This window comes from Stenotrophomonas sp. 01N47, assembly GCF_056399165.1.
Genome location: NZ_JBFTQU010000005.1, coordinates 732011 through 788628, shown reverse-complemented (window position 1 = coordinate 788628; position 56618 = coordinate 732011). Strand labels below are relative to the sequence as shown.

Genomic DNA, 56618 nt, shown 5'->3' with positions numbered 1-56618 from the left:
TACCAGGGCGTGGGCCAGCAGAGTGGCTTGTTTGCCGGCAACGGTGGCTATCACGTGGATGCTGGACACGTGAACCTGATTGGCGGCGCGATTGCCAGCACCAACGCGGCCAACAGTGAACTGACCGCACAGACGCTGACCTTCAGCGACCTGCAGAACCAGATGGACTACTCGGCCAGCTCCGGCAGTGTCAGCGGTGGTACGGGCGGCAAGATGAACGGTTGGGACGTGAAGGAAGGCACTACCGCTCCGCGCGGTGGCCCGGGTACGCCAATGACGGAGAGCGGCAGCGATAGCAGTTCCACGCTTGCAACGCTGACTGAAGGCAACATCACCATCGGCGGCAAGCAGACCACGGCGGCGGAACTGGGTATCAACACCGATGCCAGTGCGGCGCATCGGGCGCTGGAGGCGTTGCCTGATGCCAGCAAGCTGCTGGCTGATCAGCAGGTGATGGCGGCTGCTGCGGGTACGGTAGTTAGCGTGGGTCAGCAGATTCGCGGAGAAATAAACCAGTTCATCGACGAGGCAAAGCAACGCAAGGAGGATGCAAAGGCGATCCTCTCCGATCCAAGTCGGAACTTGTCGCTCAGCTTGGACGATAGGGCAGCACTAATCGCGATGGCACTTGAGTCGGACAGAGATATCGAACGTTTGCAGAAGATCGGAGTTTTGGTCAGCTCAGTTGCTGGTGGTCTGGCCGCTTCGACCGGAGGGGCCGGAGAAGCTCTAGCAGCAACTTTGGCGCCTGCGATCTCCTATCAGATCGGGCAGTATTTCAAACAGAATGCGAGCAAGAATGCCGTGGATGGCGGCAATCGAGGCGAAGAAGGCAGTGCGACTCACATACTTGCGCACGCCTTACTTGGAGCGGCAGTTGCCGCCAGCAGCGGTAACAACGCGCTTGTAGGGGCAATAGCGGCGGGAGGTGCGGAGGCCGCGGCACCTGCAGTCGCCAGATTCCTGTACTGCAAGGACAGCAAGGAGCTGGCCGCGGATGAGCGGGACGTTGTCAGCGCTATTCTTGGTGCGGGATGATCGATCATCGGGTCTTTCAACGGTAGTTTGATCGGCGTTGCTGCAGGTAGCGGTGAGGCGAAGAATGCTGTGGACAACAATTGGGGGGAGGTCGGACACTATTCCACAATGGCAACTATTATCTATCTGGCCAACTTCAGCGAACAGGATGCTAAGGCATTGGCACTAGCAGCATGGTCGCCGGATACTGATGTGCGAAATGCCATTACGCAGGACAATGTTGTAAATGGCGGTTCCTCGTCAGGCTATCAACAGACCCATCATCTGCTCACCGGTGAAAAGGATCCTGAAAAAGTTCTGGAGCTGCAGAAGGAGTTGGGCCAGAAGGTCAAAGAAATATTGGTTGGGCTCAGGTATTACCATGACAATTCCACGGTGAAAGCTAATATCCTTAGGGATCCAGAGAATCAACGTATTCTTCATGCATTTGGTGATTCCTTTGCACATGTGAAGTCCGATGGGACGCACTATGGGAGCGTAGATGGCCATGTCTGGGATGGAACAAGTCCTGATGAGCCCAATAATCACCCCAAGGCGTATGCTGCTTTTGTTTCAAGTCTCTATGAGATAGCTTCGTCAGTGAGCGGTTCGGGAGGTGATGGCAAGGCGCTCAACGAATTGTCGGCTGCAGTCATCGCTGGAAGCTCAGAGGGCGCGCAGAAAAGAGCTCTGGCAGCGGCAGCCAAAGCCAAAGGAAGTCGTGATGCCGGCCTTGTGGAGTCTCCTATAGCTGGATGTGAGATTTGGAGCCGATGTAAGGGTAATACGGCTGACGCTGAGATTGATCGGATATACGGAGTTCTTCGCCCTGTGGCGCCTGTCGTCGACTGGTCAAAGTTGTTCCTGTTGAATGGAATAGAAGATGAGTTTTCTATGTATTTTTTCGATTAATAGTGGAGTGTTGATGTTGTGAGGGCTTTGTACCTATCCGTTTGGGCTCTATGTTTCGTTGCATGGTTGCTCATTTCTCTAAATTTCATACTTCACATAAGTTTCATTGGTTGTGATGGGGTCTATGGGGTGGCCCGCGCCACATGTGGTCTTTTTGTAGAATGGGTTCGGTTTATATTTTATTTTGGACTGATATCTTTGCCGGTGTTGAGTATTTTTACGATTCTGCGTTTTCTGCTAAATCGACGCTGGGAGAACATCGAGCTCTGCTTTGTTGTCGCGTCGTGGGTGCTCTTTGGGTTGTCCGCGACACATTTCACTTCCCATTAAAGGAATTGAAACGCGTGCATCGAAGGGCTGTGACGGCTTTGGACGAGAGGATTTGGCGCAATTGGCTGGAAAGATTGATTTCTACAAGGAAGTTGAGATTGTGGCCGCCGGCTCGGCCTACTTTGACCTTCCTCAGCCTTTCTAACGATTATCAATGGCGTCTTGTTTTTGGATGAAGAATCAGTGCGAATGAAGATCGAGCCCACTTTCGGTGGTGCAGAGGGTGGTGTGGAGCGAGGCGCTGTCTCGGCCGCTGGCGAGCCAAGTGAAAAGAGTGCGCTGGCGATTGTGGTTGGGGACCGGTTCTCCACCTATTGCCATTTCTGGAGGCTGGACGACGCTGCCGGCAGGGCGCCGAGACGTTGGCATTGGCCGGTGTTCCTGTTTTCATCACTATGGTTTTTCTTCCGACGCATGCCCGTACTGGGCACGATCTGGTTCATCGTTCCGCCTTTGGCGATGACCACGTTCACTCAGATGGGTCTGCCATGGTTCGCGGTAGTCGTCTTCTTGGTCTGCCGCGTGCTTGCCGGAATTCTGGCGAATTCCCTGTACCTGTCTCATTGCCGGAGGATTGCCCGCAAGGTGCTTGCCGGGCATGGAGGCGCGCATCGGCGGCGTGCCGAACTGCAGAAGGCCGGTGGTGTCAGCTACACCGCTTTGGTGATCGCCTTGGCGGTAACGGCCTCACAGAACACCCTGATCAATCTGGCGGTTCGTTCGATGCCGAAGGCAACGCCCAGGCAGTCTTCACTGCACCTGCCGGCGAACCGGCCGGACCCGGATCTCGAATATGCGGAGAGGGAGGTGTACCAGGAGGAGCTGCGTGCGATCGCGATGACGGCGTGGCCGGCGGGTGTTCCAATGGACAACAATGTCTGCATTGTCGAGCTACGTCTGACGCCACCGGGTACCGTGCTGGATGCCAATGTTCTGGAGCCTTGCACGCTGGACGAAGCACAGCGTGAGATGATGTTGGGCGAAATCAGGCGCACGGACTTTACGATCGAGGGGAAGATGCGGTTCTTCACCCGGCATGCCGTCATCGGCTTGCGTGGCTGATTCCCCGCCACGGGCCTGAGTTCCTCACGGTGAGATTCTGCTTGAACGCGTTTATGTTAACGCGGCGTTGTTTCAATAACTGCTCTTAAAGTTTCCCCGGGTCGTGCCGCCACCGATATAGGGCCACGATCAAGGGAATTGAGATGCTCGCCTTACGCAACCTCCGTGTGGGATCCCGGCTTTCCGCCGGCTTCGGTCTGCTGTTGCTGTTCATCCTGGCCATTGTCGGCCTGGTGTTGTACGGAAACCATCTGAAGTCCGCCCAGTTCGAGAAAGTGGTGGGCGTGAACATGGTCAAGATGCGGTTGTTGAACGACATGCTCGATACCAACAACGCGGTGCTGATGCATCGTCGCCTGATGGTGATCAAGCGCGGCGAGGAGTTCGACAAGGATTACCAGCGGGCGCAGGAACTGAGCCGCACCTACGACAGCATCTGGGACAAGTACGTCAAAATTCCCCGCGATGCCACCGGCGATACGCTGGTGGCGCAGATCGCGGCGGCACGCAAGGCCACCGACATCTCCACTCAACAATTGCACGAGCGGATGAAGGCGGGCGACTACGACGGTGCAGCTACCGAGCTGCTGGCCGAGCACGGTCTGGCCACGGCCTGGAATGGAGCGATCTCCAGCCTGCTGCGGCACCAGGAAACCCTGACCGAACGCAGCCGTGAGGAATACCGCGCCACGGAAGCGTGGACGGGAACCCTGTCCATCGCCTTTGGTGTGCTCAGCCTGATTCTCGGCGCACTGGCAGCGTGGGCGATCACCCTCAGCCTGACCCGCCCCTTGGCGGGTGCGGTGAAGCTGGCCGATGGCATCGCCAACGGTCGCTTGGACAACGTCATCGATGCTTCGGGCAATGACGAGGTGACCCAGTTGCTGAAGTCCATGCAGCGCATGCAGGGGCAGCTGCAGGCGGTGATGGCCGCGCAGGGCGAGATGGCGCGGCAGCACGATGATGGCAGCCTGGGTTATCGCATGGACGAGAGCGCCTTCCCCGGCGACTACGGGCGCATGGTGCATGACACCAACGCGCTGGTGGGCTCGCACGTGCAGGTGCAGAACCGTCTGATCGAGGTGATGAAGCACTACGCACGCGGCGACCTGTCGGTTGACATGGATCGCCTGCCGGGCGAGAAGGCGGCGATCACCCAGGCCATGGACGAGACCAAATCGAGTCTGTCGGCTATCAACGGCGAGATCCGCCGGCTGGCCACAGCCGCGGCCGCGGGCGACTTCAGCCTGCGCGGTGACGAAGCACGCTTCGAGCATGATTTCGGCGAGATGGTGACCGGGCTGAACCGGTTGATGCAGACCACCGATGAGAACCTGGTACAGGTGTCGAGCCTGCTGCAGGCGATCTCACGTGGCGATCTGACCGTACGCATGCAGGGCGACTTCCACGGCGTGTTCGCCCGCATGCGCGACGACTGCAATGCGACCGTCGAGCAGCTGACCCAGATCGTCGGCCGTATCCAGGCCAGTGCATCCAGCATCAATCTGGCAGCGGGGGAGATTGCCTCGGGTAATACCGATCTGTCGCGGCGTACCGAGCAGCAGGCGGCCAACCTGGAAGAGACGGCAGCGTCGATGGAGGAGCTGACCTCCACGGTGAAGCAGAACGCCGAACACGCGCGCCAGGCCAACCAGCTGGCGATCGGTGCACATGGGGTGGCCTCGCAGGGCGGCGAGGTGGTCGGCCAAGTGGTGACCACCATGAGTGCGATCGAAGCGTCGTCGAAGAAGATCGCCGAGATCATCAGCGTGATCGATGGCATCGCCTTCCAGACCAACATCCTGGCGCTCAACGCCGCCGTGGAAGCTGCGCGTGCGGGTGAGCAGGGCAGGGGTTTTGCTGTGGTGGCCAGCGAGGTGCGCACCTTGGCACAGCGCTCGGCGGGTGCGGCCAAGGAGATCAAGGGCCTGATCGAAGAGTCGGTGGGCAAGGTGTCCGACGGCTCGGCGCTGGTGCGTCAGGCCGGCACGACGATGGGCGAGATTGTCGCCTCGGTGCAGCGGGTGACCGACATCATGGCGGAGATCTCTGCAGCCTCGCAGGAGCAGAGCTCGGGCATCGAGCAGGTCAACCAGACGGTGATGCAGATGGACGAGACCACTCAGCAGAACGCCGCGCTGGTGGAAGAGGCCAGCGCGGCAGCACGTTCGATGGAGGAGCAGGCAAACCTGCTGGCCGAGGCGGTGTCGGTGTTCCGCACCGGCGCTTCGGTCGCGGCGGCAGCGGTCCGTCCGATGTTGGCAGCGGTCGCTGCAAGCGTGCCGCCGGTGCGTCGCGCGACCGGCCTGCCGCCGCGAAATGCCCCGTCGCTCGCTGCAAACACGGGTGGGTGGGAAGAGTTCTAAGCCGGGTGGGAGACGGCGCCCATCGCGATGCTGGTCGCGATGGGCGCATTTTTGTTTCCTGAACCGATGATGGCCGCTGAGCGCTTGGAGACGTGGATTTCACCTGCAGTTGCCACGTGCAGGCAGACACTTGCGCCATACCGGAGCACAGGAGTTGGCCATGAAGACCTCGACCCGATTGATGGTGCTGGGCACCCTGCTGGCGGCCTCGTCCGTTGCTGGCGCACAGAATTACGGCCCGCGTGATGAAGGGCGCAAGTTCAACGATGGCAGCCGCGTGGTCTGCAAGAACGTGGAAGTGCAGCGCAATACCCGCGATCCCAACCGCATCACCGGTACCGCTACGGGCGCCGTGGTCGGTGGCCTGCTGGGCAACCAGGTAGGCGGCGGCAATGGCAAGAAGCTGGCGACCGTCGCCGGTGCCGTTGCAGGCGGTGCAGCTGGGCGGCAGATCCAGGGCAACCATCAGCAGAAGACCGGCGACCGCGTGGTCGAGCGCCGTTGTGAGCGCGTCTATCGCTGATCCCTCCATGCGATAACCCCTTCCACACTGCTGTACCCCCGAACGCCGGCCCTGTGCCGGCGTTCTTCGTTTCAGGCCCATTCCTTCCTTGGACCATCCCGTTCTGGTACGCGCCGGAGCCGTAAAAGGGGACGGAGGGGATTAAGTCGCTTTCTCCCTCTCCGTGCCAGCTACGACTTAATCACCTCCGTCCCCTTTGGGCTGTGCAGGCGCCAGAGGGCGAGGGCGCCGTACAGCACCAGCAGCACGGCCAGGGTGATCAGTTCGTGGCTGACCTCGGCCAGGCTGGCGTCCATCTGGTTAAGGCGCACCATCAGGTTGATGCCGGAGGTGGTCGGCAGCAGTTGCGCCAGCCACACCAGCGGGCGCGGGGTCATCACCGCCGGCCACGACAGGCTGGCCAGGAAGAACAGCGGGATCGAGGTGGCGATGATGTACTGGAAGGCGCGTTCGCGCGTGCGGAAGAAACTGCCGACGAACAGCCCGAACGCCACCGTGGCAGCGATGAACAGGGTGCCGCCGAGCAGCTGGCCGAGCGGGTTGCCGCCACGTGGATAGTCCTGCACCCAGGCGGTGAAGCCGGCGTACCAGAACAGCCCGAACAGCCCGATCAGGCCGAAACCGAGGGCCATGCCGGTCAGGGTGGGCAGGTCGAACTGCAGGCGCCGGCCCAGCACCAGCCGGCGGCCACCGAGCAGCACGCCGATGCCCATCAGCAGCGTCTGGTGCACGATCAGTTCGGCCACGCCGGGCACGATCGCACTGCCATAGCCTTCCTGCGTGTTGTACAGCGGCCGCTGCACGAGGGTGACCGGTGGCGCCTGTGGCGCGCCCATGAACGCGGCCTGGGTGACCGCGGCTTCGCGGCCGAACGCACCCAGTGCATCGGCCACGCTGCCCAGTACCCAGCTGGCGCGGCCAAGATAGGCGCCGTTGCCGAGCAGCACCAGCTTGGCCGGATGCCCGCGCAGGATGTCGCGTTCCAGGTTGGCCGGGATAAGCACGATGCCTTCGGCATGGCCGGCTTCCAGCTGTGCGCGCGCTTCCTGCAGGTCGGCCGGTTGCCCGACCACATGGGCCACGCGCAGCGAATCGAGCTTGCGCAGCAGTTCGCGGCTGGTCGCGCTGTGGTCTTCATCGACCACCAGCACGGGCAGGTTGCCGGCCACTTGGTGGCGATAGGCGGCGGGGTAGAAGAACGAGTACAGAATCACCGCGCCGACCATCACCACGATCGCGTAGCGGTCGCAGAGCACGGCAAACAGGGTCTGTCGCAGGCTGTGCCAGATCCGGATCATGTGCTTGCCCCAGCCGGCTGCGCGGCCTGCGGCGTGCGCGCGAACGCCAGCAGGCGCCAGCCGCCGATGCCGCCGGCCACCACGATCATCAGCAGCAGCGTGGCCAGCGGCCACAGCGACACCGCTAGTGGCGAGCCGATGAACTGCTGCTGGGTCTGCAGCTTGATGTAGGCGCTGAGCGGCAGCAGCAGGTGCCAGACGCGGGTGAACAACGGTGCGTCGATCACCGGGAACGTGGCGCTGGAGAACGCCAGCGCCGTGCCGATGCTCAGGCCCACGGCGGACAGGGCCGTGCCCATGTCACGGGTGACGCCGACGAAGAACAGGGCATAGGCCGCGGTGGCCAGGTAGAACAGTGGCTGTGCGAACAGCAGCAGAACCACACTGCCGGCGATGCCGTCGCCGCGCAGCCAGGCCAGGTAGGCCGCGCCCAGTGCACCGTACAACGAGAACAGCAGGACGTAGGGCAGTACCTTGCCGGCAATGGCCGACCATGGCGCGTGGCCCAGCCAGGCGGGCAGGGTGCCGTCGCGGATCTCGCGGCCGAGGCTGCCGGCCACCGCCAGCGCCAGTACCAGCGACAGCACCGCCGGGAAGATCAGCGGCAGCAGGAACAGCTCGTAGCTGCGTGCCGGATTGAACAGAATGTCCGACTGCACCGCGATGGGCGCGGCACGCAGCTTGCCCGGCCCGACCTGCAGGCCGATGCGTTCGCGCAGTAGGCGCGCATTCCATGCCGATACCGCATCGCCGATATCACGCGCGGCGGACTGGCCGGTGGTCATGTAGGTGGCGTTGTAATAGGAAAACACCGTGCCTTGCCGGCCGCGCAACGCCTGGCGGGTCACATCGCGCGGCACCAGCACCACCGCGAACACCTCCAGCCGGCGCAGCTGCGCGCGCGCTTCCTCCATGCCAGCCGGTTGGCTGGCGATGCGCACACCGGGGCTGGCATCCAGCATGCGCAGCAGCAGGCGGCTGTCGCTGCTGTGGTCCAGGTCGACCACGGCAATCGGCACATCGCGCATCACCGATGCGGAGAACATCCAGGCCATCACCACCAGCATCAGCAGCGGCAGCACGGTGACCAGCGCCAGGTCTGCACGGTTGCTGCGCAACCGGCGCAGTTCGCGCTGCCATGAGCCGCCGAAGCCGCCGCGGTCGGTATTCAGTGCTGCGGCCATGCGAACAGCACGCTCATGCCGGGGCGGAAGCCCTCGATGCGGCGTACCGGGCGCACCCGCACTTCGAAGCTGCGCACGTCATAGCCCGATGACTGACGGGTCGTACGCCAGGTAGCGTAGTCGCCCGCGGGATTGATGAAATAGACCTCGAACTCGTCGTCCTTGCCGAGCGCCGGCACGCTGCCACGCAGCTTGCTGCCGACCTTCAGGCCCTGCATCTGCGATTCGCGCAGGTTCATCGACACCCACATGCGGTCGATATCGACCAGGGTGAACACCGGGTAGCCGGCCGGGACCAGTTCGCCCGGGTCGGCCATGCGCTTGTTGATCTCGCCGGCCACCGGCGCGCGGCCTTCCACTTCTACGCGCGCGGCGTTGACTTCCGCCACCGCGCCCTGGGCCTGCTGCACCTGGCCCTGCGCGGCACGCTTGTCCTGTTCGCGCGCGCCGGTCAACGCCATGTCGTACTGGGCGCGTGCGGCGCGGGCCAGTTCGCGCGAGCTGGTGGCCTGGGCCGCCGCTTCATCGCGCTTCTGCCGGGTCATCACCCCTTCGTTGAACAGGTTCTGCACGCGCCGGTAGGTGGCTTCGGCGAGGGTGGCACCGGCTTCGGCGCGCTTCCAGTTGGCTTCGGCCGCGCGGATGTCTTCGCTGCGTGCGCCGTCGTTGGCTTTGTCGGCCACCGCCTGCGCCGCGGCCAGCGCGCCGTGCGCCTGCTGTTCCTTGGCTGCGACTTCGGGGCTGTCGAGCAGGAACAGCACCTGCCCAGCCTGCACGCGATCGCCCTCGCGGACCTTCAGTTCGGCCACGCGCGCGGTGATCTTGGCGGACACGTTGAGGGTGTCGGCGTCGGCCATGCCCTGGATCTGGTCGGCGGGGCTGCGCCAGGCCAGCCACAGGCCCAGCACCACCGCCACCAGCAGCACCACCAGCAGAACCGGCCCCAGCCGGCGCTTGCCCGGGGGCGTCGTTGCTTCGTCGTGCAACACATCACTCATGATCAATTACCTCGTCTGCACGCCGCCGATGGTCTTCGAAGCGGTCCATCTGTCCACTCACCTCGAGCAGTTGTGCCAAGGCGATATCGTATTGGTAGGCGGCCTGCGCACGTTCGACGCGGGCACCGCCGAGACCGAGCCGCGCGTCGATCACGTCCAGCGAGGTGGCCTGGCCTTCGCGAAAGGCCAGCTCCTGCAGGCGCAGGTTCTCGTCGGCCTGGGCGATGCTGCTGTCCAGCAGCACGAACTGCTGGCGTGCGGTTTCCAGCTCGTTCCAGGCCTTGCGCACACCCAGCGCGACCTGGTTCTCGGCCTCGCGCAGGCCGGCCTCGGCCTGTTCCTGCTGCGCGCGTGCTGCACTGATCTGTGCCGGCCGTGAGTTCGGCGACAGGAACGTGTACTTCAGGCCGATGCCGAACGCCCAGTCCGGATCGGTCAGCATTTCGTCGCGGCGCCGGAAGTCGTACTGGCCGAACAGGAATACCGTTGGCTTCAGTTTGGCCTGCTGCACGCGCACGCCCTGTTCGGCCTGCGCGACGATCGCGCGCAGGCGGGCGATCTGCGGCTGCCGTGCCTGTGCGGTGCGCTCGAAGCTGGCGACCGGTTCCAGCGGTGCGCGCTGCACGAACAGCGGCGACAGCGGCTGCACATCACCGCCGCTGCGCAGCAGGGTGGCCAGCGCAGCTTTCAGCGTGGCCAGATCATTGAGCGTCTTCTGGTACTCGCGCTCGGCCTTGTCGCGGGCGACGGTAGCCTGCAGGCGCTGCGCACGCGTGGCGAAGCCTTCGCGTTCCAGCTTCTCCGCATCGGACAGGTGGCGGTTCAAGCCATCGCGCACGTCGCGGCGCACGACCACTGCCTGTTCGGCCAAGCGCTGACCGAAGTAGGCCTGGGCCAGTTGCACGGTCAGCGACTGCCGCTGCGCTTCGCGCTCGGCGCTGGCCTGTTCGCTGGCCGCGCCGGCAGCACGCTGCGCGGCCGGAATCAGGCCGCCGGTGTACAGCGGCAGCACCGCAGTGACCACCGGTCGCGTGCGCCAATCGCGTTCGGTGAACGACAGCGGCGAGTCGATGCCATAGGCCTCGGCCACCGGTGCCAGTGAACCCAGCGGCAGGGTCAGGGTCTTCTGGAACTGGAGGCGCCGCACTTCGCCGGTGATCTCCGGCAGGCGCAGCAGGCGAGTGGCCTCGTGCAGTTCTTCCTTGTTGCGCACGCCGGCATCAGCAGCGGCCAGCGCGTCGGAGACCTGTTCCAGACGCTGCCGCGCCTGTTCCCATTCCAGTGCGGGAGGCGCGCTGGTCTGCGCCGCTGCAGCCAGCGGCAGGCTGGCCAGCAAGGCCAGGCCGGCAGCGCCGAGCGCGCGATGCATCCTTGTCCGTGGGCAGCTCAGGCGCATGCCGTTCCTGTAGTGAAGAAGTGGGCAAACGGTAGTGGTCCGCGCGTGAAGCCGGGGTCTGCGATGGTCTGGATCATGCTCTTTTCAACGTAGGGTATTGCCCGCGGCGGTACGCAGCGCGTGGGTGATGTGTTGCAACGTGCTCGAACGCACGGCGGCATGCTGCCAGAACAAGGGTACGTCGAGCCAGCGACGCGGTTCCAGCACCACTATCTGTCCGGCCTCTGCCGCTGGCGTGACCAGGGCCTCCGGTGCCAGGCACCAGCCCAGCCCACGCGCGGCAGCATCGACGAAGCCGGTGGAGGAGGGCAGGTAGTGTACGGGCGGTTGCATTCGCGCGCGGGTGAGCCTGCGCAGGAAACGCCATTGCAGTTCATCCTTGCGGTTGAACACGATCATCGGCGCCGAGGCCAATGCTTCGACCTGCATGCCCGCGCTGAAGTGGCGGCGCGCAAATGCCGGTGAGGCGATGGCGTGGTAGCGCATCGCGCCCAGCGGATGCACGTTGCAGCCCTTCAGCGGTCTGCGTTCGGCGGTGACCGCGCCAAGCACGCTGCCGTTGCGCAGCAGTTCCAGGGTGTGGTCCTGGTCGTCCATACGCAGGTCGAACAGGTAGCCGTGGCGCTGGTGCAGCTCGGCGATGGCGGCGACGAACCAGGTGTCCAGCGAATCGTCGTTGACCGCCAGCGGAATCGGCGTAAGGGTGGCATCGCTGCCGCGTTCCGGCAGCAGTTCGGCAACCGCTTCGGCCTGCAGTGCCTGCATCGGCCGCACCCGCCGCAGCAGCACTTCGCCGGCAGCGGTAGGGCGGCACGGGGCCTGACGCACCACCAGCACCTGGCCCAGCCGGTCCTCAAGCGCCTTGATCCGTTGCGACAACGCCGACGGGCTGATCGACAGGCGGCGTGCGGCGGCCTCGAAGCTGCCTTCTTCGAGCACGGCGGTGAAGGCGCTCAACTGCGGATGTACCAGGTCCACGCGGTGCCTCTTCAGTTTTTCTGCACAGGATAAAGAAAAACCAGCTGGCCTTAACGAGCCCGTTGGTCGCACCCTGCGCCTCTTCTCAAGGTGGAGAGCGTCGGATGTGGATTGCTGCGGCCTTGGCTGGCCTGTTTGCGGGCGCCGGCCTGATCATCGCCATCGGCGCGCAGAACGCCTTCGTGCTGCGCCAGGGGCTGCAGCGCCGCTACGTGGGCATGGTGGTGCTGGCCTGCATGGGCGCGGACATCGCGCTGATCCTGGCCGGGGTGGGCGGCATGGGGGCGCTGGTGCTGCAGTGGCCGTTGCTGCTGCAGGTGCTGCGCTTCGGCGGGGCCGCCTTCCTGCTGTGCTATGGGCTGCAGGCCGGGCTGCGCGCGTGGCGGGGGGGCAGCGCGCTGGCCGCGGCCGATGCCAGTGGTGGCAGCCGGCGGCAGGTGCTGCTGGCCTGCCTGGCCTTCACCCTGCTCAACCCGCACGTGTACCTGGATACGATGGTGTTGCTGGGCAGCCTGTCCACGCGCTACCCGGGTGACCTGCGTTGGGTGTTCGCAGCGGGCGCCTGCGTGGCCAGCGTGCTCTGGTTCTGCGGGTTGGGGTTCGGTGCACGGTTGCTGCAGCCGGTGTTCCGCAACGCGGCAGCATGGCGGTTGCTGGATGCAGGCGTGGCGGCCTTCATGCTGTGCCTTGCGCTGCTGCTGCTGCTGCGCCCGCTCTAGGCCGCATCCACCGCGCACAACGGGGTTTCGCCGGGGCGCAGGGTCAGCACGCGCACGCCGCTGCCGGTCACGGCCACCGTGTGCTCGAACTGTGCCGACAGCTTGCCGTCACGCGTGTACACCGGCCATTCGTCGGGCTGTTGGTGGATCGCCGGCTTGCCCTGGTTGAGCATCGGCTCGATGGTGAACACCATGCCTTCCTGCAGCTCCATGCCGGTGCCGGCATGGCCGTAATGCAGGATCTGCGGCTCCTCGTGCATCTCCTGGCCGATACCGTGGCCGCAGTACTCCTTGACCACGCTGTAGCCGTGGCTGCGGGCGTGGCGGGCGATGGCGTGGCCGATATCGCCCAGGCGCGCGCCGGGCCGCACGGCGGCGATGCCTTTCCACATGGCCTGGTAGGTCACCTGCACCAGCTTGCGCGCGGCGTAGTCGGCATCACCCACCAGATACGTGGTGCTGGAATCGGCGATGTAGCCGTTCTTCTCCAGCGTGATGTCGAGGTTGACGATCTGGCCATTGCGCAGCACGTCATCGGCCGACGGCATGCCGTGGCAGATGACGTTGTCGATCGAGGCGTTGAGCACGTACGGGAACCCGTACTGCCCCTTGCTGGCGGGCCGCGCCTTCAGCTCGTCGACGATCATCCGCTCGACTATGTCGTTGATCTCCAGCGTGCTGCGACCCTGCAGGGGCAGGGCGTCGAGCATGGCGAAGACCTGCGCCAGCAGTCGCCCGGACTCGGCCAGGCGGTCGATCTCGTCGGGGCGCTTGATCATGGCCATCGGCTCAGGCCCGCCCGGGGGCAAGCAGCTGCGGCTGCACACCGGCGGCGCGCAGTTCACTGGCGACGACGTCCTGGAAGCTCAGGGTCGGGTTCATCTCGCACAGCATGCCGACCCGGATCCAGAACGTGGCCTGGGCGTTGATCGAGCGGTTGGAGACGGTGCAGGCACGGCGCAGCTGGTCGTGCAGGGTGTCATCGATGTTGACGATGCCCATGGGCGTTCTCGATTGGGGATATATGAATCGTATACGAAACGTATATTCCCGCTCAAGCGCGTGGCATTCAGCCAGCGTCGGTGGCGAAGCGCAGGCGGTTGCCATCCGGGTCGACGATCAGCATCTCGCGGCTTCCCCAGTCGGTATCGTGTGGCGGCTGCTCGATGGGTACTCCCGCAGCGCTGAACGCGCGGTGCAGGCCATCGACGTCGGTGACGATGAAATACACCGCACCGCCCACCTCGCAGTCGCCGGTGTGTTCGGTCAGGAAGATCGTCTGGCCCTCGCGGGTGAGCTGGGCGAACAGCGGGAAGCCGGGTTCGAAGCGATGCTCCCAGTCGACGAGGAAGCCCAGGCCCTGCACGTAGAAGGGCAGGCTGGTATCGGCATGGCGCATGCGCAGCTGCGGGATGACGGTCTGGGGCATGGCGGCGGCTCCGGGGGCGGGACTACTGCATACCACGTCTGCGGATGCCTGCGCCGGCGCAGCCCGCATTGGTAGGTGCCAACCTTGGTTGGCGCATCGTGGTACAGCTGCCGGCCAGCGGCCGGCACTACAGGGCGGGGTCAGCAGGCCGCCGGCACTGCGGCCATCGCCGCCAGCAGTTCGCGGTTCACCTGCTGGTGCTGCTGCTGCCATGCCGGCAGATCATCGGCGCTGATGTCGGGCTGCCCATCCAGCGATGACAACCAGCGCTTGAAACGGCTCTGGTAGCTGGCAAGTGATACCTCGCCGGTGATGTCGCTGCCCACCAGTCCACCGGTGCGCAGGGCCTCGATCACCATGAGTGCGTGTTCAAGCTGGAAGCGGCCCTGGTCCCAGTTGCTGCGCGCGACATCTTCAGCGAACACGTCCTTGTCGATCGACAGGTAGGTCGGCTGAGGGGCCTGCGCCTGTTCGGCGGCGAACGCGGCGACCAGGGCCTCGGGATGTTCGAAGCGGCGGAAGGCATCTGCCATGCCCATGCGACCGGCCCAGCCCACATCCACATCCATGCACCAGTAGGTCAGCCGCCGCCCCAGCAGCGGCCGCCAGTGGTTTTCCCACGCATGGCCCAGGCCGATATCGGCGGAGGTGATGCCCAGCACATGCACATGCGATACCTGCGGCAACGTGGAGGCGGCATTCACCCAGGAACCGCAGTGAATGCCGAAGGGAAAGCGCATGTTGTCCGGATGGTTGTCCAGCACCACCAGCTGGAACGGGGCACGCGTGTGCAGGCGCTGCAGCAGCGGCAGGCTGAGATGGTGGAAGTCGCCGCTGCCGAGCATGACCGTGCCAAGCTGTGCCGGCAGCGGCCGAAGAACTTCAGTGGCGAAGCGTGACAGCGTGGCGTTGCGGCAGGCAAAGCGCAGCGGGTCATGCCAGTGCTGCAGCGCAAGCGTGCGTGCCTGCGGCAATGGCAGGACGCCACCGTCGAGGTCGAGGATCAGCGGCGGACGCAGTTGCATCGGTCAGCCTCCTCCATCCGGCTCAGCCTGCAGGTGCGGGGCCAGCCTGCGCAGGACGGCGCGCAGCAAGGGCGAACGCGCATGTACCGCGTGTACGGTGGAGGTGAAGCGGGCACCCAGTTCGGCCTTGATGCGTGAATCGGTCCAGCCGGCAACGTAGTGGCTGAGGCCGTGCTGCAACGCGTATTCCAGGTTGTGCATCCAGCTGACCGAGTACAGGTTGTGGTCGCGCGACTGCGGATAGGACAGGCCGATGTACTTGTCCACCAGCTTGCCGGCATGCACGTAGCACAGGTTCCAGCCGATCAGCTCGCCGTTGTGGCGGTAAAGGAACAAGCGCCCCTGTCCCTGCGTGTCTGCCAGCAGGTGCTGGAAGAAGGGCAGGTCGAGCCGGTCGAAATGCACGGCGCTCTGTGCATACACCTGCAGGTACAGCGCATGCAGTTCGGCCTGCAGCCGCGGTTCGGCAAGGGCAGGGGCACCGGTGGCGATGCAGTCGATCTGCAGGTTGCTGCGTGAGCGCAGCTTGCGCCGGATGTTCTTGCGACGCCCTGCGGACAGGCGTGCCAGATAGGCGTCGATGCAATCGAAATCAATCGCCACCCATGCCAGCGGCATGCCCTCCAGCGGGATGAAACCGCGTGCTTCCAGCGCCTGCAGGAAGGCGTGGCTGTGTGCGTTGGCGGCATCGTCCAGCAAGGGCGAATCGATCGCCAGATCCTTGACCACCAGCAGCCGGCTGTCACCGACGCCATGGCGCAGCACGTCGTCGGCCAGTGCCGCCGCCGACACATGCGCCGGCAGCGGTGTGTACTCGGTGCTGGTGGCACCGATGAACCGCGTCTGCCAGGTCAGCCACGGCCGCCACAGGCGCGACAGCGGCAGCCCCAGCAGGCGCGTGCGCAGTGCATCGTCCAGGGTTGTGGTCAGATCCAGTGGCGCACGGAAACTGGGCAGGCCGCTGGGCAGGCGGCTGGCATCGAACCCCAGGGGTGGGTGGGCCAGGAAGCCCTCCAGCAGCGCGGCCGGTTCCAGCGCGGTGCTGGATACACGCGGGATCATGTCCATGCGGGGCACGGGAACCGGCAGCGCATTCCCGCTCAGCCCTTGGCCTTGGTCAGCAGCTGGTCCAGCAGGGTGATCGCCAGGTCGATCTCTTCGTAGGTGATGTTCAACGAGGGCGCGAAGGTGATCACGTTCTTGTACCAGCCACCCACATCAAGCACGAGGCCCATTCGCTTGCCGTCGTGCAGCAGGTCGCCGGCCAGGCCGATGTCGACCATGCGGTCCAGCAGTTCACGGTTCGGGGTGAAGCCATCGGCGGCGCAGATTTCCGCACGCAGTGCCAGGCCGAGGCCATCGACATCGCCGATTTCCGGATGGCGCTTCTGCAGGCCGCGCAGGCCGTCGAGGAAGTAGGCGCCCTTCTCCGGCACGGTGCGCTCGTAGTCCATCTCCTTGCCCAGCTTCAGCACTTCCAGGCCCAGGCGCGTGCCCAGCGGATTGGAGTTGAAGGTGGAATGGGTGGAGCCCGGCGGGAACACGGTTGGATTGATCAGCTCTTCGCGCGCCCACAGGCCCGACAACGGGTTGAGGCCATTGGTCAGCGCCTTGCCGAACACCAGCACGTCCGGGGTGACATCGAAGTGTTCGATGGCCCACAGCTTGCCGGTGCGCCAGAAGCCCATCTGGATCTCATCGACGACCATCAGGATGCCGTACTTGTCCAGCACGCGCTTGAGGCCCTTGAAGAAGTTGCGCGGCGGAATGACGTAGCCGCCGGTGCCCTGGATCGGCTCGACGTAGAATGCGGCGTACTCGGCCTGGCCGACCTTGGGATCCCACACGCCGTTGTACTCGCTTTCGAACAGGCGCTCGAACTGGTGCACGCAGTGGTCGGAGTACTCGTCCGGGGTCATGCCCTTCGGGCGACGGAAGGGATAGGGGAACGGGATGAACATCGCGCGTTCGCCGAAATGGCCGTAGCGGCGGCGGTAGCGGTAGCTGGAGGTGATCGACGAGGCGCCGAGGGTGCGGCCGTGGTAGCCGCCTTCGAAGGCGAACATCAGGCTCTTGCCGTTGCGCGCGTTGCGGACGATCTTCAGCGAATCCTCCACCGCCTGCGCACCACCCACGTTGAAGTGCACGCGGCCGTCGAGGCCGAACTTCTCGTGCATGTCCACCGCGATGGTCTTGGCCAGCTGCACGCGCGTCGGGTGCAGATACTGGCTGGCGACCTGCGGCAGGGTATCGATCTGGTCCTTCAGCGCATTGTTCAGGCGCTGGTTGGCGTAACCGAAGTTGCACGCCGAATACCACATCTGCAGATCGAGGTACGGGGTGCCGGCGGCATCGAACATGTAGCTGCCTTCGCAGCGCTGGAAGATCTTCGGCGGATCGACGTAGTGCACGGTGTCACCGAAGGAGCTGTAGCGGGCTTCGTCTGCCAGCAGCTGCGCATCGGTGATGGCGGCATCGGCGTTCTTGTCAAAAATATTCATCGGTTCGGTTCCGGAGAGGGCATTCGAAGGAAGTAACGGGCGGAGCGATCAGGCGGTGGCGAGCAGCCGCGGAAGCGAGGGTTGAAGCAGGCTGCCGTCGAGCAGGCGCGGCAACAGCGCAGTGGCGTCGTGGAAGGTGTCGATGGCGGCGTGGGGGATGCCGGCGTTGGTGCAATGGGCGATCAGGCGACGCTTGGCGAACACGAAATCGGCGTGTTCGGACACGCAGAAATCCGAGGCGCCATCACCGATCATCAACACGCGGGGAGCTTCGTCAGCACGCGCCTGCGCCGCGCAGGTGCACTTGCAGGTGCCGCTGCGGCAGCCTTCGGCCTGGTAAGGGGATTCCAGCTGCCAATGGCCGTCACACCAGCGCAGGTGGTTGGCCACCACAGGCAGCGGCGGCAGGCCGTGGTTGGCGAGGATGCGATGGATTGCGTAGTCCAGGCCGTCGCTGACGATGCGCAGTGGCAGGCCCAACGCCTGCGCGCGATTGACGAAGGCGGCGAAGCCCGGATCGATCCGTACCTGGTCCAGGTGTGCATCGAGGGTGGCCGGATCCAGCTTCAGCAGGCGGACCTGGCCCTGCATGCATTCACGCGAACCGATCTCGCCCGAGCGCCACTGGTCTTCCAGCTGCTGCCAACCGGGCTGGCCGAAGTTTTCCAGCAGTGAATCGATGACGTCCTCGAGGCTGATGGTGCCATCGAAGTCACACAGGATGCTCCATTGCATGGGCAGCTCCGTCGATGAAGAGAGGCCTTGGCACGATGCCGGCGACGGGGCCAATGTAGGCAGGCCGTCTTTCTCGTTCCTTTCCACCTGAAAGCCCGAACGAAGGCACTCGGGAAGCGTTCAGCCAGTAGGCGCGAAGCAGGCTTCGGCCACTACTGGCCTGCCAGTACCTTTACGATCTCGCGGGCGTCTTCGTGGGTCAGCCAGGGGCTGTTGCCCACGGTCAGGGAGCGGGCGGCGAAGTCGCGGGCATTGGGTACGTGCGCGTCTGCAACGAGGCCTCGCAGATAGGCATAGTCCGGCAATGCATGGATGAACATGCGGCTGACACCCAGGCCGCGCTGCCACAGCGATGAAAGCGCTTTGTCACGCGCACGTTCGCTGGGCAGCAGCAGCATCAGCATCGGCCAGGTGCCCTGGGTGCCAGGCATTCCGTCCACCACTTCAACGGCGGGAAGCGACTCCAGCTGCATGCGCAGCTGCAGCGCACGCAGACGGGCGGCCTGCAGGAAATCGGGCAGGCGCTGTGTTGCGCGTGCACCGACGCTCTGCCGCCAGCGGCTGACGTGATGCTGCGGAATATCCAGTGGAAATACGTCACCCACCGCAGCTTCCAGGTCGCCGCGGCGCAGGGCACGCCGCAGCGGATTTCCATACACCAGCGACAGCAGGGAAGGGCGGTAGCAGGCCGCCAGGCCCAGCAGCTGCAGGCTGCGGGTCAGTTCCCAGCGCGGCTTGAAGGGCGTGTGTCCTGCGGCCTGCTCGATCAAAGCCGCACGCAGTTCTTCATCACGCGTCAGCAGCAGACCGCCCTCATGCAGGCTCAGGCCCTTGCCGGCGGCCAAGCTGAAGAAGCCGATATCGCCGCGCAGGCCGACGCTGTTGCCGGCCACGCGTGCACCCAGTGCCTGTGCAGCGTCTTCGATCACCCACGCACCGACGCGGTGCGCAATGGCACATGCGCGATCAACATCGGCGATGCGCCCGCCCAGATGCGTGGGAATGATCGCCAGCGTGCGTGCATCGGCTGCGGCGTGCAGCGCCATCGGGTCGAAATCGAAATGGTCGCGGCGGGTATCGCACAGGTGTATGCGCAGGCCGAGGCTGTGCACGGCAATCGGTACGAGCGGACAGGTATAGGCCGGCAGGATCACCGTATCGCGCTGCGGCGCGCGCCTGCGCAGGGTGCGCAGGGCGATCAGCAGGGCATGGGTGCCCGAGCAGGTCAGCTGCAGCGGCGGCGTGCCCAGCTGCCCGGCGAGAATCGTGCACAGGTCACCGCCACCGGGAAGGAAATCGCCGGCCTGCAGGGGCAGCCCAGCGGTGGGAGGCAACTCGCGCGACAGCAGGCTCACGGGGCTGCTTCGGTAACAGCATGCGGATCATCCGCCTCGGCGCGGCCCAAGCAGATGATGCCGGCCACGATCAGCACCGCACCGATCAGGTGATGCAGCGTCAACGGTTCGTGCAGCAGCCACGCCGACAGCAGCAGCACGCTGATCACTTCGAGGTGCGAGGCCGCGAACGCAGGGCCGATCGGCGCGTGCCGCAGAAGGCTCATCCAGGTGAAGAACGCGCCGACGTAACCGAGCATCGCGCCGTATACCCAGGGCTGTGACAGCACGCGCAGAAGCCATGCGCTGTTGGCCTCGACCGGCAGTGCGGCGTCGCCGGCGTACTTGAAGCACAGCTGGGCGAGGGTGTCGAAGGCCATCAGCAGCGGAAACCCGACCAGGTACAGCCGCCTCATGTTCCGGCTCCGACCACGGCAACGCCGGCGCTGACCAGCAGCATGCCGGTCACCCGCAACGGCGTCAGCCGCTCGCGGAACAGGATGCGGCCGGCCACCATCAGCGCGACGATGTTGATCGAGCCGAGCAGCACGCCCTGCGACAACGGCACCAGCGACAGGAAGGCGATCCAGGCGACGAATTCGAGCACGTAGCAGGCGATGCCCAGCCACAGCCAGGGACGGCCGAACATGTGTTTCCAGCGCTGCAGGCCTTCGCCGTCCTGCGGGTCGCTGGCGGCCGCCTTGAAGGCCAACTGGCCGCCGGTGTCGAGCACCACGTTGACCAGCCACAGCAGGGTCGCAAGCGATCCCATCTCAGGCGACCGCCTGCAGCACGCCCGCACGTTCGCCGATGTCGCTGAAGAAGCGTGCGCTGCGGCGGATCACCTCGCGCCGTTCGCGATCGATGGTGATCATGTGGTAGCTGTCTTCCAGTACCACCAGTTCGGTCGGTCCGCTGACGCGCGAGATCACCAGTTCGGCGTTGCCCATGCTGGCCACGTCGTCCTCGCGGGCATGCATCACCAGGCATGGTGCCGTGACCTGGTGCAGGTGACGCCGTGTCCAGGTGCTCAGTGCACGCATTTCGGCCAATGCATGCCACGGGTTGCCTGGCAGGCCGGCAGCGGCACTGTCACCAGAGAGCATGGCGGCGCTGACCTGCGCACGCAGGCGCTCGTCGCGCAAGCCGTACGGCGGCTCTTCCATGAACATGCGGTCGCGGCCGATGCCCAGGCGCTTGAACCACGGCAACAGGAACGAGAAGCGTGCGACCGCCGGAATGTTCCAGCCGTCGTAGCGGAAGGTGGCGCCGTACACCCCCACGCCGGAGACCCAGTCCGGCCGCCGCGCGGCCAGCGCCAGCGCCAGCACCGCCCCCATCGACAGTCCGCCCACGAACAGCTGGTCGACCTTGCCACGCAGGTCCGCCGCCGCGTCTTCCACGCCCTGGTACCACTGTTCCCAACGGGTCTGCAGCAGGTCCTCGACGCTGCCGCAGTGACCCGGCAACTGCACGCCATGCACGCTGAAGCCCGCGTTGTTCAGCCCTTTGCCCAGCATGCGCATTTCGGCGGGCGTGCCGGTCAGGCCATGGATCAGCAGGACACCCTGCGGGCCACCGGGAAGAAAGAACTCATGGGATGCGGGCACCAGTCGGCTCCAGCGCGGCAGTCGGGAAGGTCAGCATCGCAAGCGCGATTTTCGGCAACCTTTCAACGGTCCGTCTGGATCAAGGGCCCTTCAGCAACGGTATGGTGATGGACACCTTCAGGCCACCGCCGGGGCGGTTGAGGTAGCCCAGGCGTCCGCCCAGGTGTTCGACGGCCTCATGGGCGATGGCCAGGCCCAGGCCGGTGCCGCTTGCGGCAGTGCCGGGCGCGCGGAAGAAGCGTTCCCCCAGCCGCGACATCACGTCCTCGGGTACGCCTGGGCCGTTGTCTTCGACGTACAGCTCGACATCGTTGTCGTCCAGGGCCTGCACACCGACGGTGACGGTCGCATCCGCGCCGGCGTAGCGAAGGGCGTTGTCGATCAGATTGTCCAGCGCCTCGTGCAGCAGGGCGCCGTTGCCCAGTATCCGCACCGGCTGCTGCGGACCCAGGTAGCCCAGGTCGATGCCATCGCGGATCGCTTCGGGCACGCGCATGCCCACCCATTGCGGCACCAGTTCGGACAGGTCCAGTGCCTCCACCGTCTCCGGCACGGTCTGGGCACGGCTCAACGCCAGCAGCTGGGTGCTGACGCGTGCGGTCCGCTGGTTGAGCCGGCGGATGTTCTGCAGCGCTTCGCGCACGGTCTCCGGATCGCCGTGGGCCAGTGCCTGGTCCACATGCAGTGCCATGCCCGCCAGCGGCGAGCGCAACTGGTGCGCCGCATCGGCAATGAAGCGGTTCTGCAGCGTGATCATTTCCGCCTGCCGCGCGAACAGGCCATCGATGGTGCTGATCAAGGGCTGGATTTCCTCGGGCACGTCGGCATCGGAAATCGGTGCCAGCTCGCCGCGGCGCTGGGCCAGGCGCGAGGTCAGCGGGGTCAGGATACGCAGGCCGTGGGTGACGCCGAACCAGACCAGCGCGGCCATTCCCAGGGCCAGCATGGCCATCAGTGGAATGACGATCATCAGGATCTCGCGTGCACGCTGGCGGCGGTCGGCCATGCTTTCGGCCACGGTCACCGCCAGCTGGTCCTGCGGATCGTTCATCGCCTGGGTGCAGACCGTCGACATGCGCACCTGCTGGCCGTTCAACTCACCTTCGTACAGGGCCGGGTGCGTGCCGCTGCAGTCCTGCGAGGGCGCATAGGCGCTGAAATCTGCGTTGCCGGCGATGGTGCCCAAGCGGCTGCTGTCGACGTTGAAGTAGCGATGACCGTCGGGGTCGTATTCGATGAGAAAACGTGCCTGGGGGGACAGGTCGCTGCTGACCGGCATCGTGCTGAGCATCTGTGCGAACGACACGGTGTCATCGGTCAGGTTGCGGTCGTGGATGCGGTTGGAGTAGTCCAGCGCCACGTAGTAAGCCAGCAGCGTGTTGAAGGTCAGCAGACCCAGCATCGGCAGCGCCAGGAAGGCGAGCAGACGCCGTCGCAGGCTGGGCGGTCCGCTGATCACGCGCCGGCATCTTCCAGCATGTAGCCCAGCCCGCGCACCGTGCGGATGCCCATGCCGCCCGGCTGCAGCTTGCGGCGCAGGCGGTGCAGGGCGATGTCCAGGCCGTTGTCGGTCAGGTCCTGGCCCCAGTCGCACAGGGCCTCCACCAGCTGCGCACGCGAGACGATGCGCTCGGCACGCACCGCCAGGGCGGACAGCAGGCCGAATTCGCGCGCGGTCAGTTCCAGCGTCTGCTCGTCTATCCACACACGGTGACCGGTCAGGTCCAGGCGCAGCCGGCCGATGCGCAGGTCGGGGTTGCCGTTGCTGGTGACCCGGCGCAGCTGTGCACGCACGCGTGCTTCGAATTCGTCCAGCGCGAAGGGCTTGACCAGGTAGTCGTCGGCTCCCAGGTCGAGCACGCGCACGCGCTCGGCCAGGCCATCGCGTGCGGTGACCACCAGCACGGCCAGGCCATCGCCGCGCTGGCGCAGCCGTTGCAGCACGTCGCGGCCATCCAGCTGGGGCAGGCCCAGGTCCAGCACCAGCAGCGCGTACTGGGTGGAGTTCAGGGCGGCATCGGCATGCGCGCCGTTGTCCACGTGGTCGACCACGTGGCCCTGCCGGCGCATCGAGGCGCACAGGCCAGAGGCGATGTCGGGGTCGTCTTCTGCGATGAGTACGCGCATGCGCGGGGCTCCTGGGGGCGGATGGGCCGCCCGCTGGACAGGGCGGGCCTCTCGGCTGCCGAGGGTAGCGGCAAACGGGGTGGAGGTGGCGGGCGAGGGCGGCCTGGGCGCACCCGGCGCTGGCCCTTCGTTCAGTCCTGCAGGCCGGGCTCACCCTCGGCCAGCGGCACCCGCGATCCGTCCAGCAGGCCGCGGCTGAGCTTGCCGTCCTCGATGAACAGCAGTTCGCCGTTCTCGCCATTCTTGATGCTGCTGTCGATGGCAATCACGCGGCCGTCGTGGAAGCTGCTTACGTGTGGCATCGAGGTGTGGCCGACCACGATGCGCCTGAGTTGGAGGCGGTCGAGCACCGCCTGCACGCCCTGGCTGTCCAGGCGCCCGTCGAAGTAGCCGCGGTACCAGATCGGGCTGGTCTTGCCGTCGTACAACGGTGCGGTGGCGGGGTCTGCCTTCACCTCGGCCTTGGGAATGCCCAGCGAGGCCTGGTAGGCGGCATTGGTGTGGGCCGGGTCCAATGCCATCTGCACCGCTTCGGGCGAGATGCCGCCGTGCAGGAACAGGGTATCGCCGATCTGCAGCAGCACCGGCCGCGTGCGCAGCCACTGGCCGATCACCGAGTCGGCACCATACAGCTGCGGGTAGCTGCGACCGAGCAGCTGCGCGCTGCGCAGGTACTTCGGGTTGACGTACCGCAGGTCGTCGTACAGCACCATGGTCTCGTGGTTGCCGAGCACGAAATGCACCGCGCCACCGGCGGCGGCTGCCTGCTGCTGCAGGCCATACAGCAGCCAGAACGCTTCGGTCACCTGCGGGCCGCGATCGAATACGTCGCCGGCGATCACCAGCGTGTCCGTGCCCAGTGCCCAGCGGTCCTGCGTGTCGATCACCCGGTTGGCGCGCAACAGGCGGACCAGCAGCTCGTACTGGCCGTGGATGTCGGACACGGCGACGATGCGCGGCACGGCCGGCAGCACCGATGCCGACGGCGCGTTCGGCGGCAGCACATGCACCGCATGCGGGTAGCCGCAATGCGCGGCAACGTCCGCGCCCTCTGTGCCGGCCTGCACGGTCTGGGTTTCCACTTGGTCCCGGCAGATCCACTGCGCTTTCAGCTGCGCGCCTTCACGGAACAGGTAAGGGCCGTCGCTGTCCACGTGCTCTGCAGGTGCTGCCACGTCGCGGGCAGAGGCCGGTGGTGCGGCCAGCAGCAGGACCAGTGGCAGCAGGATCGACAGGGTTCGGGCGTGGTTCGGCATCGGCGGCATCCAGCGGCAGGAGACGAGCGATGCTAACCGCCCACGGATGCCACCGGTGTGCGCGAACGGGCGGATCAGGCCCGATCGCCTTCCTCCTTGAGCTTGCGCACGCGGGTATCGGCGGCGCGCACGGGCTGGCCGTCACGGCCATGGGGTTGCATGTAGGGCAGCGGCCGGCGGCTGCTGGATACGATCAGTTGCGAGTGCGCTTCGCCAGCAGCGAAGCAATGCCGTTCTCCCCATTGGCGCAGGGCCACCAGCAGCGGAAACAGGTCCTGGCCGGCCGCGGTCAGCACATAGTCCTGGTAGGCGCTGCCATCGGCGGCGGGCTGCTGCACCAGCAGCCCCGCCTCGACCAGGCGCCGCAGGCGGTCGCTGAGGATGTTGCGCGCCGCGCCCAGGCTGCGCTGGAAATCGCCAAAGCGACTGACGCCATCGAAGGCATCGCGGATGACCAGCAACGCCCAGCGGTCGCCGAGCAGATCGGCGCTGCGGGCCACGGGGCAGGGGCTGTTGGCGTGCATGGCGGACTCCTCGATTGTGGTTGCAGTTTAAAACCAGTGACGCTACCGTGCACGTAGTTTTAATATGCAACCACATTGATGATGCCTTTGCTTTCCCGCCCCGTGTTGGGCCTGCTCGCCATTGCTGCCGGTGCCAGCGTGGCCAACGTCTATTTCGCGCAGCCGCTGCTGGAGCGCCTGGCCCATGATTTCGCCCTGGATGCCGCCGTGGCCGGTGCAGTGCTGGCCGCCACCCAGGCCGGCAGCGTGCTGGCCCTGCTCGGGCTGCTGCCGTTGGCCGACCGTGGCGACCGCCGTCGACTGCTGCGGGTGCAACTGCTGGCGCTGGTGGTGGCGCTGCTATGGCTGGCCGCCGCCCGCAGTACCGCGTGGTTGCTGTCGGGCATGCTGCTGGCGGGTCTGCTGGGTACCGCGCTCACCCAGGGACTGATCGCCTACGCCGCCAACCTCGCTGCACCGGAGCAACGCGGGCGGGTGGTCGGCATGGTCCAGGGCGGCGTGTTCATCGGCCTGCTGTCGGCACGCGTGGTCTCAGGTGCGGTAGCCGCCGTAGCGGGATGGCGCGCGGTGTACCTGCTGTCGGCATTGCTGATGGCGGCGCTGGCACTGCTGCTGTGGCGGCGCCTGCCGCACGTGCCGGTGCCCGCAATGCCGCCGTCGTGGCGCAACCTGCTGCGTTCGATGGCCGATATGCTGCGGCAGGATCGCGCGCTGCGCGAACGGGGGCCGCTGGCATTGTTCCTGTTTGCCGGTCTCAACGTGTTCTGGGCCGCGGTGCCACTGCCGTTGTCGGCGCCGCCGTTGAACTGGTCGACCGCCGCCATCGGCGCGCTGGGCCTGGCCGGCATCATCGGCGCACTACTGGCAGCGCGGGTCGGGCATTGGATGGATCGTGGCCTTGCCCACCGGGTGAGCCTGGGGGCACTGCTGCTGATGCTGGTCGCCTGGGTGCCGTTGCTGGGCCTGCCGTACTCGCTGGCCCTGTTGCTGCTGGGCGTAGTGGTGCTGGATCTGGGCGGGCAGGCGTTGCATGTGTCCAACCAGGCCCTGCTGCTGCGTGCACCGGCCGAACAGCATGGACGCCTGGTGGCGCTGTACATGCTGTTCTATGCCGTGGGCAGCGGTGTGGGGGCTGCGGCAGGCACCTGGACGCAGGCGCGCCATGGGTGGCCGGCGGTGTGCGCGCTGGGCGCGGGCATCGCGCTGCTGGCACTGACGTGGTGGGCGACGTGGCGCATACCGCGCAAGGCCGCCGCGTAGCGTCGAGACCTTCCGACGCCACGTCTCACGCGCTGCAGGCTCAACGTTGCAGCGCGCGTCGTCCCGGAGCTTCCGGCAGTGCGTCGTTGGCCACCACCACCCGGTTGCGGCCCTGTCGCTTGGCGGCATACATCGCCGCGTCGGCGCGCGCCATCAGCCGCTCGTAATCGGGATGACCATCGTGTCCGGCCACGCCGATGCTCGCGGTCAGCGCCAGCGTCTGTCCATTGGGCAGGGTGATCGGCGACTGTGCGATCTGCCGGCGCAGGCTTTCGGCGATCACCTCCGCCTGTGACTCGCTTGCTGCCACCAGCACCACCACGAACTCCTCGCCGCCGTAGCGGAACAGGTAGTCGCTGCCTCGGGTCTGCTGGCCGAGCAGGGCTGCGACGTGCTGCAGCGCGCGGTCGCCGGCGTCATGACCGTGGCCATCGTTGATCGCCTTGAAATGGTCCAGGTCCAGCAGCAACAACGAGAACGGCGTGTGGTTGCGCGTGGACAACTCGATCTCACGACGCAGCACGGTCGGCAGGAAGCGTCGGTTGAGCAGGTTGGTCAACGCATCGCTGCCTGCATCCAGTTCACCGATGCGTTCGAACAGCAGGGTCATCAGGTTGCGGATGGTGGCCAGGTCTTCGCGGATCATCGGCAGGGCGGTCAGCCGCCGTGCCGGATCTTCATCGGTGGCGCGCTGCAGGCGGCTGTCGATGCGTGCCATCAGCTGGCCCACCTGCTGCGTCTCGCTGCTTTCGCCGAAGCTGGGAATGCCCTTGTGGGTGAACCACAGGCCGAATTCCGAGCTTGCCAGACTGGCGTTGTCGGCACCTGTCGCATGGCCGGCGAGGGTATACAGGAGGGTGTTTTCCCAATCCAGCAGCAGGGCGCGCTGGCGCTCGCGCTCGGTGCTGACGTTCTGCACCAGCGAGAACAGCCGGTACGCCGCATCGGTGCGCGAAGAGCGCTCACGGGCGTGCGTGTAGGCCAGCGTCATGCCTTCCATGGCGATGTCCATGATCGCGCTGAGGCAATCGATGGCGGCGAAGGCAGTGTCGTTGTCAGCGGCGTCGGCGCGCAGGCGGACGAACAGTTCGTGCTTCAGCACGCGAGCACCGCGTGCCACCAGGTCAACCGGAATGCCGACCCGCGCATGCACATCGCCGATCACCCGTTGTGCGGCGACGGTAGCGGCAATGCCATCCGCATCGGTGGTCAGCAGCTGGGCCAACCAACGCTGCATCGCTGGTTGCAGGCGCTGCTTGACCTGTTCGTGGGACAGGAAGCGGCGCGCACGCGAGTCCTGCAGCAGCACTTCGTAGAAGTGCTGCGCCAGCGTCGGCGGTGCATCGGCGGCCACGGCATGCAGCAGCGCGGCGGCGGCGGGGCCGGCCAGCAGCAGACACTGCTGCCAGGCCTGAGCCAGCGGTTGGCTGGCTTCGTCCAGTTGGGGTGTATCCACGTCGATCTCTAACGGCGCACAACAGACCACGGTATCGGCCGCGGCTGTCGACGGTTGATGGCAGGGAAGCCGGCCAGTTTAAGCGCCATGCAGGACGAAAAACGCGGGTGAAGCACATGCCGGCCGATGCCGCAATGCGTTGACGCATTTGAGAATCACTCGCATTTGTGAAAAAATGACGGCGGGAACCGGCATGCGGGCATCCCGCAGTGATCGTTCCGCCTCCCCCGTCGCCGCCTCGTGCCCTATGCCAGAGGCTTCCGTTGCCCTGCCAGAAGGTTCAGAACATGCCTGCAAACACTCTTTCACCGCGCCCGCTGGCGCTTGCCGTCGCTGCGCTGCTGGCCACCGCTGCCGTCACCGCCCATGCGGAAACCGATGCCACCGATATCGACACCGTGCATGTCACTGCCTCGCAGATCGCGCGGCAGGCGCTGGGCACCTCCACCATCACCGCCGAGGACATCGCCAAGCGGCCGCCGGTCAACGACATCGCCGAACTGCTGCGGACGATGCCCGGCGTCAATCTGACCGGCAACAGTGCATCGGGCCAGTACGGCAACAACCGGCAGATTGATCTGCGCGGCATGGGGCCGGAAAACACCCTGATCCTGATCGACGGCAAGCGCGTGGGTGCACGCGACGCGGTGCGCATGGGCCGCAGTGGCGAGCGCAACACGCGCGGCGATACCAATTGGGTGCCGGCGGAAATGATCGAACGCATCGAAGTGCTGCGCGGCCCGGCAGCGGCACGCTATGGCTCGGGTGCCTCCGGTGGCGTGGTCAACATCATCACCAAGCGCCCGACCGGCGACCTGACCGGTGCGGTTGACCTGTACGGCCTGGTGCCCGAACACAGTGCCGAGGGCGGCAGCGAGCGCCTCGGCCTGCAGCTGAGCGGGCCGATGACCGACACGCTGTCGTTCCGGTTGTACGGCAACCTCAACAAGACCGATGCCGATTCGCTGGATCTCAACCGCGACTTCGCAACCGGTGCCAATGCGGTACCGCCAGCGGGCCGCGAAGGCGTCAAGAACCGCGACGTCAACGCGCTGCTGCGTTGGGACGTGACCGCCAACCAGGTGGTCGAGTTCGAGGCCGGTACCAGCCGCCAGGGCAACATCTATGCCGGCGATCGTGCGGTCAGTACCACTGGTACCTCCACCGGTGTCGACCTGGCTGCGCTGGCCGAGCAGCAGGCCGAGACCAACCGCATGTACCGCACCACCGGCGCGATCACCCATCGCGGACGCTGGGGCGATGTCAGCTCGCGGCTGACGGCGGCGGTGGAAGGGGTCAACAACTCGCGCATCAACGAAGGCCTGGCCGGCGGCCCGGAAGGCAGCTTCAATGGCGCCGACTGGTCGACCTCGCGCCTGCGCAACTACCAGCTGGACGGCGAGGTCAGCTTCCCTACCACCCTCGGCGGTGCCGAGAACGTGTGGACGCTGGGCTTCGAGTACCTCGACAGCCGGTTGACCGATCCCTATTCGATGAGCCAGTCCAGCAGCAGCGGTGGCGGCATTCCGGGCCTTTCGGCCGATCGTGCACGCGGCAAGTCCGATGCACAGACCACCGCCGTCTACGTGGAAGACAACATCTACCTCGGTGAGCGCTGGATCGTGACCCCGGGCCTGCGTTTCGACCATCACAGCCAGTTCGGCAACAACACCAGTCCGAGCCTCAACGCGCAGTTCCGGCTCAACAGTGACTGGGTGGTCAAGGGCGGCATCGCACGCGCGTTCAAGGCGCCGAACCTGTACCAGTCCAACCCGGACTATCTGTATTACACCCGTGGCAACGGCTGCCCGAACGCGTTGCCGAGCCTGGGCGCCGGCTGCTACATGCAGGGCAATGCGGATCTCAAGGCAGAGACCAGCCTGAACAAGGAACTGGGCGTGGAGTGGGCACCGCAGAGCGGCTGGCAGGCCTCGTTGACCTATTTCCACAATGACTACAAGGACAAGATCCAGGCCGGTTACACCCAGATCGGCCTGACGGCCGACCGCAAGGGCCGCATCTTCCGCTGGGAGAACGCACCCAAGGCCATCGTGCAGGGGCTCGAGGGCAACCTGGTGATCCCGCTGCTGGGCGAGCAGGGCGACCGCCTGAAGTGGAGCAACAACTTCACCTACATGGTGGAGAACGAAAACAAGAGCACCGGCCAGCCGCTGTCGGTGATTCCCAAGTACACCGTCAACACCATGCTGGACTGGCAGGCCACCGAGCAGCTGTCGCTGCTGCTGACCGGCACCTTCTACGGCAAGCAGGAACCGGCCACGGCCAACATCAACAACGATCCGCGCTGCACCGCCAACTGCGATGCGTCCACCGTGCTGCAGACCCGCGGCGCGTACAACGTCTGGGGCGTGAGCGCGCGCTACAAGGTGACCGACACGGTCAGCCTGGGCTTCGGCGTCAACAACCTGGCCGACAAGCGCCTGTTCCGCGAGGCCAACAGCAGTGACGCCGGTGCGGCGACCTACAACGAGCCCGGCCGCGCGTACTGGGCCAGCCTGCGTTTCGGCTTCTGATCATCAGGCGGTGGTGCCGGCCGTCGGCCGGCACCCTCCCGCTTCGCGCCAGCCGTGCATGCCTGCAATGTTATAAACACCGTGATAGTTTCCCGACACCCGCCGGCGTAGCCTGACTCCCATCGCTAAGGAGCTGTTGCCATGGGTCACGACCACGATCACCTGCCATCCGAGATCCGCCACGAGAAACCCTTGTGGTGGGCGCTCGGCCTGACCTCCACCTTCCTTGTCGTGGAGGTGGTCGGTGCATTCTGGACCAACAGTCTGGCACTGCTGTCCGATGCCGCGCACATGGCTACCGACACCCTGGCACTGATGATCGCGCTGGTGGCCGTGCGGCTGAGCCGGCGCCCGCCGGACGCGCGCCGCACCTACGGTTATGCACGTCTTGAAGCACTGGGCGCGATGATCAACGGCGCAATGCTGTTCGTGGTTGCCGGCTACATCCTGTGGGAAGCCATCGGTCGCTTCCGCCAACCGCAGGAGATAGCTTCCACCGGCATGCTGGTGATTGCCGCGGTCGGCCTGGTGATCAACATGATCTCCATGCGCCTGCTGCAGGCCGGCAGCGGCGAGAGCCTCAACGTGAAGGGCGCCTACCTGGAAGTGTGGGCCGACATGCTCGGCTCGGTGGCGGTGATCGCCGGCGCGCTGTTGATCCAATGGACCGGCTGGAAGCCGATCGACCCGATCCTGGCCGTTCTGATCGGTTTGTGGGTGCTGCCGCGCACGTATGTGCTGATGCGCGAGGCCATCAACGTGCTGCTGGAAGGCGTGCCCAAGGGCATGGACGTGGCCAGGGTCCGCGACCGCCTGTCCGACCACGACGCAGTGCTGGACGTGCATGACCTGCACGTGTGGGCGCTGGCGTCCAGCACGCCGGCACTGACCGCGCACATCGTGATGCGCGAAGGCGACGACGCCGACCGCCTGCGGCGCGAACTCGGTGATCGCCTGCACGATGATTTCGGTATCGAACACGTGACCCTGCAGATCGAAGCCGACCATTGCGGCGAAACCTGTGGCCAGCCGTCGGCGGGCAAGGACGACGATCACGCCGGGCACGATCATGCAGCTGCCGATGCGCAGGGCCATCGCGGTCACGTGCATCGCTGAAGCGGGTGTGGCGGCTGGTGCCCGGCGCTACCTCTGTTCGTCGCGCCGCGAGGCCAGCCGATCCGCCAGCCGGGTCGGCTCGGGCAGGCGATAGCCGCGCAGCGTGCGCTGCACCCAGGCCAACGCGGTATCGGCACTGACCCGATGCCCGCCGGCGACGAACAGCGGCTTGCAGCGCAGCTTGCTGCGCAGTACCCAGCCGAGCTGCTCGCCGCCGTCCAGCAACGGCGTGTGCGCGCCGGCCTCGGGCCCGGGCTCGATGAAGCGGCCGACCAGCTTCGATTTGGCCACGCCGATGCTCGGCAGGTCGGTCACCACGCCCAGGTGTGCGGCAATGCCCAGCCGGCGCGGATGGCTGATGCCATGGCCATCGACGAACACCAGGTCCGGTGCGCGCGGCAGCAACGCCAACGCAGCCAGCAGCGCCGGCAGTTCGCGGAAGCTGAGCAGGCCCGGGATATAGGGCATCACGGTGGGGATGCGGGCGATTTCCTGCGCCACCGGCTGCAGGGTGTCCGCGTCGAGCAACACGGCCGCAGCGCGGGTGATCGCGCCGTCTTCCTCGAAGCCGACATCCAGCCCGGCCAGCCAGCGCACGGTAGTGGGCAGCCGGTCCTGCCGCTGCACGCGGGTGGCCAGCTGCTTCTGCTGTTCGCGGGCGGCGCTGACGCTGCCTTCCCAGCGCCCGGGGTCGATCAGTGTATTCATCGGCCACAGGATGACATCCACACCGCCACGGCGCGGTGAGCGGGCGCCGGGGCTACAATGGCCGCCTGCCTTTCCTCGCGTTGGAGACCCTGCAGTGACCCGTAAACTCGTACTGTTGCGCCATGGCCAGAGCCAGTGGAACCTGGACAACCGCTTCACCGGCTGGGTCGATGTCGACCTGACCGAGCAGGGGCGCCGGGAAGCGGCTGCCGCCGGCCGCCTGATGCGCGAGGAAGGCCTGCAGTTCGACGTCGCCCACACCTCCGTGCTCAAGCGCGCCATCCACACCCTGCAGGGTGCGTTGGCCGAGCTGGAGCAGGACTGGCTGCCGGTGAACAAGTCCTGGCGCCTCAACGAGCGCCACTACGGCGGCCTGCAGGGCCTGGACAAGGCCGAGACCGCCGCCAAGCATGGCGAGGACCAGGTCAAGGTGTGGCGCCGTTCGTACGACATCCCGCCGCCGGCGATGGACCTGGAAGATCCGGGCCACCCGATCCACGACCGCCGCTATGCCGGGCTGGATCGCAACGCGCTGCCGGGCACCGAATCGCTGGCGACGACGCTCGACCGCGTGCTGCCGTACTGGCACGACGCCATCGCGCCGCAGTTGAAGGATGGCAAGACCGTGCTGGTCACCGCCCACGGCAACTCGCTGCGCGCGCTGTACAAGTACCTCAACAACGTCTCGCGCGAGGAAATCCTCGAGCTGAACATCCCGACCGGCATTCCGCTGCTGTTCGAGTTGAACGACGATCTCACCGTGAAGTCGTTCCGTTACCTGGGTGACCCGGAAGCGGCACGCAAGGCCGCCGAAGCCGTGGCCAACCAGGGCAAGGCGCGGTAGATACCCACCGTTGGTGGGTATTCCCCTGTTGGGTGTGTGCGGACCAACGGTCCGCACCTACCCGGTTGCGACCACGGGCGTTCCCCCTGTGACCTTTGGCCGGTCCCCACCATCGCCGCAGCGGCTACGCTGGACGATTCGCCGTTGGAGACACGCCATGAATGTCCGCAATCTGGTCCCGCTGGGCCTGACCATCGCCATCGCCGCTTCGCTCGCCGCCTGTGGCAAGAACGAGACCGCGCCCGCTGCCGACGCCGCCAAGCCGGCGTTCGACCAGTCGCAGATCAAGACGGCGCTGATCAGCCTCAACAGCGCCGATCTGGATCCGTCCATCGCCGCGTGTACCGACCTCAACGGCTTCGTCAACAGCAAGTGGCTCAAAGCCAACCCGGTGCCGGGCGACCAGACCACCTGGGGCAGCTTCGAGATCCTGCGCGAGCGCTCGCTGGAAGTGCAGCACGCGCTGGTGCAGCAGGCCGCGGCCAGCCAGGCCAAGGCCGGCTCGGTGGAAGCCAAGATCGGTGACATCTGGAAGACCGGCAACGACGAAGCGAAGATCGAGGCTGCCGGCCTGGCGCCGCTGCAGCCGACGCTGGACAAGATCACTGCGCTGAACGACACCGCCGCCATCACCCAGTACCTGCGCGACAGCCAGGCGCAGGGCCAGGGCGTGCTGTTCTCGCTGTTCGCCAATGCCGATTACAAGGATTCGGCCAACGTCATCGCCTACGTCGGCCAGGGCGGCCTGGGCCTGCCGGAGAAGGGCTACTACTTCGACGACGCGCAGGCCAAGATTCGCGACGCCTACGTGGCCTACATCGGGCAGGTGCTGACGCTGTCCGGCGTGGACGCGGCGCAGGCTGCCGAACAGGCCAAGGCGGTGATGGCGTTCGAGACCCGCCTGGCCAAGGCCTCGATGTCGCGCATCGAAATGCGTGACCCGGCCAAGCGCTACAACCCGCTCAGCGCCGCCGACGCGGACAAGCTGACCCCGAACTTCAGCTGGACCGCGCTGTTTGACACCCTGAAGGTGCCGGCCGCGCAGAAGTTCTCGCTGGCCCAGCCGGGCTTCTTCAGCGAAATGGACAAGATGCTGGCCGACGTGCCGGCCGCCACCTGGCAGTCCTACCTGCGCTTCCACACCATCGACGACGCCTCGCCGTACCTGAGCAGCCAGTTCGAGAAGGCCAACTTCGAGTTCTACGGCAAGACCCTGCGCGGCCAGCAGGAAATGCAGCCGCGCTGGAAGCGCGTGCTGGAGTCGGTCAACGGCGGCATGGGCGAAGCCCTCGGCCAGCTGTACGTGGACGCGGTGTTCCCGGCCGAATCGAAGGAGGCCATGCAGCACCTGGTGCAGAACCTGTCGGTGGCGCTGAAGGCGCGCCTGGAGCAGCTGCCGTGGATGGGCGAGGAAACCAAGAAGAAGGCACTGGAAAAGTGGGCCAGCTTCACCCCGAAGATCGGCTACCCGGACAAGTGGCGTGAGTGGACGGGCCTGCAGACCAACGGTGACAGCTACCTGGGCAACATGCAGGCAGCGCGTGCGTTCAACTACCGCTACATGCTGGACAAGATCGGCAAGCCGGTGGACAAGACCGAGTGGGGCATGACCCCGCAGACCGTCAACGCCTACTACAACGCCACCAAGAACGAGATCGTGTTCCCGGCGGCGATCCTGCAGGCACCGTTCTTCGATGCCAAGGCCGATCCGGCGCTGAACTACGGTGGCATCGGTGCGGTCATCGGCCACGAGATGATGCACGGCTACGACGACTCGGGCAGCCAGTTCGCCGCCAACGGCAACTTCGACAACTGGTGGACCGACAGCGACCGCAAGGCATTCACCGAGCGCACCGACCAGCTGGTCGCGCAGTTCGACGGCTATGAATCGGTGCCGGGCGTGTTCGTGAAGGGCAAGCTGACGCTGGGCGAGAACATCGGTGATCTGGGTGGCCTGACCGTGGCCTACGATGCCCTGCAGATGGCGCTGAAGGAGAACCCGAAGGCGAACGTCGAGGTGGACGGCCACAGCCAGGACCAGCGCTTCTTCATGAACTGGGCCACCGTGTGGCGTCGCAACTTCACCGACGGTGAGCTGCGCGTGCGCCTGAACACCGATCCGCACGCACCGGCGAACTTCCGTGCCAACGGTGCGCCGTCGAACATGCCGTCCTATGCCGCCGCGTTCCAGTGCAAGGCTGGCGATGCGATGGTGCGTGCCGACGACAAGCGCGTGGTGATCTGGTAATCGATCGCATGCGGCAGTAATGCAGGAGGCCCGGCGAATGCCGGGCCTTCCTGTTTCCGCCTGCCTACATCGCCATCGGCTGCAATGAATGCGTTAGGATGCGCGCGCTGCGCACGCCCTGCACGGGGCCCAGGGACGGTCATGAGCTTCAATTTATACGAATCCAGCAACACGTCACCTGCTGCAGCGGTCGCGCCGATGCCGGCGTGCGGGCACCGCCAGCCCTTGTGGCTGGCGATGACCATTGGCGCGATCACGCCCTGGGTGGGCCTGGTGGTGGTGGTGGTCTTGTTCGCGCTGACACTTGGCAGGACCCCGTACTATCTCGTCCGGCTGGCTGCATCACTTCACGAAATGATGGTGTCGATGGCATTCGCGGTAGTGCTCTGCGGGCCCTGGATCGGGCTGCTTCGCTGGCGCCGACGCCTGAGCTGGGTATCGGTCTGCGTTGGCGCTACGCTGATCGGCGGCATCATGCTCATGCTGCGGGCCGCCTGGCCGCCGGAAGATGGCTACCTGGAGATTCTGCTGATGGACCTTGGTTGGGGGCTCATCTTCTGCTTCCCGGTCGGCGGCTTCTTTGGATTGCTGAGCGGGATTGGCTTCAGTGCGGTTGCTGGGATTCCATTGAGGTCCCGCGCCCGCGCCAAAGGTACCTAGAGAGGCCCGCAGGCAGTCTCCGCGGTGTGCAACTCAGAGCAGCGCCGGCTCGTTCCTGAGCATCCCGTGGAAACGCTGCAGCACGTAGGGATCGATCAGGCCACCGGCCTGCTCATCGAGGATGCGCAGCACCGTCTCGTGCTCCATCGCCGCGCGGTAAGGGCGCACGCTGGTCATTGCATCGTAGGCATCGGCAATGGTGACGATGCGGGCGCCGAGCGGAATGGCCTCGCCGTGCAGGCCATCGGGATAGCCGCTGCCATCGAACGCTTCATGGTGCGCGCGGATCAGGCGAGCGACCGGTGCCGCATCGCTGCGACCGGTGGCCAGGAAAATGTGCTCGCCGCGCACCGGGTGCTCGCGCATGATCGCGCGCTCTTCGTCGCTGTGCCGGCGCGGGCTCAGCAGTACCTCGTCGGGGATGCCGATCTTGCCGATGTCGTGGAAGCGCGCGGCCAGGCCGACCTGCGCACAGGCGTCCTCATCCAGGTCGCAGTGCAGGGCAAGGTGCTGCGCAAGAAGGCCCACGCGGTCACAGTGGTGGCGGGTATAGGCATCACGCATCTGCAGCGACATCGACAGGGCGTCGATCAGGCAGGCCTGCGCGTGCAGGAGGTCGGGAGGTCTGGGCTGGGGCATCGGAACTGGCGGCGCGACGAAGCTGCGCAGGAAACGGAAAGGCCCGCGAGAGCGGGCCGGGGCGGCGCATAGGGTACCCGCATCAGTGTCACGCGGGGGGCATCGACGGTCCCGCGTGGGGCTGTGCGTTCAGTCGCATGCAGCATTTGGCCCCGGCCGCATCGGCAACCGGGGCGGCGTGGCTCAGCCGGTGGTCTGCAGGTGGATGCGATGGGCTTTGGCGAAGGCGTCCTGCGCGTCGCTCAGGGTCTGCATGTCTTCGTCCATTCTGGTCACGGCCTCATCCAGGGTCTCCAGCAGCGGGGCGACCTGTTCTTCGCTATAGCCATCGGGCAGGGCAGCCAGCTGTTCCATCACCGCGAACATCTGTTCGGTGCTCTTCAGGGAATCGAGCAGGTTCTGGTGCAGTGCATCGGCGTCCTTGCCATGGGTGAACTGCTGGACGAAGACCAGCCGGTCGGCGATTTCCTTGTGCGCGTTCTTCAGGCCGAAGCGATGCTGCTGCATGCTCTTGCCGTCCTGCAGCGACGCATGGAAGGACTCGCCGTTCGGGCCGTTGGTCCATTGCTCGACCATGCTGACCGTGCCGTTCCAGCTGGCGACATTCTCGTGCAGGTAATCGCGGTTGCTCATGCCGCTGTGGCAGGCGGCCAGCAGGCCCAGGCTGGTGGCGAGCAGAAGGGGGGCGAAACGATTCACGGCAACACTCCTTGTCGCGGGCGCAGGAAACGGAAAGGGCGCCGGTCTGCCGCCCGCGGCGGACCGGAACCTTGGATATCGATCAACGCAGGGCCAGGGTCAGCAGCAGCGCGCGTGCGGCGTTGAAGCGGTCTTCGGGCAGTGGCAGCGGATGCTTGACGCGCAGCTTGTCCGGACCGTCCATGGCATAGAGGTTCGGTTGTTTCTGGATCAGCTGGATCACCGCCATCGGGTCGATGTTCGGCTTGGATTCGAACACGATGCGGCCACCGTTCTCGCCCAGGTCCAGCTTGCGGATGCCCAGCGTGCTGGCCTGCAGCTTCAGCTCGGCAATGGCGAACAGGTTCTTGGCCGCATCCGGCAGCAGGCCGAAGCGGTCGATCATCTCCACCTGCAGCTCGCGCAGCGCATCGCTGTCGCGCGCGCTGGAAATGCGCTTGTACAGCGTCAGGCGGGTGTGCACATCCGGCAGGTAGTCGTCCGGAATCAGCGCCGGCACGTGCAGCTCGACCTCGGCACCCCGCGCTTCTTCGCCGGCATCGATGTCGGGCAGATGGCCCTGCTTGATGCTGCGCACTGCGCGTTCCAGCAGCTCGGTGTACAGGCTGAAGCCCACTTCGGCCATCTGCCCGCTCTGGTCCTCGCCCAGCAGTTCGCCGGCGCCGCGGATCTCCAGATCGTGGGTGGCCAGGGTGAAGCCGGCACCCAGTTCGTCCATCGAGGCGATCGCTTCCAGGCGCTTTTCCGCATCCGGCGTGATCGAGCGACGGTCGGGCACGACCAGGTAGGCATAGGCGCGGTGGTGCGATCGACCGACGCGGCCACGCAGCTGGTGCAGCTGGGCCAGGCCGAAGCGGTCGGCACGGTTGATGATGATGGTGTTGGCGTTGGGGATGTCGATGCCCGATTCGATGATCGTGGTCGACAGCAGCACGTTGAAGCGCTGCTTCTGGAAGTCCAGCATCACCTTTTCCAGCTCGCGCTCGGGCATCTGCCCATGGGCGATGCCGATGCGCGCTTCGGGCACCAGCTCGGACAGCTCGCGCTGCATGCGGCCGATGCTCTCCACGTCGTTGTGCAGGAAATACAGCTGGCCACCGCGCGCCAGCTCGCGCTGGAACGCTTCGCGCAGCAGCGCGTTATCCCACTGGGTGATGAAGGTCTGCACCGCCAGCCGGTTCGGCGGCGGGGTGGCGATGATCGACAGGTCGCGCAGGCCGGCCATGGCCATGTTCAGCGTGCGCGGAATCGGCGTGGCGGTCAGGGTCAGCAGGTGCACGTTGGCGCGCAGTGCCTTCAGCGCCTCCTTCTGGCGCACGCCGAAGCGCTGCTCCTCGTCGACGACGACCATGCCCAGGTCCTTGAACTTCACGTCCGGCTGCAGCAGGCGATGGGTACCGACGATGACGTCGATGGTGCCGGCCGCGACCTTCTCCAGCTCGGCCTTGATCTCCTTGGTGCTCTTGAAGCGCGACAGCACCTCGACCTTCATCGGATAGTCGGCGAAGCGGTCGCGGAAATTGCGGTAATGCTGTTCGGCCAGCAGCGTGGTCGGCACCAGCACCGCCACCTGCTTGCCAGCGCTGGCGGCAGCAAATGCGGCACGCACCGCGACTTCTGTCTTGCCGAAGCCCACGTCGCCGCAGACTACGCGGTCCATCGGCTGGCTGCTGGCCAGGTCACGCAGGGTGGCGTCGATGGCGGCCAGCTGGTCCGGGGTTTCCTCGAACGGGAAACCGGCGGCGAACGGCTCGTACATCGCGCGGTCCACCTGCAGTGCCAGTCCGGCACGCGCCTGGCGCCGGGCCTGGATCTCCAGCAGTTCTGCGGCCACATCGCGCACCTTCTCGGCGGCCTTGCGCTTGGCCTTGCTCCACTGCTCGCCACCCAGTGAATGCAGCGGCGCGGTTTCGGCGGAGGCGCCGGAATAGCGGCTGATCAGGTGCAGCTGTGCGACCGGCACGTACAGGCGGTCGCCCTTGGCGTACTCGATTTCGAGGAACTCGCCGGGCATGCCGCCGACGTCCATCGCGATCAGTCCGCGGTAGCGGCCGACGCCATGGTCCTCGTGCACGATCGGCGCGCCTTCGGTCAGCTCGCCCAGATCGCGGATGATCGCTTCCGGCTCTCGTCCGGCGCGGCGCGTGCGGCGCGTGCTGCCGGCGCGCTCGGGGAACAGCTGGCGTTCGGTCAGCACCGCGATGTGCGGCGCATCCAGGGCGAAGCCGTCTTCCAGCGGCGCCACGGCAATGGCGAAGCGCTCGTCGCTGGCCAGGAAGGACAGCAGGTCGGCCACCACCGGTGGCTTCAGCTCGGCGGCCTGCAGCACTTCCAGCAGGGCCTCGCGACGGCCGGGCGAATCGGCGGCGATCAGTACGCGGCCAGGGTAATGGCCGAGGAAGGATTTCAGCGCGTCACCCGCCGGTGCCTCGCGCGCGGCCACCGGCAGCGGCGGCAACGGCTGGTCGCCCAGCGCATGCGCCTCGGCGATGCGGGCGTGATCGGCAGCCCATACCTCGATGCGCGGTGCGTCGTTCAGACGCTCGCGCAGCAGGTCCGGCGACAGGTACAACGCCGACGGTGGCAGCAGCGGTCGTTCAACGTCATGGCGGCGTTGCTCGTAGCGCTCGCCGGTCTGCGTCCAGAACGTCTCTGCCGCTTCAGCGGCGCCCACGCAGACGACCGGCAGGCTGCCGGCAGGCAGGTAGTCGAACAGGGTGGCGGTGCGCTCGAAGAACAGCGGCAGGTAGTACTCGATGCCGGCCGGGGCCAGGCCCGATTTCAGGTCCTGGTACAGCGAACTGCGTCGGGTATCGACGTCGAAGCGCTCGCGCAGGGTCGCCAGCACCCGGGCGATGCTGGCGTCGTCCATCGGTACTTCGCGGCCGGGCAGCATGTGCACCGCCTCGACCTTGTCCAGCGAGCGCTGGCTTTCCGGATCGAACGCACGAATTGAATCGATGTCCTCGTCCAGCAGTTCCACCCGCAGCGGCTCGTCGGCGCCCATCGGGTAGACGTCAAGCAGGCCGCCACGCACGGCGAAATCACCCGGGTCCATCACCTGCGGCACGTTGCGGTAGCCGGCGCTTTCCAGGCGACGCTTCTCCGCTTCCAGGTCCAGGCGCTGGCCGACTTCAAGATTGAAGCTGCCGCCGATGACATAGCTGCGGGGAGCCAGCTGCTGCAGCAGGGTCTGCACCGGCACCACCACCAGGCCGCGCTTCAGCGTGGGCAGGCGGTGCAGGGCCGACAGACGCTGCGAAATGATGTCCGGGTGCGGGCTGAAGCGATCGTAGGGCAGCGTCTCCCAGTCCGGGAACGCCACCACCGGCAGGCTCGGGTCGCCTCCCAGCAGGGTATGCAGATCCGCTTCGATCTGGTTGGCACCGTGGTTGTCACGGGCCACCACCAGTATCGGGGCGTCATGCGTGCGCGCTGCCTGGGCCAGATACCAGGCCAGGGCAGTGGGCGAGGCGGGGGCGCGCCACCAGGCGCGAAGCTGGCCGGCACGTGGCAGCGGCGGGGCGGGGTATTGAGTACGCGACATGAACCGCGGATTTTAGCAGAAGCCCGATCGAAGCCCGCTGGGTAGTGCCGGCCGCTGGCCGACAGCTCATGATGCTGCGGGGAATCGGTGGAGCCGGCCACAGTGGCCGGCACTACCGGAACGCGTGCCGGGCAGGGCCCGGCGCTGCCGTTAGTTGTCCAGTTCCAGCACCATCCGCACCAGGCCTTCGGCCCCGTTCGGATGGGGGACCGGCTTGAAGCCCAGCGAGGCGGCCAGCTGCTTCATCGGCTCGTTCTCGGCGGCGACATCGCCATACAGGCGGTCCAGGTACTTGCCGCGGCCCCATTTCACCAGCTTGCGCATCAGCTGGCGGCCGAGGCCCTGGCCGATCAGGAAGCGGCTGATCAGGATCGCGTACTCGGCTTCGCGGGTACCGGGGATTATCGAGGCACGGGCCACCGCGCCGACCACGGCCTCACCGGCCGGCAGCGACTCGGCGGCGACCAGGGTGATCTCGGTCTTCGGGTTGGGATGGGTCAGGCGCTGGGTGGTTTCCGGCGACAGCTCGGTCACCGACTGCAGGAAGCGGTCGCGGATTTCTTCCGGCCCGAACAGGCTGAAGGCGGCCTGCAGCGGCGCGCCATCTTCCGGGCGGATGGGGCGGATCAGCAGCTCGTGGCCGCTGGGAGCCTTGAAGATCTCATGCCAGGGCGGCATGCGGTTGCGAGTGGCCATACCGGGTGATTCCTTGGTGGTCCATCGATTGTGTCATCACCGGGGCTGCATTCCGTGAACGAAAGGCTCACGGTCGTACAGCCTCGTGAAGGCCCTTATTCGGCCGTCTTCAGCCAGTCCAGGCGGGTGCTGGCGCCAGGCTCGCCCAGATGCTGGCGCAGGGCCGGCAGGGCCGGGCCGACCACGCGGTCGAACTGCCAGGGGGCATTGAGCACCAGCATGCCGCTGCCGTTGAGGCGCAGCGGGGAGTCGTCCGGGCGGACCAGGAACTCGATGGTCATCGCCGACTTCACCGGCAGTGCGGTGGCCTTGCGCAGGAAATGCAGGATGGTGCGGCGCTGCTTGATCGGGAACCAGACCGCACAGGTGGCCTGGGGCCAGCGGGCCAGGGTCTCGGCCAGCGCGGCGAGCACTGCCTGGTACTCGGCGTCCTGGGCTTCGTAGGGCGGGTCGATCAGGACCAGGCCGCGGCCGATCTTGGCGCCGTTGGCCTTGGGCGGCAGCAGCGAACGCAGCAGTGCGTAGCCGTCACCGGGGTGCACGCCGACGCGGCTGTCATGGGCGAACAGGGTCTTCAGCGAAGCGGCCTCATCCTCCTGCAGCTCGCACACCGCCATGCGGTCCTGCGGGCGCATGGCCTGCGCGCTGAGCAGCGGCGAGCCGGGGTAGGCGATCATCGCGCCGACCGGATTGTCAGCCTGCACCGCTTTGAGGTAGCGCTCGACCACCTCGGGCAGCTTGGGCTGGGCCATCAGCCGCATCACCCCGGATTCGACTTCCAGGGTCTTGCGGCTTTCTTCGCTGGCCAGCAGGTAACGGCCGGCACCACCGTGGGTGTCGAGCACGAAGAACGGGCTGTCCTTGCGCTTGAAGCTGTCGATCAGGGCCAGCTGCACGATGTGCTTGAGGACATCGGCGTGGTTGCCGGCGTGGAAGGCGTGGCGATAGTTCATGGGCGGCAGTGTACGGGGCAAGGGCCGCAGCGGCTATGCTGCGCGCCATGACAGCCCCTGTTACCCATGTCCTGGTGGTCGAAGACGAAGCGGCCATCGCCGAAACCGTGCTCTATGCGCTGCGCAGCGAAGGCTACGCCGCCAGCCATTGCCTGCTGGGCGGGCAGGCGCTGCAGCGGCTGCAGGCCGGCGATATCGACCTGGTGGTGCTGGATGTCGGCCTGCCGGACCTCAGTGGTTTCGAGGTCTGCCGCCGGCTGCGGGCCCTGCCGGGGCCGGTGGCGCAGGTGCCGGTGATCTTCCTGACCGCCCGCAACGACGAACTCGACCGCGTACTGGGCCTGGAGCTTGGGGCGGACGACTACATGGCCAAGCCGTTCTCGCCGCGCGAGCTGGTGGCGCGGGTGCGTGCCCGGCTGCGGCGTGCCACGCCCACTCCGGTGGCCCCGTCCGCCGAGGCCGGCTGGCAGGAACACGGTGCCTTCGCCATCGATCGCGATGGCCGCCGCATCCGCTTCCAGGGCCATGCGCTGGACCTGACCCGCTACGAATATGCGTTGCTGGAGGCGCTGCTGCAGCGCCCCGGCGCGATCCTCAGCCGTGCCCAGTTGATGGACCGTGGCTGGGACAGCGCCGCCGACAGCGCCGACCGCACGGTCGACACCCACGTCAAGACGCTGCGCGCCAAGCTGCGTGCGGCCGGCGCCAGCGGTGAGCCGATCCGCACCCATCGCGGCCTCGGCTACGCCCTGGAGGTCTGACGCGTGCGTCTGGTCCTGAAACTGTTCCTGGGGTTCTTCCTGATCGTTGGCATCGCCGCGTTCTTCGTGATGCGCGTGTTCGTCAACGAAGTGAAGCCGGGCGTGCGCCAGGCGATGGAATCGACCCTGGTGGATGCGGCCAACGTGCTGGCGGAGATGGCCGCCGCCGACGTCAAGGCCGGCACCATCCGCAACGGCACTTTCACCCGCAACCTGGCCAAGGCCCGGCAGCGCGACCTGAAGGCGATGGTCTGGCGCTTCCCCAAGCGTGCGCTGGACTACCGGGTGACGATCACCGACGCCAAGGGCATCGTGATCTACGATTCGCTGGGCCGCGACGTGGGCCGCGACAATTCGCGCTGGAACGATGTCTATCGCACCCTGCGCGGCGAATACGGTGCGCGCTCCAGCCCGGAAACGCCGGGCGATGACAGCAACACGGTGATGCACGTGGCCGCGCCGGTGTACGACCCGGTCGATGGCAGCACATTGATCGGCGTGCTCAGCCTGGCCCAGCCCAACCGCAGCATCGATCCGTTCATTGCCGCCAGCCAGCGCGCCATCATCGAGCGCGGTGCGTGGCTGATCGGCCTGTCGGCGCTGGTGGGCGTGCTGGTGACGATGTGGCTGACCAACGGCCTGGGCCAGCTCAGCCGCTATGCGCGCGCGGTCAGCGCCGGTGAACCGGTGCCGCCGCCGAAGCGGCGCAGCGACGAGATCGGCGATCTTGGCCAGGCGCTGGAGACCATGCGGCGCAAGCTGGAAGGCAAAGCGTACGTCGAGCAGTACGTGCAATCGCTGACCCACGAGATGAAAAGCCCGTTGGCGGCAATCCGCGGTGCCGCCGAACTGCTGCAGGAGCCGATGGCCGACGCCGACCGTACGCATTTCGCACGCAGCATCGTCGACCAGCAGGAACGGCTGACCGAAACCATCGACAAGCTGCTGGCGCTGGCCGAGGTCGAGCAGCACGGCTGGTTGCAGACCCGTGATCCGATCGCCTTGCCGGTGCTGCTGCAGGAAGCCGCGGCGGCGGCGCAGGTGCGCGCGCAGGCCGCAGGTGTCGAGCTGCATATCGACGAGGTGCCCGACCTGCGCGTGCAGGGCGATGGTTATCTGCTGCGACAGGCGCTGCACAACCTGATCGACAACGCCATTGCGTTCTCGCCACCCGGGGCACAGGTGCAGCTGGATGCCCAACTGGACGGGCAGGGCGTACGCCTGCAGGTTGCCGACCGTGGCGCGGGCATTCCCGATTACGCACGCGAGCGCGTGTTCGAGCGCTTCTATTCGCTGGCCCGACCCGGCACTGGCCGCCGCAGTTCCGGCCTCGGCCTGCCCTTCGTGCAGGAAGTCGTGCGCCTGCATGACGGCCGCGCCAGCCTGCAGCCGCGCGAAGGCGGCGGCACCGTGGCCAGCCTGTGGCTGCCGCTGGCGATACCGGGCCAGCGTCTGCGGCGCTGACTTCACACCCGCTTCAAATTCGCCACAAACCCTGCTCACCGCAGCCGTCCATCCTGCAGTCCTCTCCAACGAGGACGGACGATGAAATCCCTGAAGATGCTGCTGCGGTTCGCCATTGTCGGCGGCCTGATCCTGCTGCTGCTGATCCCGCTGTTCCTGATCCGCAGCGTCATCACCGAGCGCAGCGCCTATCGCGAAGAGGCCTACTCGCGGGTGGCCGAAAGCCGTGCCGGTACCCAGCGCGTGGTCGGGCCGGTGCGCGTGGTGCCGTGGTCCAAGCGCGAGCAGGTGGAAGTGGTCGATGCGCAGGGCAACAAGAAGACCGAGCTGCAGACCACCCAGGGTTACTGGTTGCAGCCGCCGGCCACCCTGCAGATCAGTGGCGAGCTGCTGCCCAGCCAGCGCTCGGTCGGCCTGTTCAAGGTGCCGGTATACAGCTGGAATGGCCAGCTCAAGGCGACCTTCAGCGAGGACGACTACCCGGAGCACGATGGCATGACCTATGGCGACGCCTACATTGCGCTGGGCGTGTCCGATGCGCGTGGCCTGGTCGGTACGCCGAACCTGCGGGTTGATGGGCAGCAGGTCAAGCTGCTGCCGGGCGTGGCCGGCGCATCCGCACTGGGCCGTGGGCTGCATGCACCGATTGCCGGCATTGCCCGCACCGGAGGCACCTTGGCGGCCAGCAGCGTGGAACTGGAACTGCAGCTCGATGGCAGCCGCTCGCTGTCGGTGGTGCCGGTGGGCGATGACAACCAGATCGCGCTGCGGTCCAGCTGGCCGCACCCGTCGTTTGCCGGTGCATTCCTGCCGAACGAGCGGCGTGTGGATGCGCAGGGCTTCGATGCACGTTGGGCCGTGTCCTCGCTGGCATCGGACGCACAGCAGCGACTGCGCGAGGGCGATGACCTGGATGCGCAGGCGGTGCAGGTTTCGCTGGTCGACCCGGTCGATACCTATACCCAGGCCGACCGCGCTTCCAAGTACGGCGTGCTGTTCGTGGTGCTGACGTTCGTTGGTTTCATCCTGTTCGAACTGATCAAGTCGCTGCGCATCCACCCGCTGCAGTACCTGATGGTCGGCCTGGCGCTGGCGATCTTCTTCCTGCTGCTGATCAGCCTGTCCGAGCACATCGCCTTCTGGCAGGCCTACCTGGTTTCCGCGCTGGCCTGCATCAGCCTGCAGGCGGTGTACCTGGCCAATGTGCTGGGTCACTGGAAGCGGGGCCTGGGCTTCGCCGCGATGCTGACGGTGCTGTACGGCGCGCTGTATGGGCTGCTGGTCTCGGAAAACAATGCACTGCTGATGGGTTCGCTGCTGCTGTTCGTGATCCTCGCGCTGGCGATGTGGGTGACCCGTCGGGTTGACTGGTACGCCCTGGCCGAGCAGAAGTAAGGAGCACGCCATGGGCTGGCGCCAAGGATTGCAGCAACGGGCACGACAGGGCATTCCCGCGCTGTTGGAGGTGGATGCACTGCTGCAGGCCCATGGGGTACTGGCGGCCTTGCCGGGGGCACGGATCGCGCCCGGCCTGGTCCGCTTCCAGCTGGCCGCCATCACCTGCGAAGGATTGCAGCGGCGCGGGCTGGACTGGTTGCGGGAGGCGCGGCACGGACGCGGCGCGCTCGCCGGCAAGGTGCCCCGTTACCGGCCATGGAAGGCCGGGGCGGCGGCATTGTCGGAGATCGGCATCGATGGGCTGCCGGCAGACTGGCCGGAACATGCGGCGGTGTTTGGTTGCAGCAGCATCGACCAGCGGCACTGGCTGCTGCTGTTGCCCGAACGCGCGCAGCTGTGGCTGGGGTGGAAGGGGTGACAGCGGAAGGCCCATCCACGCGTGGCGTGGATCTACGGGGCCTCTGGTGGGCGCGGACCTTGGTCCGCACCGCTCTTCGGTGGGAAGGCGCCATCCACGCATGGCGTGGATCTACCAGATGCCCATGACCGATGGGACGTGGGCCGGGCGCCCCGGCTGGCTAGACTCGACAGGATGATGATCGAGCCGAAAGGGCAGGGGTGCGGCGTGTTGACGTGGAGCGGGCTGAAGTGGGGCGTGCTGGCAGTAGCGCTGGCGATGGGGGGCAATGCGGTGGCGCAGCAGCGCGAGCCGGTGGACCTGGACATGGTCGGCAAGATCCGCCAGCAGGCGTTCCACAAGTCGCAGGTGATGGATACCTTCAGCTACCTCACCGAACGCATCGGGCCGCGCCTGACGAATTCGCCGGCGATGGGGCGTGCCAACGCCTGGACCCGCGGCAAGTTCAGCGAATGGAAGCTGGACAATGTCCATGACGAAGCCTTCGACGAATTCGGCCGTGGCTGGGAATTCACGTCGGCCAGCGTGGAGATGCTGGGCGATCGCGTGCAGCCACTGCATGCGCTGCCCAAGGCGTGGACGCCGGGCACCAACGGCCCGGTCGAGGGCGACCTGCTGCAGGTGGACATCAAGAAGCCCGAGGACATCGAGAAATATCGCGGCAAGCTGCGTGGAAAGATCCTGCTGCTGGGCGAGGCACGCGAATACAAGCGCGGCACCGACGCCGATTCGCACCGGCACGACGCCACCTCGCTGGAAGGCCTGCAGGAATTCACCCTGCCCAAGGACAAGGACGTGGCCGCCGACCGCGCCAAGCGGGTCAAGGAATACCAGGAGAAGCAGGCGCTGGCGGCGAAGGTCAACGCATTCTTCGTTGAAGAAGGCGCGCTGGCCTCGATCAGCATCAGCAGTTGGGACAACGGCATCATCCGCGTGGCCGGTGGCGGCTCGCGCAAGGCCGGCGAAGCGGTCGGCATTCCCGAACTGGCGATGATCGCCGAGCACTTCAATCCGCTGGTACGCGCGCTGGAAGCCAAGCAGAGCGTGCGCCTGCGCGTGGATGTGGCCGCACGCTTCACCGACGAGGCCGACCAGCCCGGCTACAACACCCTGGCCGAGATCCGTGGCAGCAGCAGGCCGGACGAGGTGGTGATGATCGGCGCGCACCTGGATTCCTGGCACAGCGGCACCGGCGCGGCCGACAACGCCGCCGGCGTGGCGGTGATGATGGAGGCCATGCGCATCCTCAAGGCCAGCGGCGCCAAGCCCAAGCGCACCATCCGGGTTGCGCTGTGGAGTGGCGAGGAACAGGGACTGATCGGTTCGCAGGCCTACGTGGCCAAGCACTTCGGTCGATTCCCCGAGCCCACCGACCCGGCGCAGAAGGCGCTGCCGGCCTCGCTGCGCGAACCGACCGGTGCCCTGCAGAAGACCCGCGACTACGGCAAGTTCCAGGTCTACTTCAACATGGACAACGGCTCGGGCCGCTTCCGTGGCATCTACGCACAGGAAAACCTGGCGGCGATGCCGATCTTCGAAGCCTGGCTCGCCCCGTTCCATGACGTGGGTGCAACCACCGTGGCCACCCGCAACACCGGCAGCACCGACCACATCAGCTTCGATCGCATCGGCCTGCCGGGCTTCCAGTTCATCCAGGACAAGCTGGACTATTTCAGCAACGTCCACCACAGCCACCTGGACACCTGGGACCACGCCGAACCGGAAGACCTGAAGCAGGCCGCCGCCATCGTCGCCTCCTTCGCCTACCACGCCGCCATGCGCGAGCAGCCGTTCCCGCGCAAGCCCGAGCCCTGAAAAGGGGACGGAGGGGATCAAGTCGTATTTCCCCTCCGTTGCATCGGCGTTCTCCCGGAAGCGCGGCAATAGCGACTTGACCCCCTCCGCCCCCTTTTTCCGCAGGGGGCGGAGGGCTGGTAAAATCGGGGGATACCCGTTCCTCGAGCCCTCCATGACCTGCCGCACCCGCTTCGCCCCCAGTCCCACCGGCTACCTGCATATCGGTGGCGCCCGCACCGCGCTGTACTGCTGGCTGGAGGCCCGCCATCGTGGCGGCGAGTTCGTGCTGCGCATCGAGGACACCGACCGTGAACGCAGCACCCAGGGCGCGATCGATGCGATCCTGGAGGCGATGGAGTGGCTGGGCCTGGACTACGACGAAGGCCCGTTCTACCAGACCGAGCGCGTCGCCCGGTACAAGGAAGTGGCCGAGCAGCTGATCGCCGACGGCAAGGCGTACTACGCCTACGAGACCCGCGAAGAGCTGGACGCCATGCGCGAGGCCGCGATGGCCAGGCAGGAAAAGCCGCGTTACAACGGCGCTGCCCGCGAGCAGGCCCTGCCGTACAGGGACGACCCGAACCGCGTCATCCGCTTCAAGAACCCGCTTGAAGGCACGGTGGTGTTCGATGATCTGATCAAGGGCCGCATCGAGATCGCCAACAGCGAGCTGGATGACATGGTCATCTTCCGGCCGGACGGCTACCCCACCTACAACTTCGCGGTGGTGGTGGACGACTGGGACATGAAGATCTCCGAAGTCATCCGTGGCGACGACCACATCAACAACACCCCGCGCCAGATCAACCTGTACGAAGGCATCGGCGCACCGGTGCCGAAGTTCGGCCACATGCCGATGATCCTGGACGAGCAGGGCGCCAAGCTGTCCAAGCGCACCGGCGCGGCCGACGTGATGCAGTACAAGGACGCCGGCTACCTGCCTGATGCACTGCTGAGCTACCTGGCCCGGCTGGGCTGGTCGCACGGCGACCAGGAACTGTTCAGCCGCCAGGAACTGATCGACCTGTTCGATGTGAAGGACTGCAATTCCAAGGCCTCGCGCCTGGACATGGCCAAGCTCGGCTGGGTCAACCAGCACTTCCTGAAGACCGAGGAGCCGGCCGCGATCGTGCCGCACCTGGTCTACCAGCTGCAGAAGCTGGGCCTGGACGTGGCCGCTGGCCCGGCGCCGGTGGACGTGGTGATCGCCCTGCGCGAGCGCGTGCAGACCCTGAAGGAAATGGCCGAGAAGGCCGTGGTCTGGTACCAGCCGCTGAACGAATACGATGAAGCGGCCGTGGCCAAGCACTTCAAGGCCGGTGCGGAACTGCCGCTGGGCAAGGCCCGCGAGCTGCTGGCGGCCCTGCCGGAGTGGACCGCCGAAGCCGTTGGCGTGGCCCTTCACGATGCAGCCGCCGCGCTGGAAATGGGCATGGGCAAGGTCGCCCAGCCGCTGCGCGTGGCCATCACCGGCACCCAGGTCAGCCCTGACATTTCCCATACCGTGTACCTGGCCGGCCGCGAGCAGGCCTTGAAACGCATCGATGTGGCCATCACCAAGGTAGCAACGGCCTGAGCCCTGCGGCCCACGCCCGAACTGGAGAACGCGCATGTCCGCCAAAACCGCCTGTACGGCCCCGCACCACCATGTCCACGACGCTTCGGATTTCGTGGCGGTGGTCGAGCGTGTCTCGCGCGAGCGCGGGCTGCGCCTTACCCCCATCCGCGCCAACGTGCTCAAGCTGATCGCCGAGGCCGGCAAGCCGGTCAAGGCCTACGAGCTGCTGGAGTGGGTGCGCAACGGCAAGGGCGTGGGCGCTGACGCCCCGCCCACCGTGTACCGCGCGCTCGACTTCCTCATGGCCAATGGCTTCGTGCACAAGCTGGAATCGGTCAATGCCTTCGTGGCCTGCCACCATCCCAGCAGCGCGGCCCATTCGGTGCCGTTCCTGATCTGCAACAGCTGCCACAGCGCGGTGGAACTGGAAGACCGTGAGATCGTGACCCAGCTGGAAAAGCGGGCCAAGGAGCTCGGCTTCCAACCGCAGGCACAGACATTGGAAGTACACGGACTCTGCGCCCGCTGCGCAGGTTGATGCGAGGGTAGTGCCGGCCGCTGGCCGGCTTCCTCGGGTTTGGGGTCAGATCCCTTTGCCAGTGGCAAAGGGATCTGACCCCATTTCATAACAATGCAGCCGAGCATGGCTCGACTCCACCGGGCCGGCGCCCTAGTCCATCGGCTTGGTCGCGGTATCCACCCGCACGATCACCGACATGCCCGGCCGCAACCGCGCCGCCAGTTCCTGGTCCCCGTTGATCGAGATACGCACCGGCAGCCGCTGCACCACCTTGGTGAAATTGCCGCTGGCATTGTCCGGGCGCAGCACGCTGAACTCCGATCCGGTGGCCGGCGCGATCTGCTCCACCCGTCCGCGCAGCACCTGGCCCTGGAACGCATCCACCGAGAACGAGGCGGGCTGCCCGATCTTCATCTGCCAGGTCTGGCCTTCCTTGTAGTTGGCCACCACCCACAATGCATCGGGTACCAGAAACAGCAGCTGCGACCCGGCCGCCACATACTGCCCCACGCGCACGCTGGCCTCGCTGATCTGCCCATCGCGCGGCGCATGGATCACCGTATTGGCCAGGTCGATGCGGGCCAGCTCAAGCTGTGCCTGCGCACTTTCCACCTGCGCTTCCAGGCTCTTGCGCGAGACCTGGGTTGAGACCAGGGTTTCTTCGGCGATGCGGATCTGCGCTTGCGACTGCTGCACGCTGGCCTGCGCCGAGGCCTGGCTGGTGCGGAACTTGTCGCGGTCGTTGATCGACACCAGCTGCTGCGCCGCCAGTTCCTCGTAGCGCTTGGCCTCGTTGCGCGAGCGTTGCAGCTCGGCCTGGCCGGCCGACAGCGTGGCCTGCGCCGCAGCGATCTGCGCGCGGTTCTGCGCCTGCGACTGGTCCGAATTGGCCAGGGCCGCGCGCGCGCTGTCCAGTGTGGCCTGCGCCTGCGCCACCCGCTGCGCGTAGATGCGGTCGTCGATGCGCAGCAGCGGCTCGCCCTGCTTCACGTGCTGGAAGTCCTTCACCAGCACGTCGGCCACATAGCCGTTCACCTGCGGCGCCATCACCGTGATCTGCCCGCGCACGTAGGCGTTGTCGGTCACCATCACGCTGCTGGTGAAAGGCCACAGGTGCCAGGCGCGCAGGATCAGCGCGATGCCCAGCAGGGCCACCACCACCATCACCACCACGCTGCGCGAACTCGGCTTGAGGTACTTCGGCGCGGCGGCGGGCGCGGCAGGCGTCGCCGCCGGTGCCGCATCGGTGGGCGGCGGCGGGGTGACGTTCTCGGCAGCGTCGGTGTCGTCTGGACGGGGCGGGACGGGAGGCATGACGGTGGACTCAGCGCGGTGCCGCGGTTGCAGCCGCAGCGGGGGAGGAAGGATGGCGCTTGCGCCATTGTTTGCGTACGGCGGTACGCAGCGAAAGCAGCAGCAACCAGCACAGGAAACCGATTGCCAGCCAGCCGCTCAGGGTGAACACATCGTTGAAGCCTCGCACGTTGGCTTCGCGGCGGGTGGTCTGCGCCAGCTGCGCGCTGCCCTGGGCACTGCGCAGCACCGGGTCGGTGATCTGCGCTGCGTACAGCTGCTGCTGGATGCGCAGGCGCTGTGCCACCACCGGGTCGGCTGGATCGAGCTGGCTGGTCAGCGCGCTGGAATACAGCTGCTCGCGATGCAGCTGGAATGTTCCCAGCACGGCCGAGCCGGCCAGTCCGCCCAGCGTCTGGGTGATCGACAATGTCACCAGGAAGGTGATCATGTGGTCCACGCCTTGTTTCAACGCGGCGGAAATGCCGAGCATGATCAGCGGGCCCATGAACATGCCGGCGCCCACCGACGCCAGGAACTGGCTGATGTAGAAGTCGTGCGGGCGATCCAGACTGGTGCGGTGCTGGTCGAAGAACGCGGCGGCACCCAGCAGCAGGATCGCCATCAGCAACTGCGCAATCAGGCGCTTCGGGCCGAAGGTCAGTGACGCACCGGCGATGCCGGTGACCACCCCGGCCAGGATCACCACGAACAGCGGCCGCATCTGGTCCGGTCCCATGCCCAGCGTGCGCATCAGGTTGACCACGCCGTAGGACTGTTCAGTGGTCAGGAAGCGGATCAGGAAGGCGCCGACGATGAAGTGCATCACCGGCAGGGTCGACAGCCAACGGATCTGCAGCAGCGGGTTGCGCCGGTAGTGTTCGATGATCAGTGCGGTGGTGGTCAGCACGATGGAGGCGACCAGCGCCCAGCCCAGCCACGGCGTGTTCAACCACCAGCGCGTGTAGCCCTGCGCCAGCACCACCACCAGCAGGGCGACGGCGGGCGCGAGCAGGGCGAAGGTAAGGAAATCCAGCGGTTCGAAGGCCTTGACCTGGATGCCCGGCGGCAGCTTCAGCACGACCACGGCGGCAAACGCGCACAGCGCCAGCCCCGCTTCGAACGAATACAGCTGGTGCCATTGGCCGGTATCGACCAGGCCGGGCGAGACGATCCAGGCAATCGGCACCGCCAGCTGCGACAGGCCGACGCCGATCACCAGCAGGTTGCCGGTGAATCGCCGTGGCAGCGCCTGCAGCATGTACAGCGTCCCCAGCGTCGAGCAGGCCGCGCCGGCGAAACCGCTGGCGGCGCGGGTCAGCATGGTGGTCTCGAAACTGCCGACGAACAGGTGCAGCACCGCCAGCGCCGCGTACAGCCCCAGGCCGATCTCGGCAAACAGGCGGATGCCGTATTGCTGGCGGAACTTGAAGGCCAGCAGGTTGGCGGTCACGTTGACCATGGCGTAGGCAGCCACCAGCCAGCTGCCCTGAGTGGGAGTGAGTGCCAGTTGCCCCTGCAGGAAGGGCAGGTTGGCCGTTACCAGCGCGTTGCCAAGGCCACCGGTGATGGCCACCAGCAACGACACCAGTGCATAGGCTGCACGCCGATAGGGCGGGTGCCAGGGCATCGATGCCGAACCGGGCATGGTCGGCTTCTCGTGCTCCTCCCAATCCGGAACCGGCTTGAGGTACGGCTGCACCATCAGCGTTCCCCGTTGGCTGCTCCCTGGAGTCCCCCGCGCAGCAGCTGCAGGGCACGCCCGGCCAGCTGGGCGCGCTCATCGCGGGTCTTGCCGCGCAGGGCCGCCCCCAGCATGCCCGAGATCAGTGAAATATCCGTCTTCTCCAGGTCGGGCCGGCACAGGCCAGCGGCCTTGGCGCGGGCGATGGGGGCTTCCAGCAGGTCGCGCACGGTCTCGCGTGCGGTGCGCATGGCCGGCACGTCCGAATCGACCGCGCGCCAGTAATCGGCCAGTGCCGGCGAATCGACGATGCGCTGGGCCATACCCTCGAACACTTCGAATAGGGCGTCGTCGCGGTCGCCAAGCTGCTCGACCTGGCGGCGGATGCGGTCGACCGTGCGCTGCAGCAGCGCCTGGATCAGCGCGGTGCGGTCAGGGAAATTCCGATACAGGGTGGCGCGGCCGACTTCGGCACGCTCGACCACCAGGTCCAGCGGCGCGGTAACGCCGTGTTGGCCGAACACATGGTCGGCAGCATCGAGGATGAGGGCTCGGCGGGCAGCGGCATCGGCGCGTTGGGTGGTCATGGCTTCATTTTCGGACACAAATGTCCGGATGGCGAGAGACGAATGGCGACGGGATTGTCCGCTTGTTGTCGTACGCACATCTTTGTGACGGATGCGTGAGGGTCGATCGAGGTCATCAAAAAAAGACGGGGGGCCAACCTGGCCCCCCGGGAGAGAACGACAGCATGCCGCCGTCAAAGTCAGTAAATCCACACCACGCGCGGATGCACTTCAGTAGATCCACGCCATGCGTGGATGCCTCATCAGAAGAACGCGCGGATCCCGAAGGCGACACCACGACCCGGCAGCGGCGAGTAATCCTTCAGCAGCGAGGTATGCGGACGCACTTCGCGGTTGGTCAGGTTGCTGCCATCCAGGAACAACTCGTAGCTGTTGCTGTCGCTGCGGTCCCAGCGGTAGGCCAGGTGCGCATCGACCAGGGTGTAGCCGTTGCTCGGCTCCTCGTTCTGCGCAACGTCCTTCTGCCGGCTGTAACGCACCGCGCCCACCGAGGCACGCCAGCCATCCTTCGCCCAGCGCAGGTCGGCGCCGACACGGGCCGGGGCGATGCGCGGCAGGTAACCGGTGTTGGCCAGTTCGACGCTGTAGTTGTGGTTGTGGTCGCCGTGCGGCACGGCGATGTCGAGGGTGCGGCTGCCGTTGCCGTCCAGCTTGGCCTGTACGTAGTCGCCGAACACGCGCAGGTCCCAATCGCCGGCGCCGCCTTCGAACAGGTGCACCAGCGCTTCGGCCTCGGCGCCCTTGAACACCGCGTCCTGCTGGGTCCAGCTGCGCACCGGCAGGCTTTCGGTGATGCCGGTGTCGGCCAGGTAGATGAAGTCCTTGAACCTGGTCTGGTAGATCGCGGCAGAGAAGTCCAGGCGCTCGCTGTGGGTGTGGATGCCCAGTTCAATGCGTTGGCCGCGCTCGGTCTTCAGGTTGGCATCACCGATTTCCAGCGAACGGGTGGCGATGTGCGCACCCGCGGCGTACAGCTCCTCATTGGTCGGTGCACGCTCGGAGCTGTCTACGCCGATGCGCAGGTCGACCGCATCGTTGAGCTTCCAGATACCGGCGGCCGACAGGTTGGTGGCGTCGAACTTGCGGCGGCGGTAGTCGCCGGTGGGGTCCAGCTTGACCTGGTCGTGGCGACCGCCCAGTTCCAGCTTGAACGGGCCGAACTGCTTTTCCTGCAGAACGAACAGGCCGATGTTCTTGGTTCCGGTATCGGGCACGAACGCTTCTTCGCCCTTGGCGCCGAAATCGCTGTTGCCGAACTGCAGGCCGAAGGCGCCGTCCCAGCCGCCGATCTGCTGCTGCACCGCTTCCAGGCGACCTTCGATGCCGCGGTTGGTGAAGCGGGTGGACGGCGTGCCGGCTTCCAGCTCCACGTGTTCGTAGTCGGTGTAGGCCACGCGCGCGTTGACGTTCTTCAGGAACGATACCGGGTTGTAGATGCCGGCCTTGGTCTCGAAACGGTTCTGCACCATGTCGATGCGCACGTCGTGCTCTTCACCTTCCTCCTCCTCGCCATGGTCGTGGTCGTGACCATGGTCGTGGCCATCGCCGTCAGCATGCACGTGGGCGCCGTTGGGGATGCCGTAGTTGGTGCGGTAGGTGCTGGCCGAGGCGCCGAAGTAGCCGCCTTCGCCCAGCCAGGTGGCGCCGACGCCACCGGCGCGAGTGCGGATGGAACTGTTGTCCAGGCGGCCGCGACGCGGCTCTTCACCTTCCTCGCCCGCGTGGTCGTGGTCATCGTGGTGGTCTTCCAGGCCGTCGATCACCGCGTAGCCGGGAATGCGGAAATCATCGCCATTGCGCACCAGGCCATCCACGTGCAGCACGACATTGCCGCTCACGCCGTCCAGGCGGAACATGCCGCTGCGTTCGTCGTTGACCGAATTGCCACGCAGCTCGGCGCGGCCGCTGAGCGGACGGTCCGGCAGTTCGCGCGCAATGCGTCCATCGACCACGTTCACCGCGCCGCCGATCGCGCCGCTGCCGAACAGCAGCGTCGCAGGGCCTTTCAGTACTTCGATCTGGTCGGCCAGGAACGGCTCGATGCTGGTGGCATGGTCGGCGCTGACGGTAGAGGCGTCCATGTTGCCCATGCCGTTGGACAGCACGGCCACGCGCGGGCCTTCCTGGCCGCGGATGATCGGGCGGCCGACACCGGGACCGAAGAAGGTGCTCTGCACGCCGGGCAGCTTGGCGACGGTATCGCCGAGGGTGCCGGCCTTCTGCTCATCCAGGCGCTCACCGGCCAGCACTTCAACCGGGCGCGCCAGCGATTCGGCATCACCCTGCAGCGGCGATGCCGTGACCTGCACCGAGGACAGCTCGGTCAGGTGGCGGTCACGATGCGAATCATCGTCGGAGGCTGCAAAGGCGACGGAGGGCAGCAGCGCAGCAAGCGCCAGGGCCAGGGAATGCGGCTTGAAACGAGGGTGGTGGGAGGGCATGGGCGGTCCTTTG

The 56618-nt window shown here is 66.3% G+C and carries 49 protein-coding genes and 1 pseudogene; 19 read left to right on the top strand and 31 right to left on the bottom strand.

Annotation, left to right across the window (positions count from 1 at the left end; all coding sequences use genetic code 11):
* From AC1DKR_RS13470 to AC1DKR_RS13450, 5 genes and pseudogenes are all read left to right on the top strand, one after another.
* Positions 1 to 1038, top strand: a pseudogene (locus AC1DKR_RS13470) (hemagglutinin repeat-containing protein); the annotation flags it as partial.
* Between the two features lie 108 nt (positions 1039 to 1146).
* The gene (locus AC1DKR_RS13465; protein WP_478033238.1) at positions 1147 to 1929 is read left to right on the top strand and encodes a hypothetical protein; all 783 of its coding nucleotides are present in this window, start codon (positions 1147 to 1149) and stop codon (positions 1927 to 1929) included.
* A 519-nt stretch (positions 1930 to 2448) separates the two neighbouring features.
* Positions 2449 to 3321 (top strand): hypothetical protein, encoded by an 873-nt coding sequence (locus AC1DKR_RS13460; RefSeq protein WP_394195848.1) that lies wholly within the window; start codon positions 2449 to 2451, stop codon positions 3319 to 3321.
* Positions 3322 to 3464: 143 nt separating this feature from the next.
* A complete protein-coding gene (locus tag AC1DKR_RS13455) occupies positions 3465 to 5687 on the top strand; it encodes a methyl-accepting chemotaxis protein (RefSeq protein WP_478033237.1) in 2223 nt (740 codons plus the stop codon).
* 160 nt (positions 5688 to 5847) lie between these two features.
* A complete protein-coding gene (locus tag AC1DKR_RS13450) occupies positions 5848 to 6210 on the top strand; it encodes a glycine zipper 2TM domain-containing protein (protein WP_478033236.1) in 363 nt (120 codons plus the stop codon).
* Positions 6211 to 6380: 170 nt separating this feature from the next.
* Here AC1DKR_RS13450 and AC1DKR_RS13445 read toward each other — a convergent pair whose 3' ends face one another.
* From AC1DKR_RS13445 to AC1DKR_RS13425, 5 genes are all read right to left on the bottom strand, one after another.
* The gene (locus AC1DKR_RS13445) at positions 6381 to 7508 is read right to left on the bottom strand and encodes an ABC transporter permease (protein ID WP_363730769.1); all 1128 of its coding nucleotides are present in this window, start codon (positions 7506 to 7508) and stop codon (positions 6381 to 6383) included.
* Positions 7505 to 8692, bottom strand: coding sequence for an ABC transporter permease (locus AC1DKR_RS13440; RefSeq protein ID WP_478033235.1), 1188 nt, complete (start codon positions 8690 to 8692; stop codon positions 7505 to 7507). The genes AC1DKR_RS13445 and AC1DKR_RS13440 overlap by 4 nt, the downstream gene beginning before the upstream one ends.
* A complete protein-coding gene (locus AC1DKR_RS13435; RefSeq protein ID WP_428703325.1) occupies positions 8677 to 9690 on the bottom strand; it encodes an HlyD family secretion protein in 1014 nt (337 codons plus the stop codon). The genes AC1DKR_RS13440 and AC1DKR_RS13435 overlap by 16 nt, the downstream gene beginning before the upstream one ends.
* Positions 9683 to 11059: a TolC family protein gene (locus AC1DKR_RS13430; RefSeq protein WP_223494567.1), complete on the bottom strand. Its 1377-nt coding sequence runs from the start codon at positions 11057 to 11059 to the stop codon at positions 9683 to 9685. The genes AC1DKR_RS13435 and AC1DKR_RS13430 overlap by 8 nt, the downstream gene beginning before the upstream one ends.
* 111 nt (positions 11060 to 11170) lie before the next feature.
* A complete protein-coding gene (locus AC1DKR_RS13425) occupies positions 11171 to 12064 on the bottom strand; it encodes a LysR family transcriptional regulator ArgP (RefSeq protein WP_478033234.1) in 894 nt (297 codons plus the stop codon).
* A gap of 104 nt (positions 12065 to 12168) precedes the next feature.
* On the opposite strand from AC1DKR_RS13425, the gene AC1DKR_RS13420 reads away from it, so the two are divergent.
* Positions 12169 to 12783, top strand: coding sequence for a LysE/ArgO family amino acid transporter (locus AC1DKR_RS13420; protein ID WP_025873790.1), 615 nt, complete (start codon positions 12169 to 12171; stop codon positions 12781 to 12783).
* On the opposite strand, the gene map is transcribed toward AC1DKR_RS13420, so the two are convergent.
* The 15 genes from map to AC1DKR_RS13345 form a co-directional block, all read right to left on the bottom strand.
* Positions 12780 to 13562, bottom strand: coding sequence for a type I methionyl aminopeptidase (gene map / locus AC1DKR_RS13415; RefSeq protein ID WP_478033233.1), 783 nt, complete (start codon positions 13560 to 13562; stop codon positions 12780 to 12782). The genes AC1DKR_RS13420 and map overlap by 4 nt on opposite strands.
* Before the next feature lie 10 nt (positions 13563 to 13572).
* A complete protein-coding gene (locus AC1DKR_RS13410; protein ID WP_025873788.1) occupies positions 13573 to 13785 on the bottom strand; it encodes a ParD-like family protein in 213 nt (70 codons plus the stop codon).
* Between the two features lie 67 nt (positions 13786 to 13852).
* Positions 13853 to 14212 carry a bleomycin resistance protein gene (locus AC1DKR_RS13405; RefSeq protein ID WP_033830670.1) on the bottom strand — a complete coding sequence of 120 codons (360 nt, stop codon included), beginning with the start codon at positions 14210 to 14212 and terminating at the stop codon, positions 13853 to 13855.
* A 140-nt stretch (positions 14213 to 14352) separates the two neighbouring features.
* Positions 14353 to 15237, bottom strand: coding sequence for an arginase family protein (locus AC1DKR_RS13400; protein ID WP_478033232.1), 885 nt, complete (start codon positions 15235 to 15237; stop codon positions 14353 to 14355).
* 3 nt (positions 15238 to 15240) lie between these two features.
* On the bottom strand, positions 15241 to 16305 hold the full coding sequence (locus AC1DKR_RS13395) for a GNAT family N-acetyltransferase (protein ID WP_478033231.1): 1065 nt from the start codon (positions 16303 to 16305) through the stop codon (positions 15241 to 15243).
* A gap of 32 nt (positions 16306 to 16337) precedes the next feature.
* On the bottom strand, positions 16338 to 17738 hold the full coding sequence (locus AC1DKR_RS13390; protein ID WP_089239694.1) for an aspartate aminotransferase family protein: 1401 nt from the start codon (positions 17736 to 17738) through the stop codon (positions 16338 to 16340).
* Between the two features lie 48 nt (positions 17739 to 17786).
* Positions 17787 to 18473, bottom strand: coding sequence for an MtnX-like HAD-IB family phosphatase (locus tag AC1DKR_RS13385; RefSeq protein WP_363730785.1), 687 nt, complete (start codon positions 18471 to 18473; stop codon positions 17787 to 17789).
* Between the two features lie 152 nt (positions 18474 to 18625).
* A complete protein-coding gene (locus AC1DKR_RS13380; protein WP_478033230.1) occupies positions 18626 to 19828 on the bottom strand; it encodes a DegT/DnrJ/EryC1/StrS family aminotransferase in 1203 nt (400 codons plus the stop codon).
* Positions 19825 to 20223, bottom strand: coding sequence for a DMT family transporter (locus tag AC1DKR_RS13375; protein ID WP_025873781.1), 399 nt, complete (start codon positions 20221 to 20223; stop codon positions 19825 to 19827). The genes AC1DKR_RS13380 and AC1DKR_RS13375 overlap by 4 nt, the downstream gene beginning before the upstream one ends.
* Positions 20220 to 20579, bottom strand: a complete 360-nt coding sequence (locus tag AC1DKR_RS13370) for an EamA family transporter (RefSeq protein WP_025873780.1) — start codon at positions 20577 to 20579, stop codon at positions 20220 to 20222. The genes AC1DKR_RS13375 and AC1DKR_RS13370 overlap by 4 nt, the downstream gene beginning before the upstream one ends.
* Position 20580: 1 nt before the next feature.
* Positions 20581 to 21417 carry an alpha/beta hydrolase gene (locus AC1DKR_RS13365; protein ID WP_025873779.1) on the bottom strand — a complete coding sequence of 279 codons (837 nt, stop codon included), beginning with the start codon at positions 21415 to 21417 and terminating at the stop codon, positions 20581 to 20583.
* A 79-nt stretch (positions 21418 to 21496) separates the two neighbouring features.
* The gene (locus tag AC1DKR_RS13360; protein ID WP_312786692.1) at positions 21497 to 22876 is read right to left on the bottom strand and encodes a sensor histidine kinase; all 1380 of its coding nucleotides are present in this window, start codon (positions 22874 to 22876) and stop codon (positions 21497 to 21499) included.
* The gene (locus AC1DKR_RS13355; protein ID WP_100464099.1) at positions 22873 to 23544 is read right to left on the bottom strand and encodes a response regulator; all 672 of its coding nucleotides are present in this window, start codon (positions 23542 to 23544) and stop codon (positions 22873 to 22875) included. The genes AC1DKR_RS13360 and AC1DKR_RS13355 overlap by 4 nt, the downstream gene beginning before the upstream one ends.
* 131 nt (positions 23545 to 23675) lie before the next feature.
* Positions 23676 to 24800: a metallophosphoesterase gene (locus tag AC1DKR_RS13350; protein WP_428703317.1), complete on the bottom strand. Its 1125-nt coding sequence runs from the start codon at positions 24798 to 24800 to the stop codon at positions 23676 to 23678.
* Positions 24801 to 24874: 74 nt separating this feature from the next.
* On the bottom strand, positions 24875 to 25324 hold the full coding sequence (locus AC1DKR_RS13345; RefSeq protein ID WP_312112695.1) for a winged helix-turn-helix transcriptional regulator: 450 nt from the start codon (positions 25322 to 25324) through the stop codon (positions 24875 to 24877).
* A gap of 78 nt (positions 25325 to 25402) precedes the next feature.
* On the opposite strand from AC1DKR_RS13345, the gene AC1DKR_RS13340 reads away from it, so the two are divergent.
* Positions 25403 to 26584: an MFS transporter gene (locus tag AC1DKR_RS13340; protein WP_478033229.1), complete on the top strand. Its 1182-nt coding sequence runs from the start codon at positions 25403 to 25405 to the stop codon at positions 26582 to 26584.
* Between the two features lie 40 nt (positions 26585 to 26624).
* Here AC1DKR_RS13340 and AC1DKR_RS13335 read toward each other — a convergent pair whose 3' ends face one another.
* A complete protein-coding gene (locus AC1DKR_RS13335; protein WP_478033228.1) occupies positions 26625 to 28040 on the bottom strand; it encodes a GGDEF domain-containing protein in 1416 nt (471 codons plus the stop codon).
* A gap of 287 nt (positions 28041 to 28327) precedes the next feature.
* On the opposite strand from AC1DKR_RS13335, the gene AC1DKR_RS13330 reads away from it, so the two are divergent.
* Positions 28328 to 30574, top strand: a complete 2247-nt coding sequence (locus AC1DKR_RS13330) for a TonB-dependent siderophore receptor (RefSeq protein ID WP_478033227.1) — start codon at positions 28328 to 28330, stop codon at positions 30572 to 30574.
* Between the two features lie 141 nt (positions 30575 to 30715).
* Positions 30716 to 31690, top strand: coding sequence for a cation diffusion facilitator family transporter (locus AC1DKR_RS13325; RefSeq protein WP_336026030.1), 975 nt, complete (start codon positions 30716 to 30718; stop codon positions 31688 to 31690).
* A gap of 27 nt (positions 31691 to 31717) precedes the next feature.
* Here the strand turns inward: AC1DKR_RS13325 and nfi are convergent, their stop codons facing one another.
* A complete protein-coding gene (nfi, locus tag AC1DKR_RS13320; RefSeq protein ID WP_478033226.1) occupies positions 31718 to 32398 on the bottom strand; it encodes a deoxyribonuclease V in 681 nt (226 codons plus the stop codon).
* Positions 32399 to 32492: 94 nt separating this feature from the next.
* Here nfi and gpmA point away from each other — a divergent pair, with 94 nt between their 5' ends.
* The 3 genes from gpmA to AC1DKR_RS13305 all read left to right on the top strand — a co-directional run bounded on the left by gpmA (position 32493) and on the right by AC1DKR_RS13305 (position 36150).
* Positions 32493 to 33242, top strand: a complete 750-nt coding sequence (gpmA, locus tag AC1DKR_RS13315) for a 2,3-diphosphoglycerate-dependent phosphoglycerate mutase (RefSeq protein WP_025873769.1) — start codon at positions 32493 to 32495, stop codon at positions 33240 to 33242.
* A 157-nt stretch (positions 33243 to 33399) separates the two neighbouring features.
* The gene (locus AC1DKR_RS13310; protein ID WP_394195808.1) at positions 33400 to 35490 is read left to right on the top strand and encodes a M13 family metallopeptidase; all 2091 of its coding nucleotides are present in this window, start codon (positions 33400 to 33402) and stop codon (positions 35488 to 35490) included.
* A gap of 141 nt (positions 35491 to 35631) precedes the next feature.
* On the top strand, positions 35632 to 36150 hold the full coding sequence (locus tag AC1DKR_RS13305) for a hypothetical protein (RefSeq protein ID WP_478033225.1): 519 nt from the start codon (positions 35632 to 35634) through the stop codon (positions 36148 to 36150).
* Between the two features lie 33 nt (positions 36151 to 36183).
* On the opposite strand, the gene AC1DKR_RS13300 is transcribed toward AC1DKR_RS13305, so the two are convergent.
* The 5 genes from AC1DKR_RS13300 to AC1DKR_RS13280 all read right to left on the bottom strand — a co-directional run bounded on the left by AC1DKR_RS13300 (position 36184) and on the right by AC1DKR_RS13280 (position 42684).
* Positions 36184 to 36789: an HD-GYP domain-containing protein gene (locus AC1DKR_RS13300; protein ID WP_394195804.1), complete on the bottom strand. Its 606-nt coding sequence runs from the start codon at positions 36787 to 36789 to the stop codon at positions 36184 to 36186.
* Between the two features lie 183 nt (positions 36790 to 36972).
* On the bottom strand, positions 36973 to 37488 hold the full coding sequence (locus AC1DKR_RS13295; protein WP_313248711.1) for a hypothetical protein: 516 nt from the start codon (positions 37486 to 37488) through the stop codon (positions 36973 to 36975).
* Positions 37489 to 37570: 82 nt separating this feature from the next.
* Positions 37571 to 41035 carry a transcription-repair coupling factor gene (gene mfd, locus AC1DKR_RS13290; protein ID WP_336026047.1) on the bottom strand — a complete coding sequence of 1155 codons (3465 nt, stop codon included), beginning with the start codon at positions 41033 to 41035 and terminating at the stop codon, positions 37571 to 37573.
* Positions 41036 to 41185: 150 nt separating this feature from the next.
* Complete coding sequence (locus AC1DKR_RS13285) at positions 41186 to 41731, bottom strand: GNAT family N-acetyltransferase (RefSeq protein WP_025879325.1); 546 nt, start codon at positions 41729 to 41731, stop codon at positions 41186 to 41188.
* 95 nt (positions 41732 to 41826) lie between these two features.
* Positions 41827 to 42684 (bottom strand): 23S rRNA (adenine(2030)-N(6))-methyltransferase RlmJ, encoded by an 858-nt coding sequence (locus AC1DKR_RS13280; protein WP_263929710.1) that lies wholly within the window; start codon positions 42682 to 42684, stop codon positions 41827 to 41829.
* A 35-nt stretch (positions 42685 to 42719) separates the two neighbouring features.
* Here AC1DKR_RS13280 and creB point away from each other — a divergent pair, with 35 nt between their 5' ends.
* The 7 genes from creB (at position 42720) to AC1DKR_RS13245 (ending at position 50618) form a co-directional block, all read left to right on the top strand.
* The gene (creB, locus tag AC1DKR_RS13275; protein WP_478033224.1) at positions 42720 to 43445 is read left to right on the top strand and encodes a two-component system response regulator CreB; all 726 of its coding nucleotides are present in this window, start codon (positions 42720 to 42722) and stop codon (positions 43443 to 43445) included.
* Positions 43446 to 43448: 3 nt separating this feature from the next.
* Complete coding sequence (creC, locus tag AC1DKR_RS13270; RefSeq protein ID WP_313248707.1) at positions 43449 to 44909, top strand: two-component system sensor histidine kinase CreC; 1461 nt, start codon at positions 43449 to 43451, stop codon at positions 44907 to 44909.
* An 81-nt stretch (positions 44910 to 44990) separates the two neighbouring features.
* The gene (gene creD / locus AC1DKR_RS13265) at positions 44991 to 46304 is read left to right on the top strand and encodes a cell envelope integrity protein CreD (protein WP_312110418.1); all 1314 of its coding nucleotides are present in this window, start codon (positions 44991 to 44993) and stop codon (positions 46302 to 46304) included.
* 10 nt (positions 46305 to 46314) lie between these two features.
* Entirely contained in the window at positions 46315 to 46725 is a 411-nt protein-coding gene (locus tag AC1DKR_RS13260) for a hypothetical protein (protein WP_099783339.1), read from the top strand.
* 177 nt (positions 46726 to 46902) lie between these two features.
* Entirely contained in the window at positions 46903 to 48540 is a 1638-nt protein-coding gene (locus tag AC1DKR_RS13255) for a M28 family metallopeptidase (RefSeq protein WP_312110413.1), read from the top strand.
* Positions 48541 to 48694: 154 nt separating this feature from the next.
* Positions 48695 to 50098 carry a glutamate--tRNA ligase gene (gene gltX / locus AC1DKR_RS13250; protein ID WP_312110410.1) on the top strand — a complete coding sequence of 468 codons (1404 nt, stop codon included), beginning with the start codon at positions 48695 to 48697 and terminating at the stop codon, positions 50096 to 50098.
* Positions 50099 to 50132: 34 nt separating this feature from the next.
* Positions 50133 to 50618, top strand: a complete 486-nt coding sequence (locus tag AC1DKR_RS13245; RefSeq protein WP_025879333.1) for a Fur family transcriptional regulator — start codon at positions 50133 to 50135, stop codon at positions 50616 to 50618.
* A gap of 132 nt (positions 50619 to 50750) precedes the next feature.
* On the opposite strand, the gene AC1DKR_RS13240 is transcribed toward AC1DKR_RS13245, so the two are convergent.
* The 4 genes from AC1DKR_RS13240 to AC1DKR_RS13225 form a co-directional block, all read right to left on the bottom strand.
* Positions 50751 to 51914 carry an HlyD family secretion protein gene (locus AC1DKR_RS13240; protein ID WP_363730828.1) on the bottom strand — a complete coding sequence of 388 codons (1164 nt, stop codon included), beginning with the start codon at positions 51912 to 51914 and terminating at the stop codon, positions 50751 to 50753.
* Positions 51915 to 51924: 10 nt separating this feature from the next.
* Complete coding sequence (locus AC1DKR_RS13235; RefSeq protein ID WP_478033223.1) at positions 51925 to 53598, bottom strand: MFS transporter; 1674 nt, start codon at positions 53596 to 53598, stop codon at positions 51925 to 51927.
* On the bottom strand, positions 53598 to 54164 hold the full coding sequence (locus AC1DKR_RS13230) for a TetR/AcrR family transcriptional regulator (protein WP_223494609.1): 567 nt from the start codon (positions 54162 to 54164) through the stop codon (positions 53598 to 53600). The genes AC1DKR_RS13235 and AC1DKR_RS13230 overlap by 1 nt, the downstream gene beginning before the upstream one ends.
* Before the next feature lie 242 nt (positions 54165 to 54406).
* Positions 54407 to 56605, bottom strand: coding sequence for a TonB-dependent receptor (locus AC1DKR_RS13225; protein WP_478033222.1), 2199 nt, complete (start codon positions 56603 to 56605; stop codon positions 54407 to 54409).
* Between the last annotated feature and the right edge of the window lie 13 nt (positions 56606 to 56618).

Excerpts from the sequence above, each read along its gene's own strand:
- AC1DKR_RS13465 (WP_478033238.1), top strand. The coding sequence starts at position 1,147 with ATGGCAACTATTATCTATCTGGCCAACTTCAGCGAACAGGATGCTAAG.
- AC1DKR_RS13460 (WP_394195848.1), top strand. The coding sequence starts at position 2,449 with ATGAAGATCGAGCCCACTTTCGGTGGTGCAGAGGGTGGTGTGGAGCGA.
- AC1DKR_RS13455 (WP_478033237.1), top strand. The coding sequence starts at position 3,465 with ATGCTCGCCTTACGCAACCTCCGTGTGGGATCCCGGCTTTCCGCCGGC.
- AC1DKR_RS13450 (WP_478033236.1), top strand. The coding sequence starts at position 5,848 with ATGAAGACCTCGACCCGATTGATGGTGCTGGGCACCCTGCTGGCGGCC.
- AC1DKR_RS13445 (WP_363730769.1), bottom strand. The coding sequence starts at position 7,508 with ATGATCCGGATCTGGCACAGCCTGCGACAGACCCTGTTTGCCGTGCTC.
- AC1DKR_RS13440 (WP_478033235.1), bottom strand. The coding sequence starts at position 8,692 with ATGGCCGCAGCACTGAATACCGACCGCGGCGGCTTCGGCGGCTCATGG.
- AC1DKR_RS13435 (WP_428703325.1), bottom strand. The coding sequence starts at position 9,690 with ATGAGTGATGTGTTGCACGACGAAGCAACGACGCCCCCGGGCAAGCGC.
- AC1DKR_RS13430 (WP_223494567.1), bottom strand. The coding sequence starts at position 11,059 with ATGCATCGCGCGCTCGGCGCTGCCGGCCTGGCCTTGCTGGCCAGCCTG.
- AC1DKR_RS13420 (WP_025873790.1), top strand. The coding sequence starts at position 12,169 with ATGTGGATTGCTGCGGCCTTGGCTGGCCTGTTTGCGGGCGCCGGCCTG.
- map (WP_478033233.1), bottom strand. The coding sequence starts at position 13,562 with ATGATCAAGCGCCCCGACGAGATCGACCGCCTGGCCGAGTCCGGGCGA.
- AC1DKR_RS13410 (WP_025873788.1), bottom strand. The coding sequence starts at position 13,785 with ATGGGCATCGTCAACATCGATGACACCCTGCACGACCAGCTGCGCCGT.
- AC1DKR_RS13405 (WP_033830670.1), bottom strand. The coding sequence starts at position 14,212 with ATGCCCCAGACCGTCATCCCGCAGCTGCGCATGCGCCATGCCGATACC.
- AC1DKR_RS13400 (WP_478033232.1), bottom strand. The coding sequence starts at position 15,237 with ATGCAACTGCGTCCGCCGCTGATCCTCGACCTCGACGGTGGCGTCCTG.
- AC1DKR_RS13395 (WP_478033231.1), bottom strand. The coding sequence starts at position 16,305 with ATGGACATGATCCCGCGTGTATCCAGCACCGCGCTGGAACCGGCCGCG.
- AC1DKR_RS13390 (WP_089239694.1), bottom strand. The coding sequence starts at position 17,738 with ATGAATATTTTTGACAAGAACGCCGATGCCGCCATCACCGATGCGCAG.
- AC1DKR_RS13385 (WP_363730785.1), bottom strand. The coding sequence starts at position 18,473 with ATGCAATGGAGCATCCTGTGTGACTTCGATGGCACCATCAGCCTCGAG.
- AC1DKR_RS13375 (WP_025873781.1), bottom strand. The coding sequence starts at position 20,223 with ATGAGGCGGCTGTACCTGGTCGGGTTTCCGCTGCTGATGGCCTTCGAC.
- AC1DKR_RS13370 (WP_025873780.1), bottom strand. The coding sequence starts at position 20,579 with ATGGGATCGCTTGCGACCCTGCTGTGGCTGGTCAACGTGGTGCTCGAC.
- AC1DKR_RS13355 (WP_100464099.1), bottom strand. The coding sequence starts at position 23,544 with ATGCGCGTACTCATCGCAGAAGACGACCCCGACATCGCCTCTGGCCTG.
- AC1DKR_RS13350 (WP_428703317.1), bottom strand. The coding sequence starts at position 24,800 with ATGCCGAACCACGCCCGAACCCTGTCGATCCTGCTGCCACTGGTCCTG.
- AC1DKR_RS13345 (WP_312112695.1), bottom strand. The coding sequence starts at position 25,324 with ATGCACGCCAACAGCCCCTGCCCCGTGGCCCGCAGCGCCGATCTGCTC.
- AC1DKR_RS13340 (WP_478033229.1), top strand. The coding sequence starts at position 25,403 with ATGATGCCTTTGCTTTCCCGCCCCGTGTTGGGCCTGCTCGCCATTGCT.
- AC1DKR_RS13330 (WP_478033227.1), top strand. The coding sequence starts at position 28,328 with ATGCCTGCAAACACTCTTTCACCGCGCCCGCTGGCGCTTGCCGTCGCT.
- AC1DKR_RS13325 (WP_336026030.1), top strand. The coding sequence starts at position 30,716 with ATGGGTCACGACCACGATCACCTGCCATCCGAGATCCGCCACGAGAAA.
- nfi (WP_478033226.1), bottom strand. The coding sequence starts at position 32,398 with ATGAATACACTGATCGACCCCGGGCGCTGGGAAGGCAGCGTCAGCGCC.
- AC1DKR_RS13310 (WP_394195808.1), top strand. The coding sequence starts at position 33,400 with ATGAATGTCCGCAATCTGGTCCCGCTGGGCCTGACCATCGCCATCGCC.
- AC1DKR_RS13305 (WP_478033225.1), top strand. The coding sequence starts at position 35,632 with ATGAGCTTCAATTTATACGAATCCAGCAACACGTCACCTGCTGCAGCG.
- AC1DKR_RS13300 (WP_394195804.1), bottom strand. The coding sequence starts at position 36,789 with ATGCCCCAGCCCAGACCTCCCGACCTCCTGCACGCGCAGGCCTGCCTG.
- mfd (WP_336026047.1), bottom strand. The coding sequence starts at position 41,035 with ATGTCGCGTACTCAATACCCCGCCCCGCCGCTGCCACGTGCCGGCCAG.
- AC1DKR_RS13285 (WP_025879325.1), bottom strand. The coding sequence starts at position 41,731 with ATGGCCACTCGCAACCGCATGCCGCCCTGGCATGAGATCTTCAAGGCT.
- AC1DKR_RS13280 (WP_263929710.1), bottom strand. The coding sequence starts at position 42,684 with ATGAACTATCGCCACGCCTTCCACGCCGGCAACCACGCCGATGTCCTC.
- creB (WP_478033224.1), top strand. The coding sequence starts at position 42,720 with ATGCTGCGCGCCATGACAGCCCCTGTTACCCATGTCCTGGTGGTCGAA.
- creD (WP_312110418.1), top strand. The coding sequence starts at position 44,991 with ATGAAATCCCTGAAGATGCTGCTGCGGTTCGCCATTGTCGGCGGCCTG.
- AC1DKR_RS13260 (WP_099783339.1), top strand. The coding sequence starts at position 46,315 with ATGGGCTGGCGCCAAGGATTGCAGCAACGGGCACGACAGGGCATTCCC.
- AC1DKR_RS13255 (WP_312110413.1), top strand. The coding sequence starts at position 46,903 with ATGATCGAGCCGAAAGGGCAGGGGTGCGGCGTGTTGACGTGGAGCGGG.
- gltX (WP_312110410.1), top strand. The coding sequence starts at position 48,695 with ATGACCTGCCGCACCCGCTTCGCCCCCAGTCCCACCGGCTACCTGCAT.
- AC1DKR_RS13245 (WP_025879333.1), top strand. The coding sequence starts at position 50,133 with ATGTCCGCCAAAACCGCCTGTACGGCCCCGCACCACCATGTCCACGAC.
- AC1DKR_RS13240 (WP_363730828.1), bottom strand. The coding sequence starts at position 51,914 with ATGCCTCCCGTCCCGCCCCGTCCAGACGACACCGACGCTGCCGAGAAC.
- AC1DKR_RS13235 (WP_478033223.1), bottom strand. The coding sequence starts at position 53,598 with ATGGTGCAGCCGTACCTCAAGCCGGTTCCGGATTGGGAGGAGCACGAG.
- AC1DKR_RS13230 (WP_223494609.1), bottom strand. The coding sequence starts at position 54,164 with ATGACCACCCAACGCGCCGATGCCGCTGCCCGCCGAGCCCTCATCCTC.
- AC1DKR_RS13225 (WP_478033222.1), bottom strand. The coding sequence starts at position 56,605 with ATGCCCTCCCACCACCCTCGTTTCAAGCCGCATTCCCTGGCCCTGGCG.